Annotated in this window: 57 protein-coding genes and 1 pseudogene (1 of these 58 running past the window's edge); 32 read left to right on the forward strand and 26 right to left on the reverse strand. The window is 68.0% G+C overall.

The window, feature by feature from the left end; translation table 11 throughout:
• Positions 1-169: 169 nt before the first annotated feature.
• Complete coding sequence (locus ABW16_RS18860; RefSeq protein WP_047320734.1) at positions 170-1144, reverse strand: threonine ammonia-lyase; 975 nt, start codon at positions 1142-1144, stop codon at positions 170-172.
• Between the two features lie 342 nt (positions 1145-1486).
• Here ABW16_RS18860 and rplN point away from each other — a divergent pair, with 342 nt between their 5' ends.
• The 12 genes from rplN to ABW16_RS18920 all read left to right on the forward strand — a co-directional run bounded on the left by rplN (position 1487) and on the right by ABW16_RS18920 (position 7936).
• Entirely contained in the window at positions 1487-1855 is a 369-nt protein-coding gene (rplN, locus tag ABW16_RS18865; RefSeq protein WP_024440402.1) for a 50S ribosomal protein L14, read from the forward strand.
• Positions 1856-2173: a 50S ribosomal protein L24 gene (gene rplX, locus ABW16_RS18870; RefSeq protein ID WP_047320735.1), complete on the forward strand. Its 318-nt coding sequence runs from the start codon at positions 1856-1858 to the stop codon at positions 2171-2173. It begins immediately after the preceding gene.
• A gap of 2 nt (positions 2174-2175) precedes the next feature.
• Positions 2176-2739, forward strand: a complete 564-nt coding sequence (gene rplE, locus ABW16_RS18875) for a 50S ribosomal protein L5 (protein WP_046285615.1) — start codon at positions 2176-2178, stop codon at positions 2737-2739.
• A gap of 2 nt (positions 2740-2741) precedes the next feature.
• Complete coding sequence (locus ABW16_RS18880) at positions 2742-2927, forward strand: type Z 30S ribosomal protein S14 (protein WP_024440399.1); 186 nt, start codon at positions 2742-2744, stop codon at positions 2925-2927.
• A 19-nt stretch (positions 2928-2946) separates the two neighbouring features.
• Complete coding sequence (gene rpsH / locus ABW16_RS18885; protein WP_013830245.1) at positions 2947-3345, forward strand: 30S ribosomal protein S8; 399 nt, start codon at positions 2947-2949, stop codon at positions 3343-3345.
• A gap of 13 nt (positions 3346-3358) precedes the next feature.
• Positions 3359-3898: a 50S ribosomal protein L6 gene (gene rplF, locus ABW16_RS18890; protein ID WP_047320736.1), complete on the forward strand. Its 540-nt coding sequence runs from the start codon at positions 3359-3361 to the stop codon at positions 3896-3898.
• A 2-nt stretch (positions 3899-3900) separates the two neighbouring features.
• Positions 3901-4308 carry a 50S ribosomal protein L18 gene (rplR, locus tag ABW16_RS18895; RefSeq protein WP_047320737.1) on the forward strand — a complete coding sequence of 136 codons (408 nt, stop codon included), beginning with the start codon at positions 3901-3903 and terminating at the stop codon, positions 4306-4308.
• 34 nt (positions 4309-4342) lie between these two features.
• Entirely contained in the window at positions 4343-5032 is a 690-nt protein-coding gene (rpsE, locus tag ABW16_RS18900; RefSeq protein WP_082134210.1) for a 30S ribosomal protein S5, read from the forward strand.
• A gap of 2 nt (positions 5033-5034) precedes the next feature.
• Positions 5035-5223, forward strand: a complete 189-nt coding sequence (gene rpmD / locus ABW16_RS18905) for a 50S ribosomal protein L30 (RefSeq protein ID WP_047320739.1) — start codon at positions 5035-5037, stop codon at positions 5221-5223.
• Positions 5223-5666, forward strand: a complete 444-nt coding sequence (gene rplO, locus ABW16_RS18910) for a 50S ribosomal protein L15 (RefSeq protein ID WP_047320740.1) — start codon at positions 5223-5225, stop codon at positions 5664-5666. The genes rpmD and rplO overlap by 1 nt, the downstream gene beginning before the upstream one ends.
• A 104-nt stretch (positions 5667-5770) precedes the next feature.
• Complete coding sequence (gene sppA, locus ABW16_RS18915; RefSeq protein WP_047320799.1) at positions 5771-7543, forward strand: signal peptide peptidase SppA; 1773 nt, start codon at positions 5771-5773, stop codon at positions 7541-7543.
• Positions 7544-7630: 87 nt separating this feature from the next.
• Positions 7631-7936, forward strand: coding sequence for a DUF732 domain-containing protein (locus tag ABW16_RS18920; RefSeq protein WP_047320741.1), 306 nt, complete (start codon positions 7631-7633; stop codon positions 7934-7936).
• 18 nt (positions 7937-7954) lie between these two features.
• On the opposite strand, the gene ABW16_RS18925 is transcribed toward ABW16_RS18920, so the two are convergent.
• The gene (locus tag ABW16_RS18925; RefSeq protein WP_047320742.1) at positions 7955-9187 is read right to left on the reverse strand and encodes a serine hydrolase domain-containing protein; all 1233 of its coding nucleotides are present in this window, start codon (positions 9185-9187) and stop codon (positions 7955-7957) included.
• A gap of 462 nt (positions 9188-9649) precedes the next feature.
• On the opposite strand from ABW16_RS18925, the gene ABW16_RS27880 reads away from it, so the two are divergent.
• Positions 9650-14635: a PE family protein gene (locus ABW16_RS27880; RefSeq protein ID WP_157864263.1), complete on the forward strand. Its 4986-nt coding sequence runs from the start codon at positions 9650-9652 to the stop codon at positions 14633-14635.
• 80 nt (positions 14636-14715) lie between these two features.
• On the opposite strand, the gene ABW16_RS18935 is transcribed toward ABW16_RS27880, so the two are convergent.
• Together ABW16_RS18935 and ABW16_RS18940 are read right to left on the reverse strand one after the other, a co-directional pair.
• A complete protein-coding gene (locus tag ABW16_RS18935; protein ID WP_047320743.1) occupies positions 14716-15639 on the reverse strand; it encodes a class I SAM-dependent methyltransferase in 924 nt (307 codons plus the stop codon).
• Complete coding sequence (locus ABW16_RS18940; RefSeq protein ID WP_047320801.1) at positions 15639-16580, reverse strand: class I SAM-dependent methyltransferase; 942 nt, start codon at positions 16578-16580, stop codon at positions 15639-15641. The genes ABW16_RS18935 and ABW16_RS18940 overlap by 1 nt, the downstream gene beginning before the upstream one ends.
• A 326-nt stretch (positions 16581-16906) precedes the next feature.
• Between ABW16_RS18940 and secY the strand changes: the two genes are divergently transcribed.
• The 7 genes from secY (at position 16907) to ABW16_RS18975 (ending at position 22717) form a co-directional block, all read left to right on the forward strand.
• Positions 16907-18238 carry a preprotein translocase subunit SecY gene (secY, locus tag ABW16_RS18945; RefSeq protein ID WP_047320744.1) on the forward strand — a complete coding sequence of 444 codons (1332 nt, stop codon included), beginning with the start codon at positions 16907-16909 and terminating at the stop codon, positions 18236-18238.
• Positions 18235-18786: an adenylate kinase gene (locus ABW16_RS18950; protein ID WP_047320745.1), complete on the forward strand. Its 552-nt coding sequence runs from the start codon at positions 18235-18237 to the stop codon at positions 18784-18786. The genes secY and ABW16_RS18950 overlap by 4 nt, the downstream gene beginning before the upstream one ends.
• Complete coding sequence (map, locus tag ABW16_RS18955) at positions 18786-19589, forward strand: type I methionyl aminopeptidase (protein WP_047320746.1); 804 nt, start codon at positions 18786-18788, stop codon at positions 19587-19589. Before ABW16_RS18950 ends, map begins: the two co-directional genes overlap by 1 nt.
• A gap of 61 nt (positions 19590-19650) precedes the next feature.
• On the forward strand, positions 19651-20883 hold the full coding sequence (locus ABW16_RS18960) for an FAD-dependent oxidoreductase (RefSeq protein WP_047320747.1): 1233 nt from the start codon (positions 19651-19653) through the stop codon (positions 20881-20883).
• 82 nt (positions 20884-20965) lie between these two features.
• Positions 20966-21556, forward strand: coding sequence for a DUF4389 domain-containing protein (locus ABW16_RS18965; protein ID WP_047320802.1), 591 nt, complete (start codon positions 20966-20968; stop codon positions 21554-21556).
• The gene (locus ABW16_RS18970) at positions 21543-22199 is read left to right on the forward strand and encodes a class I SAM-dependent methyltransferase (RefSeq protein ID WP_047320748.1); all 657 of its coding nucleotides are present in this window, start codon (positions 21543-21545) and stop codon (positions 22197-22199) included. Before ABW16_RS18965 ends, ABW16_RS18970 begins: the two co-directional genes overlap by 14 nt.
• Before the next feature lie 23 nt (positions 22200-22222).
• The gene (locus ABW16_RS18975; protein ID WP_131721524.1) at positions 22223-22717 is read left to right on the forward strand and encodes a hypothetical protein; all 495 of its coding nucleotides are present in this window, start codon (positions 22223-22225) and stop codon (positions 22715-22717) included.
• Between the two features lie 9 nt (positions 22718-22726).
• Here the strand turns inward: ABW16_RS18975 and ABW16_RS18980 are convergent, their stop codons facing one another.
• From ABW16_RS18980 to ABW16_RS18990, 3 genes are all read right to left on the reverse strand, one after another.
• Positions 22727-25213: an FtsX-like permease family protein gene (locus ABW16_RS18980; protein WP_047320750.1), complete on the reverse strand. Its 2487-nt coding sequence runs from the start codon at positions 25211-25213 to the stop codon at positions 22727-22729.
• Positions 25210-25914, reverse strand: coding sequence for an ABC transporter ATP-binding protein (locus ABW16_RS18985; protein ID WP_047320803.1), 705 nt, complete (start codon positions 25912-25914; stop codon positions 25210-25212). Before ABW16_RS18985 ends, ABW16_RS18980 begins: the two co-directional genes overlap by 4 nt.
• Positions 25915-26064: 150 nt before the next feature.
• A complete protein-coding gene (locus tag ABW16_RS18990; protein WP_047320751.1) occupies positions 26065-26673 on the reverse strand; it encodes a TetR family transcriptional regulator in 609 nt (202 codons plus the stop codon).
• 152 nt (positions 26674-26825) lie between these two features.
• On the opposite strand from ABW16_RS18990, the pseudogene ABW16_RS18995 reads away from it, so the two are divergent.
• A pseudogene (locus ABW16_RS18995) lies at positions 26826-27005 on the forward strand (sigma factor-like helix-turn-helix DNA-binding protein); the annotation flags it as partial.
• Here ABW16_RS18995 and ABW16_RS19000 read toward each other — a convergent pair.
• Entirely contained in the window at positions 26996-27496 is a 501-nt protein-coding gene (locus tag ABW16_RS19000) for an isoprenylcysteine carboxyl methyltransferase family protein (RefSeq protein ID WP_047320753.1), read from the reverse strand. The pseudogene ABW16_RS18995 and the gene ABW16_RS19000 sit on opposite strands and share 10 nt — an antisense overlap.
• Before the next feature lie 4 nt (positions 27497-27500).
• On the reverse strand, positions 27501-28547 hold the full coding sequence (locus ABW16_RS19005) for a type III polyketide synthase (RefSeq protein WP_047320804.1): 1047 nt from the start codon (positions 28545-28547) through the stop codon (positions 27501-27503).
• A 107-nt stretch (positions 28548-28654) separates the two neighbouring features.
• Between ABW16_RS19005 and ABW16_RS19010 the strand changes: the two genes are divergently transcribed.
• A complete protein-coding gene (locus tag ABW16_RS19010) occupies positions 28655-29164 on the forward strand; it encodes a MarR family winged helix-turn-helix transcriptional regulator (protein ID WP_047320754.1) in 510 nt (169 codons plus the stop codon).
• Between the two features lie 49 nt (positions 29165-29213).
• A complete protein-coding gene (locus ABW16_RS19015) occupies positions 29214-30065 on the forward strand; it encodes an alpha/beta fold hydrolase (protein WP_047320755.1) in 852 nt (283 codons plus the stop codon).
• Here the strand turns inward: ABW16_RS19015 and ABW16_RS19020 are convergent.
• A complete protein-coding gene (locus ABW16_RS19020) occupies positions 30062-31315 on the reverse strand; it encodes a GAF domain-containing sensor histidine kinase (RefSeq protein ID WP_047320756.1) in 1254 nt (417 codons plus the stop codon). The genes ABW16_RS19015 and ABW16_RS19020 overlap by 4 nt on opposite strands.
• A complete protein-coding gene (locus ABW16_RS19025; protein WP_047320757.1) occupies positions 31312-31962 on the reverse strand; it encodes a response regulator in 651 nt (216 codons plus the stop codon). The genes ABW16_RS19020 and ABW16_RS19025 overlap by 4 nt, the downstream gene beginning before the upstream one ends.
• A 116-nt stretch (positions 31963-32078) precedes the next feature.
• Here ABW16_RS19025 and ABW16_RS19030 point away from each other — a divergent pair, with 116 nt between their 5' ends.
• Entirely contained in the window at positions 32079-32612 is a 534-nt protein-coding gene (locus tag ABW16_RS19030) for an HAD family hydrolase (RefSeq protein WP_047320758.1), read from the forward strand.
• 73 nt (positions 32613-32685) lie between these two features.
• Positions 32686-33342: a L,D-transpeptidase family protein gene (locus ABW16_RS19035; protein ID WP_047320805.1), complete on the forward strand. Its 657-nt coding sequence runs from the start codon at positions 32686-32688 to the stop codon at positions 33340-33342.
• 5 nt (positions 33343-33347) lie between these two features.
• Here ABW16_RS19035 and mmsB read toward each other — a convergent pair whose 3' ends face one another.
• The 3 genes from mmsB to ABW16_RS19050 are packed head-to-tail and all read right to left on the reverse strand — an operon-like array spanning position 33348 to position 36939.
• Positions 33348-34223: a 3-hydroxyisobutyrate dehydrogenase gene (mmsB, locus tag ABW16_RS19040; protein ID WP_047320759.1), complete on the reverse strand. Its 876-nt coding sequence runs from the start codon at positions 34221-34223 to the stop codon at positions 33348-33350.
• Positions 34224-34244: 21 nt separating this feature from the next.
• Complete coding sequence (locus tag ABW16_RS19045) at positions 34245-35408, reverse strand: isobutyryl-CoA dehydrogenase (RefSeq protein WP_047320760.1); 1164 nt, start codon at positions 35406-35408, stop codon at positions 34245-34247.
• 10 nt (positions 35409-35418) lie between these two features.
• Positions 35419-36939, reverse strand: coding sequence for a CoA-acylating methylmalonate-semialdehyde dehydrogenase (locus tag ABW16_RS19050; protein ID WP_047320761.1), 1521 nt, complete (start codon positions 36937-36939; stop codon positions 35419-35421).
• A gap of 273 nt (positions 36940-37212) precedes the next feature.
• Here ABW16_RS19050 and ABW16_RS19055 point away from each other — a divergent pair, with 273 nt between their 5' ends.
• Positions 37213-37938: a DUF3298 domain-containing protein gene (locus tag ABW16_RS19055; RefSeq protein WP_233424811.1), complete on the forward strand. Its 726-nt coding sequence runs from the start codon at positions 37213-37215 to the stop codon at positions 37936-37938.
• Here ABW16_RS19055 and ABW16_RS19060 read toward each other — a convergent pair.
• From ABW16_RS19060 to ABW16_RS19115, 12 genes are read right to left on the reverse strand one after another with little or no spacing between them, the layout of a single operon-like run.
• Positions 37928-39373 carry a carotenoid oxygenase family protein gene (locus ABW16_RS19060; protein ID WP_233424812.1) on the reverse strand — a complete coding sequence of 482 codons (1446 nt, stop codon included), beginning with the start codon at positions 39371-39373 and terminating at the stop codon, positions 37928-37930. The genes ABW16_RS19055 and ABW16_RS19060 overlap by 11 nt on opposite strands.
• An 8-nt stretch (positions 39374-39381) precedes the next feature.
• Positions 39382-40056, reverse strand: a complete 675-nt coding sequence (locus tag ABW16_RS19065; RefSeq protein ID WP_047320762.1) for a hypothetical protein — start codon at positions 40054-40056, stop codon at positions 39382-39384.
• Positions 40053-40655: a hypothetical protein gene (locus ABW16_RS19070; RefSeq protein ID WP_047320763.1), complete on the reverse strand. Its 603-nt coding sequence runs from the start codon at positions 40653-40655 to the stop codon at positions 40053-40055. The genes ABW16_RS19065 and ABW16_RS19070 overlap by 4 nt, the downstream gene beginning before the upstream one ends.
• Positions 40656-40669: 14 nt before the next feature.
• Positions 40670-41953, reverse strand: a complete 1284-nt coding sequence (locus ABW16_RS19075) for an MlaD family protein (RefSeq protein ID WP_047320764.1) — start codon at positions 41951-41953, stop codon at positions 40670-40672.
• Positions 41950-43071, reverse strand: a complete 1122-nt coding sequence (locus ABW16_RS19080; protein ID WP_131721525.1) for an MlaD family protein — start codon at positions 43069-43071, stop codon at positions 41950-41952. The genes ABW16_RS19075 and ABW16_RS19080 overlap by 4 nt, the downstream gene beginning before the upstream one ends.
• Positions 43068-44174 carry an MCE family protein gene (locus ABW16_RS19085; protein ID WP_047320766.1) on the reverse strand — a complete coding sequence of 369 codons (1107 nt, stop codon included), beginning with the start codon at positions 44172-44174 and terminating at the stop codon, positions 43068-43070. The genes ABW16_RS19080 and ABW16_RS19085 overlap by 4 nt, the downstream gene beginning before the upstream one ends.
• On the reverse strand, positions 44171-45214 hold the full coding sequence (locus tag ABW16_RS19090; protein ID WP_157864264.1) for an MCE family protein: 1044 nt from the start codon (positions 45212-45214) through the stop codon (positions 44171-44173). The genes ABW16_RS19085 and ABW16_RS19090 overlap by 4 nt, the downstream gene beginning before the upstream one ends.
• Before the next feature lie 5 nt (positions 45215-45219).
• The gene (locus tag ABW16_RS19095) at positions 45220-46260 is read right to left on the reverse strand and encodes an MCE family protein (protein ID WP_047320767.1); all 1041 of its coding nucleotides are present in this window, start codon (positions 46258-46260) and stop codon (positions 45220-45222) included.
• Complete coding sequence (locus tag ABW16_RS19100) at positions 46257-47510, reverse strand: MlaD family protein (RefSeq protein ID WP_047320768.1); 1254 nt, start codon at positions 47508-47510, stop codon at positions 46257-46259. Before ABW16_RS19100 ends, ABW16_RS19095 begins: the two co-directional genes overlap by 4 nt.
• The gene (locus ABW16_RS19105; protein ID WP_047320769.1) at positions 47511-48368 is read right to left on the reverse strand and encodes an ABC transporter permease; all 858 of its coding nucleotides are present in this window, start codon (positions 48366-48368) and stop codon (positions 47511-47513) included. It abuts the gene before it with no gap.
• Between the two features lie 2 nt (positions 48369-48370).
• On the reverse strand, positions 48371-49234 hold the full coding sequence (locus tag ABW16_RS19110; protein WP_047320770.1) for an MlaE family ABC transporter permease: 864 nt from the start codon (positions 49232-49234) through the stop codon (positions 48371-48373).
• 11 nt (positions 49235-49245) lie between these two features.
• A complete protein-coding gene (locus tag ABW16_RS19115; RefSeq protein ID WP_131721526.1) occupies positions 49246-50517 on the reverse strand; it encodes a cytochrome P450 in 1272 nt (423 codons plus the stop codon).
• 122 nt (positions 50518-50639) lie between these two features.
• Between ABW16_RS19115 and ABW16_RS19120 the strand changes: the two genes are divergently transcribed.
• The 6 genes from ABW16_RS19120 to ABW16_RS19145 all read left to right on the forward strand — a co-directional run.
• A complete protein-coding gene (locus tag ABW16_RS19120; RefSeq protein ID WP_047320772.1) occupies positions 50640-51416 on the forward strand; it encodes an SDR family NAD(P)-dependent oxidoreductase in 777 nt (258 codons plus the stop codon).
• Positions 51413-52807: an aromatic ring-hydroxylating oxygenase subunit alpha gene (locus tag ABW16_RS19125; protein WP_047320773.1), complete on the forward strand. Its 1395-nt coding sequence runs from the start codon at positions 51413-51415 to the stop codon at positions 52805-52807. The genes ABW16_RS19120 and ABW16_RS19125 overlap by 4 nt, the downstream gene beginning before the upstream one ends.
• 86 nt (positions 52808-52893) lie before the next feature.
• Positions 52894-53520 (forward strand): TetR/AcrR family transcriptional regulator, encoded by a 627-nt coding sequence (locus ABW16_RS19130; RefSeq protein ID WP_047320774.1) that lies wholly within the window; start codon positions 52894-52896, stop codon positions 53518-53520.
• 102 nt (positions 53521-53622) lie between these two features.
• A complete protein-coding gene (locus tag ABW16_RS19135; protein WP_052957003.1) occupies positions 53623-54615 on the forward strand; it encodes a thiamine pyrophosphate-dependent dehydrogenase E1 component subunit alpha in 993 nt (330 codons plus the stop codon).
• Positions 54612-55622, forward strand: coding sequence for an alpha-ketoacid dehydrogenase subunit beta (locus ABW16_RS19140; RefSeq protein ID WP_109519675.1), 1011 nt, complete (start codon positions 54612-54614; stop codon positions 55620-55622). The genes ABW16_RS19135 and ABW16_RS19140 overlap by 4 nt, the downstream gene beginning before the upstream one ends.
• A 4-nt stretch (positions 55623-55626) precedes the next feature.
• Positions 55627-56462, forward strand: partial view of an AMP-binding protein gene (locus tag ABW16_RS19145; protein WP_047320775.1) — the 5' portion only. 673 nt of this gene lie beyond the right edge of the window; the window shows 836 of its 1509 coding nt (coding positions 1-836); it begins with the start codon at positions 55627-55629; the stop codon falls past the right edge of the window.

A 56462-nucleotide genomic window follows, 5' to 3' on the forward strand; every position in this document is an offset into this window, starting at 1 on the left:
GGCCCCGCCCATCCTCACTGAACTCGGTTGAACGCAGTTGGGAACCAAACCCGTTTGACGAACTACGTAGAGACGAGGACAGGGCAGGCCCCCCAACCCCCTTGACAAAAACCACTTACGAAGGTGTCTGTACGTCTTGTCCCGGTGTGTCGCGTACAAGTACGCACCCTCATGGTCGGGGAACGGACCCTATCCAACGCTGAAAGGCGTCAACGTCGACGTTGCTGCCGCACACGACGGTGACCACGTGTCGGCCGGCGAAGCGGTCTCGGTCCTCGAGGATCGCCGCGATGCCCAGTGCGGCGGACGGTTCCACCACGAGGCCAGCATGGGTGAAGAGCATCCGCATACCGGCGACGATCGACGACTCCTGGACTAAGACGGCGTCGTCGACGACCAGCAAGAGATCATCCAGGACGGCCGGGATGGGACGCCGGGCGGCGACGCCGTCGGCGATGGTGTCGGTCGAGTCGGTGGTGACGACTTGCCGTTGACGCCACGACTGTGTCATCGCCGGGGCGCCGGCGGGCTGAACGCAGATCACCTCGACGCCAGGGGCGAGAGCTTTCAGTATGTGGCCGACCCCGGTGGCCAGCGCTCCACCCCCGAGAGCGATCAAGACGGCATCGAATGATCCCGGGGAGTCCAACAGTTCAAGGCCGATGATTGCCGCAGCCTCGCAGGTCTCAACGTCCTGGCTGTCTTCGACCAGACGGATCCCTTCGCGTCGGGCGATGGCCGCCGCTTGTTCCCGCGCGGTGTCGAAGTCGCCGTCGGACAGCTGCAACGTGGCGCCCAGCGCGCGGATCCGGTCGAGTTTGGCCACCGGCGCCGTGCGGGATGCCACGACGGTGATGTCGAGTCCGCGGCGGCAACCCGACCAGGCCAGGGCATGGCCGAGATTGCCGGCACTGGCGCACACCGCGGCCTCAGATCCGTTGCCGAGCAGCCGGCTCGTGACCACCTCGGTGGCACGCGCCTTGAAGCTGCGCACCGGGTTTGCTGTCTCGAGTTTGATGCTCACCGTGCAGCCGAGGCCCCTACTCAGCGCCCCACAGGGATACAGCGGAGTGTCGAGAAACATCGGATCGATCAACCGGCGCGCCGCCCGGATCCGTCCGGTGTCGAGCCGCGTCCCCGTCATCCCCGGAGCGTAACGGCGGCGGGCATCTCAGACACCGCCGCGAAGGTGCATCGTTGTACGCCGCACCCGGAGTGTCGCGGGCCAAACACGCACGCTGGGCGGATCGGCGACCAGGACGCTGGGCGGATGGGCGATGAGCACGCTGGGCGGATATGCGGCACGAATTTGGTGCTGGGCGATACGTCACCTAAGCTCTAGGGGTTGCCGTGAGCAGACCTCGGCCAGCGCAAGTTGGCCCTGCGTGCTCATCGGCTCCGTAAGAACTGCAAGACCACGCACGTCCGGGGAGATTCCGGCTGGCACCGCCATGCCGCGCGTCGACCCGATTATTGAGGAGATCTGGTGATTCAGCAGGAATCGCGGTTGAAGGTCGCCGACAACACCGGCGCCAAGGAGATCTTGTGCATCCGGGTGCTCGGCGGCTCGTCGCGGCGCTACGCCGGCATCGGTGATGTCATCGTCGCGACCGTCAAGGACGCCATCCCGGGCGGCAACGTCAAGCGGGGTGATGTCGTCAAGGCCGTCGTGGTGCGCACCGTCAAGGAGCGTCGCCGCGCCGACGGCAGCTACATCAAGTTCGACGAGAACGCGGCCGTGATCATCAAGGCCGACAACGACCCGCGCGGAACCCGCATCTTCGGGCCGGTCGGTCGCGAGCTGCGCGAGAAGAAGTTCATGAAGATCGTCTCGCTGGCACCGGAGGTGTTGTAGATGAAGGTCCACAAAGGCGACACCGTCCTGGTCATCGCCGGTAAGGACAAGGGCGCCAAGGGCAAGGTCCTGCAGGCTTTCCCCACCCGCAACCGGGTCCTGGTCCAGGGCGTCAACCGGATCAAGAAGCACGTCGCGAACTCGGCCAACCAGGCCGGTGCGTCCTCGGGCGGGATCGTCACGCAAGAGGCCCCGATCCACGTTTCCAACGTGATGGTCGTCGACTCCGACGGTAAGCCCACTCGGATCGGCTACCGGGTGGACGCCGAGTCCGGCAAGAAGGTTCGCGTCTCCAAGCGCAACGGCAAGGACATCTAGAGATGACGACTGCAGAGAAGATCCAGCCTCGGCTGAAGGTGCGCTACCGCGAGGAGATCCGGGACGCGCTCAACAAAGAGTTCAACTACGCCAACGTGATGCAGATCCCGGGCGTGGTGAAGGTCGTGGTGAACATGGGCGTCGGTGAAGCCGCCCGGGACGCCAAGCTGATCAACAACGCGGTCACCGACCTGGCCGCGATCACCGGCCAGAAGCCGGAGATCCGCAAGGCCCGCCTGTCCATCGCGCAGTTCAAGCTGCGCGAGGGTATGCCGATCGGCGCCCGGGTCACCCTGCGCGGTGACCGGATGTGGGAGTTCCTGGACCGGCTCACCTCGATTGCTCTGCCGCGTATCCGCGACTTCCGCGGATTGTCGGCCAAGCAGTTCGATGGTTCCGGCAACTACACCTTCGGGCTGGCCGAGCAGTCGATGTTCCACGAGATCGACGTGGACTCCATCGACCGCCCGCGGGGGATGAACATCACCGTCGTCACCTCGGCGACCAACGACGACGAAGGACGAGCGCTACTGCGGGCTCTCGGCTTTCCGTTCAAGGAGAACTGACCATGGCTAAGAAGGCGTTGGTTATCAAGGCGGCCCGCAAGCCCAAATTCGCGGTGCGCGCCTACACCCGCTGCAACAAGTGCGGCCGCCCGCGCGCGGTGCTCCGGAAGTTCGGCCTGTGCCGAATCTGCCTGCGCGAAATGGCGCACGCCGGCGAGCTGCCCGGTGTGCAGAAGAGCAGCTGGTGAGGGTGGAGGAGCAGCCTAAATGACTATGACGGATCCGATCGCGGACTTCCTGACCCGTCTGCGTAACGCCAACTCGGCGTACCACGACGAGGTCACCCTGCCGCACTCGAAGATCAAGGCCAACATCGCCGAGATCCTCAAGCGCGAGGGTTACATCACCGACTACCACGTCGAAGACGCCCGGGTGGGCAAGGCGCTGGTGGTCAACCTCAAGTACGGCCCGAACCGGGAGCGCAGCCTCGCCGGTCTGCGCCGGGTGTCCAAGCCGGGCCTGCGGGTCTACGCAAAGTCGACCAACCTGCCACGGGTGCTCGGCGGCCTGGGCGTGGCGATCATCTCCACGTCCTCGGGTCTGCTCACCGACCGTCAGGCGGCCAGGCAGGGCGTGGGCGGCGAAGTCCTCGCGTACGTGTGGTGAGGGAGTAGCAGACATGTCGCGTATTGGTAAGCAGCCGGTCCCGGTTCCCGCCGGGGTCGACGTGACCATCGATGGTCAGAACGTATCGGTCAAGGGACCCAAGGGCACCTTGGAGCTCACCGTGGCGGAGCCGATCAACGTCGCCCGCAACGACGACGGGGCCCTCGTGGTGACCCGGCCGGACGACGACCGGCGCAACCGGTCCCTGCACGGCCTGAGCCGCACCCTGCTGGCCAACCTGGTCACCGGTGTGTCGGAGGGCTACGTCCGCAAGATGGAGATCTTCGGCGTCGGCTACCGCGTCGCGCTCAAGGGCAGCGACCTGGAGTTCGCGCTGGGCTACAGCCACCCGGTGCTGATCAAGGCTCCCGACGGCATCACCTTCGCGGTGGAGACGCCCACCAAGTTCTCGGTCTCGGGCATCGACAAGCAGAAGGTCGGCCAGATCTCGGCGAACATCCGCCGCCTGCGCCGCCCCGACCCCTACAAGGGCAAGGGCGTGCGCTACGAGGGTGAGCAGGTTCGCCGCAAGGTCGGAAAGACAGGTAAGTAGTCATGGCGCAATCACAAGCAGACCCCGCGGTCCGCAAGCCGGTCGGGCAGAACATCTCCGAGGTTCGGCGCGCGCACCGGATTCGCCGGCACGCGCGGCTGCGCAAGAAGGTGGCTGGCACCGCCGAGCGTCCGCGTCTGGTGGTGCACCGCTCCTCGCGGCACATCCACGTCCAGCTCGTCGACGACCTGGCCGGCCACACCGTGGCTGCGGCGTCGTCGATCGAGGCCGACGTGCGGGCCGTGGACGGCGACAAGAAGACCCACAGTGTGCGGGTCGGCCAGCTGATCGCCGAGCGCGCCAAGGCCGCCGGTGTCCAGAACGTGGTGTTCGACCGCGGTGGCTACACCTACGGCGGGCGCATCGCTGCACTGGCCGACGCGGCGCGCGAGGGCGGATTGAACTTCTGATGACTGACGTGAAGATGACTGGAAGGACCGCATGATGGCGGAGCAGCCGACAGGGGCCTCCTCGGCAGGTCCCGACACGGGCAGCCGCAGCGACGGGCGCGACAACCGTGACAACCGGGGCGGACGCGGTGGCCGCGACGGCGGTCGTGGTGGCCGTGACAACCGGGACGGCGACAAGAGCAACTACCTGGAGCGCGTTGTCGCGATCAACCGGGTGTCCAAGGTGGTCAAGGGTGGTCGCCGGTTCAGCTTCACCGCGCTGGTGATCGTCGGCGACGGCCACGGCCTGGTCGGCGTCGGCTACGGCAAGGCCAAGGAAGTGCCTGCCGCGATCGCCAAGGGCGTGGAGGAGGCTCGCAAGGGCTTCTTCCGGGTCCCGCTGATCGGTGGCACCATCACCCACCCGGTTCAGGGTGAAGCCGCCGCCGGCGTGGTGTTCCTGCGCCCGGCCAGCCCCGGTACCGGTGTGATCGCCGGTGGTGCGGTGCGTGCGGTGCTGGAATGCGCCGGCGTGCACGACATCTTGTCCAAGTCGCTGGGCAGCGACAACGCGATCAACGTGGTGCACGCCACCGTCGCCGCGCTGAAGATGCTGCAGCGTCCCGAAGAGGTGGCGGCCCGACGTGGTCTGCCCATCGAAGACGTGGCTCCGGCCTCGATGCTCAAGGCTCGCCGCGAGAGCGAAGCGCTGGCTGCCGCTGCGGCGCGGGAAGGCACGGCGTAACCATGGCAAACCTGAAGATCACCCAGGTCCGCGGCACCATCGGTGCGCGTTGGAAGCAGCGCGAGAGCCTGCGCACCCTGGGCCTGCGCAAGATCCGCCAGTCGGTGGTGCGTGAGGACAACCCGCAGACTCGTGGGCTGATCCGGGTTGTTCACCACCTCGTAGAAGTTGAAGAGGCCGGGGAGAAATAATGACGCCCATCAAGCTGCACGACCTGCGCCCCGCGCCCGGGTCGAACACCAAGAAGACCCGCGTCGGCCGTGGTGAGGGTTCCAAGGGTAAGACCGCGGGCCGCGGCACCAAGGGCACCAAGGCTCGCAAGAACGTACCGGTCCGGTTCGAGGGTGGGCAGATGCCGATCCACATGCGGCTGCCCAAGCTCAAGGGCTTCCGCAACCGGTTCCGCACCGAGTACGAGGTCGTCAATGTCGGCGACATCAACCGGTTGTTCCCCGAGGGTGGCACCATCGGCCTCGACGAGCTGGTCGCCAAGGGCGCGGTCCGGAAGAACACGCTGGTCAAGGTGCTCGGCGACGGCAAGCTGACGGTCAAGGCCGACGTCACCGCCCACAAGTTCAGCGGCAGCGCCCGCGACAAGATCACCGCAGCCGGAGGCACCGCCACCGAGCTGTAGATCTCGTCGCGCCGCGAGAAGTCACAGAATCGCACTCCACCGCTTGGTGGGGTGCGATTCTGCGTCTGGTCGCGGTGTCGCACGGCGCCGGTAGGCTCAAAATCATGTTCTCCTTGCTGACCGGCGTGCCCGGCCTGGACGACCTGCGCGGCGTCGCCCGTCGCATCGACACCGCCCGGCACCACGGCGTGCCCAACGGCGTGATCCTCGAACTCGACCTGCAGGAGCTGCCCCACGAGACCGGGGCTTTCGACCCGCTGGCGCTGATCCGTTCAGGTGGCCGGCCGCCGGTGCTGCGCGATGTGGTGGCCGCCATCCACCGTGCTGCCGAAGACCCGCGAGTAGCGGGATTGATTGCCCGGGTGCAGCTGTCGTCCGCGGCCGCCGGGCCGGTGCAGGAGCTGCGTGCTGCGATCGCCGAGTTCACCGCCGTCAAACCGTCGCTGGCCTGGGCCGAAACCTACCCGGGCACGCTGTCCTACTACTTGGCCTCGGCGTTCGGTGAGGTCTGGATGCAGCCGTCGGGGACGGTCGGGCTGATCGGTTTCGCCACCAACGCGACCTTCCTGCGCAGCGCGCTGGACAAGGCCGGCATTGAGGCGCAGTTCGTCGCCCGGGGCGAATACAAGTCGGCGGCCAACCTGTTCACTCAGGACTCCTACACCGAGGCGCACCGCGAGGCCGACACCGCTCTGGTGCAGAGCCTGCACGCTCAGGTGCGTGCGGCCGTCGCCGAGTCCCGCAACCTCGACGCCGGCGTCATCGACACCCTGGCCGACAAGGCGCCGCTGCTGCGTGACGACGCGGTGCAGTCGGGCCTGATCGACCGGATCGGATTCCGCGACGAAGCCTACGACCGGATCGCCGAACTGGCCGGAGCCGAGGACATCGCCGGCGCCGACGACGACAACGCGCCACCGCGCCTGTACCTGGGGCGCTACGCCCACGCCACGGCCGGCGGGTCTGGTCCCGCCTTGCCCGGGCGTAAGCCCAAGCCGGCGATCGCCGTGGTGACGGTGTCCGGTGCGATCGTCAGCGGCACGGGCGGGCCGCAGCTGTCGCCGTTGGGCAACCGCAACGTCGGTGGCGACACGATCGCCGCGGCGCTGCGTGAGGCCGCGGCCGACGATGAGGTCGCCGCGATCGTGCTGCGGGTGGACAGCCCGGGCGGTTCGGTCACCGGGTCCGAAACCATCTGGCGGGCGGTGCAGCAGGCCCGCGCGGCGGGCAAGCCGGTGGTGGCCTCGATGGGCGCGGTCGCGGCATCCGGCGGCTACTACATCTCCGCGGGTGCGGACACCATTGTGGCCAACCCGGGCACCATCACCGGATCCATCGGGGTGGTGACCGGCAAACTGGTGGCCCGTCAGCTCAAGGACCGCCTCGGGGTCGGTACCGACTCGGTGCGCACCGGTGCCAACGCCGACGCCTGGTCGATCAACGCTCCGTTTACCGCCGAACAGCAGGGGCAGGTCGAGACCGAGGCCGACCTGTTCTACGACGACTTCGTGGCGCGGGTGGCGCAGGGCCGCAACCTGACCACCGAGGCGGTGGACGCGGTGGCTCGCGGGCGGGTATGGACCGGCGCCGACGCGGCCGAACGGGGGCTGGCCGACGAGCTGGGCGGGCTGCGCACGGCGGTGCGACGTGCCAAGGTGCTGGCCGGGCTCGACGCGGACGCGCAGGTCCGCACCGTGTCCTACCCCGGCTCGTCGTGGTGGGAGTTCGTCCGGCCGCGCCCCTCTTCGCAGCCGGCGGCGGCGCTGTCCGATGCGGTCGGCAACCTGGTGGTGCGGTCCCTGACTGGGCTCGTCGACCAGGTCGAACGCTCGGTCAACGGTGCGCAGGTGCTGTGGCTGGGGGAGTCGCGCTGGTAAAGCACGTAACGCAGAATCAACAATTCTCTTCGCGGCAGTAAAAGCTCGGTAACACGTCTTTAACGGGCCCCGGCCATCCTTAGAGCCATGAAACGGTTACTGCTGCTGGCAGGTCTGAGCGCGATGGTCGGCCTGGCCGCTCCCGCCAACGCCGCGCCCGCCGGTATCGATGGCCAGTTCCTGGCCACCCTGAGCGGAGCCGGACTGAGCCACCGGGCCAACGACGAGGCCACCGTGTCGGCCGGCCACGCCGTGTGTCAGCTGATGGACGCGGGGCTGTCGCCGATGGACACCGTCGTCGCGGTGCAGACCACCAACCCCGGCTTCACCATTCACACCGCTGCCCAGTTCGCCGCGATCTCGACGGCGCACTACTGCCCGCAGTACATGTAGTTTGCTCGCCGTGGGGCGCTAGGACTGCAGTCGGGCGCCCAGCACGTCCCGGAACAACGCCTGTCGCAGCGCGAGTTCGCGAGGGTCGCTGTAGAGGTGAAAACCCAGGCGGTTCATCACATATGAGTAGCCGATGCCGGTGTCGGGGTCGGCGAATCCGAAAGAACCTCCGAAACCCGGTGTGCCATAAGCCCTTTCTGAGGAACCGAAGGCGGACGCGAACGCCGGTTTGGACAGCCCCAGCGAGAACACCACCTCAACGCCCAACACTTTGTCGCGTTCGCCGCGAGACGGCGATGCCGGCATGGCAGTGAGCTCATCGCGCACACCGGGACTCAGCGGCAGCGCCGGATCTGCGGTTGCCGCGGCGCCGTAGAGTCGCGCGATCGCCGACGCGGAACCGATTCCGTTGGCCGACGGGATCTCCACGGCCCGCACGTCGTCCCGGTTGTAGTCTCCGTCCCAGGGCTTGATGTCGCGTGGCATGGAGCTCGCTCGTCCCAGCAGTCCGAACGGGTTGAACGATGCGGCCACCAGGGCGGCCGGCATCACATTGAGGTGCAGCAGGGACTCGGCGCGTTTCCACTGGTGCAACAGCGCCACTTGGTCGCGGGTGACCGAATTCGGCAGGCCGATGTGCAGGTCCAGCCCCAGGGGGCCGGCGATTTCGTCGGCGAAGAACCGGCCCAGGGTGCGGCCTGCCGGGTCGGTGCGACGGATCAGCTCGGACTCGTACCAGCCCAACGTGATCGCGTGATACCCGTGCCGGGTGCCGGGCGCCCAGAGCGGCTTCTGGGCGGCGAGCATGGGCGCCAGGCGATCCGGGGCGGCGACGTCGGCCAGGGTCGGTGCGGGCTTCAGCGCGCTCAACCCGGCCTGATGGCCGAGGAGCTGGCGGACGGTGACATCACCCTTGCCGGCCTGCGCGAACTCCGGCCAGTGGGTTGCCACCTTGTCGTCGTAGCCGAACAGGCCCCGCGAGACCGCCAGCGCCACGGCCAGGGCCGCCACGCCCTTGGTGCTCGAGAAGACGTTGACCATGGTGTCCGGCTGCCATGGCTCGCGCGCAACCCCGTCGCGGTAGCCGCCCCACAGGTCGACGACTTTGACGCCGTCGCGGTACACCGCGACTGCGGCGCCGACCTCGCGGCCGCTGGCGAAGTTGGCCCGGAACGCGTCGGCGACCTTGCCGTAGCCCACATCGACGTCTCCACCGATCAGATCTTGGGGAACCGCGACCTTGAGCACCATGGGGTGGTTATACCGCTGCCGGTCACCCGGCTATCCCCGAATGGTGAAAGCCGCGCTCCGAGCCCGCGCGGTCGTCCCGTTCAGGACACCTCGGTGCTCGGGGATCAGGAGTCCCGTCGGCCAGTGCGCGAGTTTGCCCGATGGGCCGCGTAGTCATTTTTATGGGGGTCTCGCTATTTCGCATATGGGGGCCAATATGTAAGCAATATTACCTACTTGTGGTGACGGTCACACGCATCGGTAAACAATGATGTCGCCCATATGACCCAGCTCTCAATTTCGGATAATTCTCAGGTCAATCATGGTTTATTGCCGCAGGAGGCTCCGCAGATACCTAATTTTCAATTCGTCGCAAGCGTCAAATTCGGCTAACTTGCAGCGCGGGCAGGCCAAGTCGCGGTTGGCGTACTCCAGCGGAACCGACGACTAATTGGCGTGAATTCAGGAATTGAGGAATTCGGCATGAGGCAGAGTCGTGAAGGTCGGCAGGGTAACCGTTCAGGTGGTGTCGCTCGGCGGGTGGCCGGCGCGGGTAGCGCAGTCGGCGCCTTCCTGGCTTTCGGAGTGGGTCCGGTGGCAGGTGCTCCCGCTGCCACCGCTGACTTCGACGACCTGTTCTCGCAGCCGATCCTGGAGATGTTCGACTCCTGGTCCGTGGGCTCGGACTTGTGGCTCACCGGGTCATCGGCCGACATGCTCGCCGGCCTCGACGCGGGTGCCGCGTTCGACTCGAGCATTTTCGCCTTTGACCCCACCCAGCCGTTGGGCCCGTGGCTGGCGGAGCTGGACCACCTGCTCTACTCGGGCTTCCAGAACTACGTGTATCTGCCGTTGTACGCCATCAGCCAAGACTTGATGGGCTACGCCGAACCGTTGCTCAACATCGTCAACCAGCCCTTCGTCGACCTGTTCGGTCGGGTGCTGATCGGCAATGGCATCGACGGCTTCGACGGCGTCAATGACTCGCTGCTGGGCAGCTCGGGAATCTTCGGCAACCTCGGCGATGGCGGGTTCCTGTTCGGTGACGGTGGCGCCGGGGTTGCCGGTAACGCCATCAATGCCGACGGCGGGATCGGTGGAGCGGCCGGACTGATCGGCAACGGCGGCGCGGGCGGCGCCGGGCTCGATGGCGTTGCCGGCGGCGACGGCGGTGCCGGCGGGGACGGCGGTGCCGGCGGCTGGCTGCTGGGCAACGGTGGCCTGGGCGGCGCTGGTGGTGCCGGTGGAATCGGTGGTGGCGCTGGTGGTTTCGGTGGTGCTGGCGGTGCGGCCATCTTCATCGGCAACGGTGGCGCCGGCGGCGCCGGTGGTGCCGGAGGTTTCGGCGGCGACGGTGCCGACGGAGCCACGTTCGGCGCGAGCGGTGACAACGGCGGCTTCGGCGGTATCGGCGGCAACGGTGGTACCGGCGGCCGGGCGGGCTTGCTGTTCGGCGCCGCAGGCAACGGCGGCAATGGTGGAATCGGCGGCGACGGTGGTGCCGGTGGTGACGGTCAGAACGGCCTGCACGGCACCAACGCCGGCGGTGCCGGCGTCAGCAGCGGCCTTCCCGGTCAAGACGGTATGGACGCCGGCGACGGTGGTAACGGCGGAAACGGTGGTGCCGGTGGTAACGCCGGTAAGGGCGGCGCCGGTGGATTCCTCGGTATTCACCCGGCTGGGGCTTCCGGCGTGGCCGGGGCCGGCGGCAGCGCCGGTGACGCCGGCAATGCCGGCAACGGCGGCAACGGTGGCAACGGTGGCAACGATGGAACCGGCCTGTCCGCCGGTGACGGTGGTGACGGCGGCGCGGGCGGTGACCGTGGTATCGCCGGCGTCGCGGGCCTCGGCGGCCTGAACAGTGACGGCACGCGTGCCGCCTCCGGCGCGGCCGGCGCGGTGGCGATCAGCGGTGGCAACGGTGGTCACGGCGGCAATGGCGGCAACGGCGGCGTGCTCAGCGACGGCCAGGGCCAAAACGGTGGTGCCGCCGGAAACGGTGGTGCCGCAGGGCGGATCGGCGACGGCGGCAACGGTGGTAACGGCGGGCACGGCGGCGACAGCGCCGCCGGTGCCGACGGCGCCAACCCCGGCGACGCCGGAGTGGACGGCAAGGTCGGCGGTTACGGCGGCCACGGCGGTAACGGCGGTGCCGGCGGTCGAGACGCCGGCAACTCCGGCAACGGCGGCAACGGCGGAAACGGCGCGGACGGCGGCGACGGCGGTGCGGGCGCCCACGGTGCCGACGGAATCTTCCCCGGCCAGGACGGCCAAGACGGTGGCCACGGCGGCAGCGGTGGCGATGGCGGCGCCGGCGGTAACGGTGGCAACGCGGGCGTGGTCTACAACGGTGTGGTCGGACTCAACGGCAACGGCGGCGACGCCGGTAACGGTGGCAACGCCAACACCCCCGGCAACGGCGGCAACGGCGCGGCCGGCGACGCGGAGAACCCCGACGGCGGCAAGGGCGGCAACGGCGGTAACCCCGGCACCGCAGGCAACGCCGGTATTGGCGGTGTGCACGGCACCGGCGGTAACCCGGCCAGCGGCGTCGACGGTCTCGACGGCGTCGCCGGGACCGGAGTGACCGGAATTCACGGCAACGGCGGTAACGGCGGTGCGGGTTATGACGCCTCGACCGACCCCGACGCCGTTCCAGGCGCGGACGGCGGCTCCGGCGGTGCCGGAGGCCACGGCGGCCTGATCGGTAACGGCGGCAACGGCGCGGCCGGCGGTAGCGGCGCGCTGGGAGCGCAGGGCGCTGATGGCGATGTGCCCGGCGCATCGGGCGGTACCGGCGGCGCCGGGGGCGCTGGTGGTGCCGGGGGCGCCGGCGGTAATGGTGGCGCGCTGGCCGGTAACGCCGGTGACGGCGGCAACGGTGGTAACGGAGCCACCGGTGGTGTCGGCGGCACCGGCCAGGACGGTGCAACCGGCGTGGCCGGTGTCGACGACGGCGCGGGCGGTAACGGCGGCGACGGCGGTAACGGCGGTGTGGGCGGTAACGGCGGCGTGGGAGGTAACGCCGGCACCGCGGCCAACGGCAACGGTGGCCGCAACGGCGACGGCGGGAATGCCGGTGACGGAGGAAACGCCGGTAACGCCGGCAACGGCGGAACGGGTGCCGCCGGTGACGCCGACAACCCCGACGGCGGCAAGGGCGGTGACGGCGGCAATCGCGGTGAGGCCGGCCTGGGCGGAACCGGCGCCGGAGCCGGCACCGGTGGCAGCGGCGGTGCCGCCGGGAGCGACGGCACCGCCGGCGCGGACGCCACTGCAGGTGGTGACGGCGGTGACGGTGGTCGAGGCTTCGACGCCACCGCCCCGGGAACCAACGGCGGCAACGGCGGTGCCGGCGGTAACGCCGGAGCCGTCGGCACCGGTGGTGACGGCGGCGCGGGGGGTACCGGCGCCAACGGCCTGGCGGGCGTGACCGACGGCAACGGCAACGGCACCCTCGGCGGCGATGGCGGTAAGGGCGGCAATGGTGGTGCCGGCGGTGCCGGCGGAACCACCTCCGGTGACGCCGGCAACGGCGGGATCGGCGGGGCCGGTGGCGTCGGCGGGATCGGCGGAAGCGGCGCCAACGGCACCGCCGGTGTCGACGCCACGGTGCCCGGCGGCAACGGTACGGCCGGCGGCGACGCCGGTGACGGTGGTGTCGGCGGTACGGGCGGTGGCGGCGGCAACGGTGGTGCCGGCGGCACTGCCACCAACGGCAACGACGGGCAGGCCGGCGCGGGCGGTGTTGGTGGCGCGGGCGGAAACGCCGGTAACGCCGGCAACGGCGGGGTCGGTGGCGCCGGCCTGGGCGGCGGTGCCGGTGCGGCGGCCGGCAACGGTGGCGACGGCGGCGACGGCGGCGTGCGCGGCACGGCCGGGGCCGGCGGCCAGGGCGGAACCAGCGGCGACGGGACCACCCAGGCGGCGAGCGGCGCCACGGGCGCCAATGCGACCGGTGGTGACGGCGGCGCAGGCGGTAGGGGTGGCGCGGCGACCAACGCGAACCAGACCGGCGGCAACGGTGGAAAGGGCGGCAACGCCGGCCCCGACGGCCGCGGCGGCGACGGCGGTGTGGGCGGCAAGGGCTTCAACGGCGCCAACGGCACCAACTCCACAAACCCGAACGTGGACGGCACCAACGGCGGCAACGGCACCGCCGGCGGCGACGGCGGTGCGGGCGGTCTCGGCGGAACCAACTCCGGTGTCGGCGGCAACGGTGGAGCCGGCGGTGCGGGCGGCAACGGCGGCAACGGCGGCCACGGCAGCAACGGCACCACCGGAGGCAACGGCACCAGTGCGAACCCGGACGGCTCCGCCGGCGGCGACGCCAGCAGTGGCGGTAACGGCGGTAACGGCGCCGCCGGCGGCAACGGCGGCGCGGCCGGTACCGGGGCCAGTGGCAGCGGCACCGCCGGCGCCGGAGGCAAGGGCGGTAACGCCGGTAACGCCGGCAATGCCGGCAACGGTGGTAACGGCGGCGACGGGATCCAGACCAACACCACTGGATCGGGTGCACACGGCGGCCACGGGGGCAACGGCGGCAACGGCGGGGACCGCGGTACCGCAGGCACCGTCGGTGCCGGTGGTATCGGCGGTGACGGAACCCAAGCCGCGAACGGCTCCGCCGGATCGAGCGGTACCGGCGGCAACGGCGGTAACGGCGGCAAGGGTGCCGACGCCACCAGCACCGGCCAGTACGGCGGCAATGGCGGTAAGGGCGGCAACGCGGGTGCCGACGGCAACGGCGGCAACGGCGGTGACGCCGGTAAGGGCGCCAACGCGCCCACCGGACCCGGCGCGACCGGGGGGACCGGATCGACCGGTACCGACGGAACCCAGTCCGGCGACGCCAACGGCGGCACGGGCGGTACCGGTGGTAACGGCACCGGGATCGGCGGTAAGGGCGGCAACGGCGGTACGGGCGGTACCGGCGCCGACGGCGGCACTGTTCCTGGCCAGTCGGCGGGTGCCGGCGGCACCGGCGGCACCGGCGGCAACGGCTCCAACGGCGCGGACGGCGGCTACGGCGGCAAGGGTGGCGACGGCGGCCTCGGCGGCAGCAACTCCGGTAACGGCGGTAACGGCGGCAAGGGTGGCGCCGGTGGCAATGGCAGCAGGGGCGGCGACGGCGGGGCTGGTGGTGCCGGCGCCAGCGGCGGTAACGGCAGCGACGCCAACCCCAACGGCGGCGCCGGCGGCAACGGCGGTAGCGGTGGTAACGGCGGCAGCGGCGGGAACGCGGCCGGCGGCAACTACGGCGGCAAGGGCGGCGCGGCCAACAACCCCAACGGCACCTCAGGCCAAGACGGTGCCAACGGCACCGACGGCACTCCGGGTGGTCCCGGAGCCGCCGGGCCGGGTGGGCCGGCCGGCGGTGGCGGCGCCGCTGCCGGCGGCGGCACGGCGGGCCCGCCCGGACAGCCCGGTGAGGGCGGCAAGGGCGGCGGGGTCATTCCCCCGAGCTGATAGCGGGGCGCCCCGCAACACGCCTATGGCCGCCGGTCCTTCGACCGGCGGCCATAGGCGTTGTCGTGGCAAGGTGCCGTTTAGAGCCGAATCGCCTCGATCGCAACCGAATTGCGCAGCCGCGCCACGATCTCACCGTCGGGAAAGGCGCGGCCGTAGTCGGCGAACACCGTCTCTCGGCCGCGCTCGCGCACCTGCCACCCGCGCTCGCGCAGGTATGCCCCGACCGGGTTTCGCTCGCCGGCGTACACCAGGGTGGTGATGTCGAGATCCAGACCTTGGTCGGCGAACCGCTGACCCAGCGACTGGTTGGAGCCGCTCAGCGCGGCCGCGCCGTCGGGGTGGTATTCGGTGGCCAGCCGGCTGCCCGGGGCGCTCAACGCGGTGATGTGGTCGAACAGCCGGTCCTGCGCTTCCGGCGGCAGATAGATGAGCAGGCCCTCCGCGCTCCACGCGGTGGGCTTCGTCTCGTCAAAACCGCTGTCGCGCAACGCAGCCGGCCAGTCGTCGCGCAGATCAACGGCCACGGCGCGGCGATCGGCGATCGGCTGGGCTCCCAGGTCGGCCAGCGTGCGGGACTTGAACTCGATCACGTCCGGCTGGTCGATCTCGTAGACCACGCTGCCCTGCGGCCAACCCAGCCGGTAGGCCCGCGAATCCAGTCCGGCGGCCAGAATGACCGACTGCCGGACGCCGGCGTCCGCGGCTTGCAGAAAGAAATCGTCGAAAAACCGGGTGCGCACCGCCATCACGGCGGTCATCGGGCCGGCGGCGGACTTGGCCTCCGCGGCCACCGCCGGGTCCAGCGTGCCGTCGACCATCTTGGTGAAGAAGTCGATGCCGACCGCGCGCACCAGCGGCGCCGCGAACGGGTCGGAGATGATCGGCTCGGCCTCCGCGGTGGCCAGCGCGCGGGCGGCGGCGACCATGGTGGCGGTGGTGCCCACGCTGGAGGCCAGGTCCCAGCTGTCCCCAAGGGATCGTGCACCGCCGGTGCGTTCCATCACTGTCCTCCTCCCCGGACCGCGCTGATGTAGGCCAGCTTGCCGAAGCCGGGCTCCTCGTCGATATCCAGCGGTGGCAGCCCGTACTCGGCGAACAGTGCGTCGACGCCGCGGCTGTCTACCCGCCAGTCGTGGCCGGCCAGGTAACTACCGGCCTCGTTGCGGTCCCCGAAATAGAGCAATTCGGCCATGTCGATGTCCACCCCGTGGCTGCGCATCCGTTCCGCGGATTCCTGCATGCGACGGCGGGCCTGTTCCTCGGTGTCGGCGTCGAGGCCCGGGATGCTCTCGGTGGCGATCCGGCTGCCCGGTGCACTCAGTGCGGTGACGGTGTCCAGCAGCCTGTCCTGTGCGTCCGGTGGCAGGTAGCCCAGCAGGCCCTCCGCGCTCCAGGCGGTCGGCAGGGCGGGGTCGAAGCCCGCCGCTCGCAGCGCCGCAGGCCAGTCATCGCGCAGGTCGATCGAGACGGTTCGCCGGTCGGCTGTCGGTTCCGAGCCCTGCTCGGCCAGCACCCGGGTCTTGAAGTCGATCACCTCGGGCTGGTCGACCTCGTAGACGACGGTGCCAGACGGCCAGTCGAGGCGGTAGGCGCGTGAGTCCAGCCCGGACGCCAGGATGACCACCTGCCGGATGCCGGCATGGGTCGCCTCGGTGAAGAAGTCGTCGAAGAATCGGGTGCGCGCTGCCATGTTGTCGGCCATCCGGGCGAGGCCCGCGGGTGCCTCGTCACCGAAATCTTCCGGGGCGATCTCACCGCTGGCCAACCTGGTGAACAGATCCACGCCGACGGCGCGTACCAGGGGTTCCGCGAACGGGTCGTTGATCAGGGGACGGTCGGCCCGGCTGGCGACCGCACGAGCCGCGGCCACCCCGGTGGCGGTGATGCCCACACTGGAAGCCAGGTCCCAGGTGTCTCCAGGAAATCGGCCGGTACTTGCCATGGTGCACACTCCTATCTCTCTAGCTTCTATCTAGCTACGCCGGTCGAGCGCCGCGGGAAGTTAGTTAGCGTATTTAACGAGCTATCGATGACTGTACGCCGCTACGCTGATCGCACGCTGGCAGTGCCGCCAACGCCCGCCCGGCCCGCGGTGCGCAGCTGTTACTCTCGTAGACTGCTGACGCGCCTAAGACACGCGTGGCCTCGTCATGATCGGCCGGCACGTGTACGCGAAAACGCAGGACTAACCCAGGACTAACCGGGGCTGGGACACCAACAGCCCATTGGAACGCCGCGACCGGACCTCGGCTGCGCAGGAGGAGAAGAGTGTTCTCGGCTTTCATCTCATCACTGCGGACGGTCGACCTGAGGCGCAAGATCTTGTTCGCGCTGGGCATCATCGTCGTGTACCGCCTGGGAGCCGCGATCCCGTCGCCGGGCGTGGACTACCAGAACGTGCAGCAGTGCATCAAGGAAGTCAGCGGCGGCGATGCCGCGCAGGTCTACTCGCTGATCAACCTGTTCTCCGGTGGCGCGCTGCTGCAGCTGACGGTGTTCGCCATCGGCGTGATGCCCTACATCACCGCCAGCATCATCGTGCAGCTGCTCACGGTGGTGATCCCGCGCTTCGAGGAACTGCGTAAAGAAGGCCAGTCCGGCCAGAACAAGATGACGCAGTACACCCGCTATCTGACGGTCGCGCTGGCCGTTCTGCAGGCCACCAGCATCGTGGCACTGGCCGCCAACGGCGGACTGTTGCAGACCTGCAGCCTGCGTCACGACATCATCTCCGACCACAGCATCTTCACCCTGATGGTGATCGTGCTCGTGATGACCTCCGGCGCGGTGCTGGTGATGTGGCTGGGTGAGCTCATCACCGAACGCGGCATCGGCAACGGCATGTCGCTGCTGATCTTCGTCGGCATCGCCGCCCGCATTCCGATCGAGGGCAAGACCATCCTCGACTCCCGCGGTGCCGTGGTGTTCACCATGGTCTGCTTGGCCGCACTGGCCATCGTCGTCGGTGTGGTCTTCGTGGAGCAGGGCCAGCGCCGTATCCCGGTGCAGTACGCCAAGCGCATGGTGGGCCGGCGCATGTACGGCGGTACCTCGACATACCTGCCGCTGAAGGTCAACCAGGCCGGCGTTATCCCGGTCATCTTCGCCTCGTCGCTGATCTACATTCCGCAGCTGATCACCCAGTTGGTCCACAGCGGCAGCGGTGGCCCCGGCAACAGCTGGTGGGACAAGTTCGTCAGCACCTACCTGTCCGATCCGTCCAACTTCGTCTACATCGCCATCTACTTCGGCCTGATCATCTTCTTCACGTACTTCTACGTGTCGATCACGTTCAACCCCGACGAGCGGGCCGACGAGATGAAGAAGTTCGGTGGCTTCATTCCCGGCATCCGGCCGGGACGCCCGACCGCGGACTACCTGCGCTACGTGCTCAGCCGGATCACCCTGCCTGGCTCGATCTACCTGGGCGTGATCTCGGTGCTGCCCAACCTGTTCCTGCACATGGGCAGCTCCGGCACCGTTCAGAACCTGCCCTTCGGCGGCACCGCGGTGCTGATCATGATCGGCGTCGGTCTGGACACGGTGAAGCAGATCGAGAGCCAGCTCATGCAGCGCAACTACGAAGGGTTCCTCAAGTGAGAGTCGTACTGCTGGGACCGCCGGGAGCAGGCAAGGGCACCCAGGCGGTAAAGCTCTCGGAGAAGCTGGGTGTTCCGCAGATCTCCACCGGTGACCTGTTCCGGCACAACATCGCCGAGGGCACCGAGCTGGGCAAGCAGGCCAAGCAGTACCTCGATGCGGGCGACCTGGTGCCGCCCGAGCTGACCAACGCGCTGGTCGAAGACCGGCTCGACCAACCCGACGCCGCGGGCGGCTTCATCCTGGACGGCTACCCCCGCTCGGTGGAGCAGGCCGAGGCCTTGCACGCCATGCTGGAGCGCCGCCAGACCAAGCTGGATGCGGTGCTGGAGTTCCGGGTCACCGAGAGCGAACTGCTCAAGCGGCTCAAGGAACGTGGTCGCGCCGACGACACCGCTGAGGTCATCCACAACCGGATGATGGTCTACCGCGAAGAGACCACGCCGTTGCTGGACTACTACCAGGACGAGCACGACCTGCATGTGGTGGACGCGCTCGGCACGCTCGACGAGGTGTTCAACCGCGCCCTGAACGCCCTGGGACAGTAGTGGTCGGGTGGGCGAAGCGGCGCAAAGCGGTGCCGCATCGCAGTCCGGGTGAGCTCGACGCGATGGCCGCGGCGGGCGCGGTCGTCGCCGCCGCTCTGGCCGCAGTCCGCGAAGCGGCGGCCGTCGGCGTCTCGACCCTGCAATTGGATGAGATCGCCGAATCGGTGATCCGCGAGGCGGGCGCCACGCCGTCGTTCCTGGGCTACCACGGGTTCCCGGCGTCGATCTGCAGCTCGGTCAACGACCGGGTGGTGCACGGCATCCCGACGGCAAGCGAGGTGCTGGCCGCGGGCGATCTGGTGTCCATCGACTGCGGCGCGATCCTGGACGGCTGGCACGGCGACGCCGCGGTCACCTTCGGGATCGGCACGCTGAGCGCCGCTGACGAAAACCTGTCCGCGGCGACCCGGCAGGCGCTGGAGGCCGGGATCGCGGCGATGGTGGTGGGCAACCGGCTCAGCGACGTGTCGCATGCCATCGAAATGGGCGCCCGGGCCGCGTCGACCGAGTTCAAAAGCTCGTTCGGCATCGTTGCCGGCTACGGCGGCCACGGTATCGGCCGTCAGATGCACATGGACCCGTTTCTGCCCAACGAGGGATCACCGGGCCGCGGGCCGCTGCTGGTGGCGGGGTCGGTGCTGGCCATCGAGCCGATGCTGACCCTGGGGACCGACCAGACGGTGATCCTCGAAGACGAGTGGACGGTGGTCACCGCCGACGGGTCGCGTGCCGCGCACTGGGAGCACAGCGTCGCGGTGACCGAGGACGGGCCCAGAATTCTGACCAGCCCGGCCGCGAGCTGACCAGTAGGGCAGTGAACCAAACGCTCGGCTGATCCGTGTCATCACGGTGAGGGTGCGAGCCTTGAACGCGCCATCAGCCTTGCGAGTCCTTGTCATCGGCGCAGGCGTGGCGGGGATCTCCCTTGCTCGCGGCCTGCTGCGTGACGGCCACGACGTCACGGTTTTTGAGCGACGGCCACATCTTCAGCCGGGCGGCGGCGCGGTGACCATCTGGTCCAACGGCGCCACGGTGCTGGACCAGCTGGGCGTTGACATGGCAGGAGCCGGGCAGACGTTGTCGGCGGTGCAGGTAACGACGTCCACCGGGCACCCGCTGGCCACCCTCGACATGACCGCGATGGCGTACGGGCTGGGCGCGCCGGTCCGGATGGTCCCGCGCCGGCTCCTGCTGGAGCGGCTGCTGGACCAACTCCCGGCCGAGCGCATCCGGTGCAACGCCCGCGCGGTGGGCGTGCGCGATGCCGACGGCGGGGTACGCGTCGACTTCGACGACGGCAGCTCGGCCAGTGGTGACCTGTTGATCGGCGCAGACGGGCTGCATTCCATGGTGCGGGATCTCCTCGGCGTGCCATCGGCCAAGCCGACCGGCTGGTGCAGCTGGCAGGGCCTGGTCAGCCTCCCGGACGTTGTCGCCGACAAGCGGGTGGCGCTGATGATGGTCGGCAAGCACGGGAACCTAGGGCTGTGGCCGGCCGGTGGGTCCGAACTGCAGTGGTGGTTCGACCTGCCGTGGTCACCGGACTTCGTTCGGCCGGCCTGTCCGATCGCCATGATCCGGGAACGGTTCGCCGGCTGGTCCGAACCGGTCGATCGGGTGCTGGGCGCCCTGACCGACGACGACCTGGCCGGCTCGCCCTACCCGCACTTTCGTCACCCGGTGGCCGGGGCAGGTCGGGGTGCGCTCACCCTGATCGGCGACGCGTCGCACACCATGCCGCCCACCTTGGCGCAGGGAACCAACCAGGCGCTGCTCGACACCATGGTGCTGTGCAAGGCGCTGGCGGATCTCCGCGCGGCACCGTCGCACGGTGACCTGGCGCGCGCGCTGCGCTGGTATGAGAACACTCGCCGGCGCAAGGTGGCGGCGGTGTCTCGGGTGACGGCGCTGCAGCTCTCCCACAGTGAGCTGGTGCTGCGACCGGCGGCGTTCATCCCGGACCGATGGCACACCTGGGGGATGACCATGTTCCTGCGCTGGGTCAGCCATCGCGGGATGTCGGCCGAGATCAGCCGCGGCCTCGGGCTGGCGGACATCGGTGAGATCGCCGGCCAGACAACAGATCGCAGCCATTGAGGAGGGCGGGCCGATGTCGCTTCCCGCGCATGACGATGTGGTCCCTCGCCCCGTCGCGCCGGCCCCGGCCGACCCGGTACGGGTGCGCGGTGAATTCGACGGCCCCTCGCGCTGGCTCTGGCTGGTCAAATGGTGCGTGCTGGCCACCCCGCACTACCCGATCCTGATCGCCCTCTATCTGGCCTATCTGCCGCTGACCGCCGTTGCCGGAGTGGCGATTGCGATCACCGGGCGATATCCGCGACCGATCTTCGACTTCAATGTCGGCGTGCTGCGCTGGTCGTGGCGGGTCATGAATTACCGGTTTCCGATGAACAGCACCGACAGGTACCCGCCGTTCACGCTGGCGTCGCGGCCCGACTATCCGGCCGATCTGCAGGTCGACTATCCCGAACGGCTCGAGCGCCGGGCTGTGTTAGTCAAATGGTGGTTGTTGGGGCTGCCGCAGATCCTGATGTGCTGGGCTCTGGAGCCTGCGCTGCAGTTGCTGTGCGTGATCACGGCGGTGACGCTGTTGATCACCGGCACGATCCCGACCGGCATGTCGGACCTGCTGTTGGGCATCGTTCGGTGGCGTTACCGGGTGGCTGTGTACGTCTCCTTGATGCGTGACGAGTATCCGCCGTTCCGGCTGGATCAGGGCGAGCTGTGGGCTACCGATGGCGCGCCGTAATCCGCTGTTCCCGTACGTGTATCGACTCGGAATGCCGTGCTTCGACCGGCTTTTCTATCGCCGGTACCGACGTACCGCCATGAGTTACGCAATGGGCCGGCTGCTGATGATCGGCCTCGGGCCCGGCGCGGACCTGATGTTCCTGCCCGCCGCGGTGACGTCGGTCGCCGCCGTCGAGCCGGAGCCCGCCATGCGCCGGATGGCCGCCGCATTCGCCCGCCGCAACGGCATTACGGTGGACATCGTCGACGGAGTCGGCGAGTCGATTCCCTTCCCGGACAACAGTTTCGATTCGGTACATGTCGGGCTCGTGCTGTGTTCGGTGGACGACGTCGATGCCACCCTCGGCGAGATCCGCCGAGTGCTGGCCCCCGGCGGCCGGCTGGTGGTGCTCGAGCATGTCCGCGGCGACGGCATGATGGGCCGATTCCAGGACCTGATCGCGCAGCCGTGGGCATGGCTGGCGTCCGGCTGTCGGCCGAACCGCCGGACTCTCGACGCCATCGCCGCAGCAGGATTCGACACCACCGGTCTGTCCAGCATTCGACGTACTCCGGTACCGCCGCCGTGCACACCGCAGCTGCAGGGGTTCGCCACCGTGCGGCAGGGTGACCCGGGTGGCCAACAGCGTGGGTCTGAGTAACAACGAGAGATGGGAGTCCCACCATGAGTAATACCGTTGCCAATCGGCGCCGGGCAGTGATGGTCGTCGGCGCGGCCTTGGCCGCCTGGCTCGGCCCGTTGGCGTTCAGCGCCCCGGCTTACGCCGACGGGGGTTCTCGTGGCACGAGTCCCGACCCGTGGTTCATCGGTGATCCCGGCGACCTGAGCGCTGTGCTGTTCGGGACGGCCGATGATCCGGACTTCATCAGTCACACCACCGATTTCGGGTTGTTCACCCTCACCTCGGCGGGGGACCCCTCTGACGACAACTACGTCGCGGTCGTCCTTCAGACGTCGCTGTTCACCGACATTCTGACGTCGGGAACCGATCCGGAGGACAACCTGGGGTTCGGTGCGGCGAGTATCGGGGTGGCCGGGGAGACGGTCAATACGTTTATCGTTCCGGACAATCCGGACCTGGACTTCACGTTCTCCCTGCCGTTCACCGATCCTTTCGCCGAATTCTTCATCGAACTCATCCAGCTCGGCATCGTCTGAGCCACAACTCTATTCGGAGGAAACCGCATCGATGATGTTGAGCCTCGCGGCTCGTCGCGCGGGTGGCACCGAGCCGAGCAGGCTGATCGCCACCGCACCCAAGGCGTAGGCCGGTGCCACGGCGCTCGGCCGGAATGTGACGGTGAAATTCATGATCTCAGCGCTGACCAGGCTGTAGAGCCACTGATCGGTCAGGCCGATCACCAGCCCCGCCAGGCCGCCGATCACGCCGATACCTGCCGCCTCGGCCAGCACCATCTGGACGGTGAAGCGGCGGTCGGCGCCGATTGCCCGCAGCACGCCGATCTCGCGGCGTCGTTCGAGCACTGAGAGCGTCAGCGTGGTGAAAAGGGCGACCGCGGCCACGAACACCACGATGAGCCACACCGCGTTGGCGATCACCATGCTCTGATGCAGCGGCGCCTCCAGGCCCGCCAGCGCGGTGCGACCGTCGTAGACGTAGTTCGGCTCGGGGACCACTCGGCGGATATCGGCCAACAACCGCCCCGGATCGACATCGTCGCCGGCGGTCACCTGCAGCGTCGTCACCGCCGGGCGATCGAACCAGGCTCGCAGTTGGTCGAGTCCGATCCCGACGGTCCCGATGACGGTCGAGAAGTACGGCACCAGCGCCAGCACCGCGGCCTGCCGCGGGCCTCGCGGTGTCTGGAGACGCAGTTCGTCGCCGAGTCGAACACCCAGAGTCGTGCCCAGGTTCTGTGACAGCACCACGCCTCGGCCGGCGAGCACCTCGCGGCGCGTCGGGTCGTCGAGTGCGCGAAACAGCGGGTCGGCCGATCCGGGGGAGAACCCGTCGAGCATCACCCGGGTGCCGCCGATCACCGCAAATCCGTAGGCACCCGCGCAGACCCGGGCCACCCCCGGTACCGCGGCCACTCGCTCTTCCAGACCCTGCGGCAGCGCGTCGGTGGGAAAGCTGTCCGGAGCGTTCGCGCTGACCCACACGTCGACTCCTGCGATGGGTGCGAAGATGGCGCGGGCGGAGGCGATCATGTCGTTGTCGGTACCGGTGATCACCACAGTGGTGACCACCGCGATCAGTACGGTCATCACGGTCGCCCACACCCGCCGCGGCGCACGTTCGATGGTCGCCGCTCCGACCGCGCCGACCGTTCCAAAGGCCCGGGCGGCGGCGACCAGAGCTGCGGTGAGCGCGAAACCGAGGGTGATCTCGGCGCAGAACACCGCGATCATCGCCGCCAGGGAGGTGGCGCCGCGATGGCCGACGATGATCAGCAGCGACACCGCGATCACCGCGACGGCCGCGATCCCGCTCACCGTCCGCAGCCGGCGGGGCACGGTATCGGCGGCGGATGCGCCAACCGGTGCCAATGCCTCGATCGGCGACACCTTGTACACCTGCCGCGCCGCCATGGCCGCTGCAGTCACGCTGCTGAGCACTGTCGCGGCGATGGCGACCGGCAGTGCGTAGCCGGGCAGCCAGTACTCGACCCGGGCTTCGAGTCCCTGCGTGATAGCCGGCGGCAGTCGGCGGATCGCCAAGTGGCCCAGGAGTATTCCCAAGACCGCTCCGACCGCGCCGCCCAGCACGCCGAGGGCCGCGGCTTCACCGATCAGATCCGCGACGATGGTGGCGCGCCGGCCCCCGATCGCGCGCAGTGTCGAGATGGCCGGGCGGCGCTGGGCGATCGCCATAGTCATCGTGGTGTAGACCAGGAACGCGCCGACCACCAGAGCAACCGCCGCGCCCATCAGCGCCATGTAGTTCATCAGCCTCACGCCGTCGCCTGCCCGAGCGGCCCGCATCCGGGGCTCGGCGACGATCGCGCGCCCGTTGACGGCGGAGGTCACTGCGGTACGAACCGCGGCGGGGTCCGCCCCCGGCTTGGTGGTGATCAGTATCGAATCGAGCTGACCCCGCCGTCCGGTGATGTTCTGCGCCAAGGCAAGTGGAGCCAGCACATAGTTTCCGCCGTTGAGGTCGGCGAGATGCTTGCCGGTGAGTACCTGGGCCACCGTCACCCAGGTTGTGCCCAGCCGGAATCCGTCGCCCTTGGTGTGGCCGACGCCAGGCCCGACCTGGACGCCGCTCGGTGTCGCCGACGGCCCCGTCGGCGGATGAGCGAGCGCGTCGGCCAAGGCGCCGGCCAGGGCGACGCTGCTCGCGTCCGCGCCGAACAACAGCATCGTCCCGGCGGCCGTGGGAGTGACCGTCCGGATCAGCGGCGCCGCGGTCGCGACGCCGGGAACCCGGGCTACGTCGGCTGCCAGTGAATCGGGAAATCCGGCGTCGGTGACGCCGGACACCTCCAGTGTGGCGATCCCGGCGATCCCGTCGGAGAGCCGGTTCACCGAACCGGTGATCGACCCGAAGATGCCCAGAACCGCAACCAAATACATCGCCGACACGGCCATGACGGTGATCGAGGCGAGGGTGCGCCGCCGGTGCACGGCCAGTTCGCGCAGACTGAACAGCCGAAGGCGGCTCGCGGTGGCCGCGATCGCCGACATCATCGCGGGACCGTCGTCCGTTCGTTGCGGTCGGAGCCGACCCGACCGTCCTGCAGGCCGATCACCCGGTCGGTGGCCGCCGCGGCATCGCGGTCATGGGTCACCATCACCACCAGCCGGGCTCGGCCGCCCTCGTGTGCCACCTCGGCAAGGAGCCGCAGAATCGAAGCGCCCGTTGCGGAATCAAGGTTGCCGGTAGGTTCGTCGGCAAGAATCAGGGACGGGTCCATCAGCAGGGCCCGCGCGATCGCGACGCGCTGCAACTGGCCCCCGGACAGCTCCGCCGGCCGGTGCTCGACTCGATTGCCGAGCCCGACCCGCCCCAGCAGTCCGATCGCTTCGCTTTTGACCCGGTCCAGTCGGCTGCCGTCGAGGAGCTTCGGAACGGCTACGTTCTCCCAAGCCGACAGGGTCGGCAGCAGGTTGAAGAACTGAAAGACGAAGCCCACCCGGTGCCGGCGAAACGCCGAGGCCTGCTCGTCCCCGAGTCGGCCGATCTCGGCACCGTCGAAGATGATCGAACCGCTGTCGGGGGAGTCCAGTGCACCGAGCAGATGCAGCAGCGTGCTCTTGCCCGCGCCCGACGGCCCGACGACCGACACGAACTGGCCGCCGGTGAGTTGCAGGTTGATCCGGTCGAGAGCTCGTACCCGTTGGCCGCCGATCCGGTACTCGCGGACGACGTCGCGCAGTTCGATGGTCAGCTCATGCGGGCGCGACTGATCGCGGTGAAGACGAAGATCGGTGTGCAAGGGCGTCACTCCCTATCCGCGGGTTCTGATCCTTGACACGCTTGGCGACGCCGCGTGGTTCAGCGTGGGGGACGGGGTGCGGGGAATTGCACCGACGGGCAGCTAGGACGCCGCGGCGTCGAACAGTGCGCGCAAGGTGGTGTGGATCTGGCGGACGGCATCGTCGATGCTGCCCATCGGCTGCAACAGATGGCTCAGCGTCAACCGGACGTCGACCTCGACGATCGAATTCAGCTGCCGGTCGATCGCGTCCGGCAGGTCGTAGGACGACCGGACCGCAGCCGCCATGGCCTCGATCGCACCGGCCAGGATCGGGTTCGGTCCCGCCGTCAACAGCGGCGTCAGGCCCGCTTCCGCATCGTTCTCGCGGGTCAGCGTCGCGGTGACCAGGGGATCGTCGGCGGCGGCACGCAGGGTGAAGGCGGCGCCGGCAGCCAGACCGGCGGCCACGTCGTCGGGGTGGGACTGAATAGCCGCGATGACCCCGGCGATGAATCGGCTGGTCTCCCGCTGAACCAGGGCCGCGCCCAGCGCCTGCTTCGCGCCGATTTCCTTGTACAGCACCTGCCGGCTGATGCCGACTGTGGCGGCGATGCGCGACATGTTCACCGCTTGCCATCCCTGCTCGCAGACCAGCGCGTGGGCCGCGTCGAGGATCCGGTTGTGCAGCATCTGCCGGACCTCGGCCTGAAAATTCGGCACGGCGGGCATGCCTCAAAGGATAGGTGACGAAAGTATAGGAATGTCTTGGGGCGGACATCTATAGTCTAGATGTATCGGTTCCATACACATACTGGCTAGTTGTACTAAGTCGGAGGCGGATCGGGATGGTGCCGTCTGGTGGTGCGGACCAGGTCAAAGGTGCGCTGACCCAGTTGTCGGGCCGGTACCGCGCAATGATCTACCGGTCCTACTACCTGGGCTGGACGACAGCGCAGATCGCCGCCGACCTCGGGATCGATGACGACACCGTCAAAGGCGAACTGCACGACGCGTTGTGCGCATTGCGGGCCGGTCTGCGGCCCGGGGCGGCTCAGGCGTAGCCCAGCGCCGAATTCTCCAACCGGATCCGGACCCGCAGCAGTGCGGCGTTGGCCAGCGTGAAGATGGCGGCGGTCAGCCACGCCGTGTGTATCAGCGGCAAGGCCAGACCCTCGAGGACCACCGCCACATAGTTGGGATGCCGCAGCCATCGATACGGCCCCTGGTGCACCAAGGGAACATCGGCCAGCACGATCACCCGGGTGTTCCAGCGTCGTCCCAACGTCCGCACGCACCACCAGCGCAATGCCTGGCTCAACGCCGCCAGGGCTAGCATCGGCCAGCCCAGCCATCCGATGAACGGGCGGTGCAGCAGCCATACCTCGGCCGCGCAGGCGACCAGAAATCCGGAGTGGAGGATGACCATTGCGGGATAGTGGCCGCGGCCGTACTCCCGGCCGCCTCGGGCGAAAGCCCAGTTGGCATTCGAAGTGGACACGGCCAGCTCCACCAGCCGTTCAAGACCGACGGCCAGGATCAACAGGTAGTACATCCGGCTACCAGCCGAGCAACACGAGCTCGGAACAGAATCCCGGCCCCATTGCGACCATCAGGCCGAACGAACCCGGCGGCGGCGGATCGGCCATGGTGGCCCGCAGCACGTCGAGGACCGAGACCGAAGACAGATTCCCATTCTCGCGCAATGACTTTCGGGTTCGATCCAGCGCGTCGGCAGGCAGGTCCAGCACGTTCTGGACCGCTTCGATGACCTTCGGTCCGCCGGGGTGGCAGATATAGGTCGACACGTCGTCGACGGACATCCCACAGTCGGCGAGAAAGTTGCGAACATCCTCGGCCAGATATTTCTCGACGACGGTGGCGACCTCGACGGACAGCTTGATCCGGAATCCGCCGGTGCCGATATCCCAGCCCATCACGTCCTGGGTGTCGGGGTAGAGCCGGCTGCGGGTCGCCAGTACTTTCGGCAACTTCGGTCGGGCCGGGCGCCGGTTCGCCCCGGTCGCGATCACGGCGGCCGCGCCGTCACCGAAGAGGCTGGCCGCCACGAAGTTGGCCATCGAACGGTCATCGCGCTGGATGGTCAGTGAGCACAGTTCGACCGCGACCAACGCCGCCACATGGTCGGGGTAGGCGCGCAGATAGTCGTACATCCTGGCCACCCCGGCCGCACCCGCGACGCAGCCCAGGCCGAAAAGCGGCACCCGTTTGACGTCGGGCCGCAGCCCGACTCGGGCCGCCAGCCTGGCCTCCAGCGTCGGTACGGCAAGCCCGGTCACGGTCGTCGACACCACGACGTCGACGTCGGCAGGTTTGACCTTGGCGGCGTCCAGGGCTGCCAGCAGCGCCTGCTCACCGAGGTCGAGGGCTACGTCGATGAAGGTGTCGTTCGCCTCCGTGAAACCGCTCAGCTCGGCGTAGCGTGGCAGCGGCAACGCCAGGTGGCGGGAGGCCACTCCGCTGGCGTCGAAGAACCGCCGAAATTCTGGACCGGCGAAGTCGCCCAGCGCTTGGGCCGATTCCTCTTGGCTGTATCGGTTCGGCGGGAATTCAACGGCTGCCGCGGCGAGCGAAGGCGTGGTCATGGTCATGCCGGTGTCACGTTGCCGAGTGCTCAACGGTTCAGTGCGCCGAACTTGGCAATTGCCGCACACCGACGTGACCGCGCCGCCCGGTGCGGTAAGAAAAGGGCGTGGCAGCTTTCAGTCCCTCCGGCGACGCCGACCCGATCGCACTGGCCCGCGCCAACTGGGAGCGGGCCGGCTGGGGTGAGGTCGCCGACGGGATGGTGGCGGTGACATCGGTGATGCGCGCCCATCAGATCCTGCTGGCCCGGGTGGAAGCGACCTTGCGGCCCTACGACTTGAGCTTCTCCCGATTCGAGTTGCTGCGGCTGCTGGCGTTCAGCCGTTCCGGCGCGCTGCCGATCACCAAGGCCTCCGACCGGCTGCAGGTCCACGTCACCAGCGTCACGCACGCGATCCGGCGGCTGGAGGCGGCCGGCCTGGTGGAACGGCTGCCGCACCCCACCGACGGCCGCACCACGTTGGTGTCCATCACCGAGTTGGGCCGCGCCACCGTCGCCGACGCAACGGTCAGCCTCAACCGGGAGGTGTTCGCCGACATCGGGATGTCGGTGGAGGAGTCGCGGACGCTGTCCTCGGCGATCGAGACGTTGCGGCGCAACGCCGGGGACTTCTGAGACCGGGGCCACCACCCGCCGACACAGCCGATACGAGGGAGCAAGCAACGTGAAGTACCGGACCGGCACAGTGGTGTCAGCCGACGGCACCGAGGTGTCGCACCGCATCGTCGGCGAGGGCGGCGCCCCGATCGTCCTGGTGCACGGCGGAATTCAGGCGGCACAGAGCTTCCAGCGGCTCGCCGAGATGCTCGGTTCCCACTACACCGTCTACCTTCCCGACCGGCGCGGTCGGCGACCCGAAGTGCCGGCCGGCGCGGACTACGGGCTGGCGCGCGAAGGCGAAGACCTGCACGCGCTGCTGAGCTCGGTCGGAGCGCGCCGCGTCTTCGGCTTGAGCTCCGGAGCTGTTATCGCGCTCTACACGGCGATTGAACACGGTGGCATCGACAGTCTGGTGCTCTATGAACCGCCGCTGACCATCGACGGCGCCACCCCGGCGGCGTGGCTGCCGAAGTATGAAGAGGCGCTTGTTGCTTCGGGACCTGCCGCCGCGGTGACCGAGGTGTTGAAGGGCACCGGCGACCGGACGCCGCTGCAACTGCTGCCGAGGTGGGCGCTGACCGGCCTGGTGCGAGTCGCACTCGGCATCGACGCCAAGACCCACCCTCGCGGGGACATCGCCCTTCGTGATCTCGTCCCGACTATGCGTCTCGACGGCATCGCAACGCTGGAATCGGTGGAAAAGGTCAATCCCCGTATCGAGGAACTGCGTTGCGAGGTGCTGCTGCTGGGCGGGGCGAGGAGCGCGCACCAACTCCACCTCGGGCTCGACGCGCTGTCCCGGCGGCTGCCGAACGCCAAGCGCATCGAGCTCAAACGGGTCGGACACATCGCCGCCGACAATCGCGGCTCGCCGCGCAGGGTCGCGCGGCTGCTCGAAGACTTCTGGGCGGACTAGGGATCCGCTCGCACGACCGGCGGCACCGGGATGGTGGCGGTGACGGCGGTGCCTGCCCCCGGGCGCGACCGGATGTTGAGCCGGCCGCCGACCAGCTCGGCGCGCTCGGCCATCGACAGCACGCCGTAGCCGCCCATCTCGTCGCCGCCCACCGGGTGCTCGAAGGTGTCGAAACCCACCCCGTCGTCGACGATCTCCAGCCGCGCGGTATCGGGGTCGGCGGTGATCGCGAATCCCAGCCGCACCGTGGTCGCCGCCGCGTGTTTGACCACGTTCTGCAGGCCCTCCTGCGCGATCCGGTACAGCGCCAGCTCGATGTGCTCGGGCAGCCGGGTCTCGGCCAGGTCCAGCTCGATCTTCAGCTGCGGGATGGACCGGGCCAGGCTGGCCAACCCGCCGGCCAGGCCCAGGTCGTCGAGGACCGGGGGCCGCAGCCCGCTGATCGCCACGCGGGTCTCCTGCAGCGTCAGCCCGGCCAGTTCGCGGGCGGCTTCCAGCTGCACCGACGCCTCCTCCGGGTCGCTGCCGACTGCGCGTGCGGCGGCGTCCAGCCGGTAGGACAGCGTCACCAGCCGCTGCGAGATGCCGTCGTGGATGTCGCCGGCCAGCCGGCGACGCTCGATCTCCTGGGCTTCGATCACCTGCTCGACGAAGAGCTCGTGGGCACGTTCGCGGGCTACCAGCTGCCGGTGCAGCCGGGCCTGGTGCATGGCGCCGGCGATGAGCCGGCCGATCACCCGCAGCAGCTCGACATCGCCGGGGGTGAACTCGCGGCGCGTCACGGTGTGCACGTTGAGCACACCCACCAGCCCGCCCGGATCGGTCTCCATCGGCACCGACACCATCGAGGTGAAGTCACGCCCGCGCAGCGACTCGATCGGCAGGTAACGCGGGTCCGCCTCCTTGTCGTGGCTGATCACCACCGGCTCGCGATGGCGGGCCACCCAGCCCGACACCCCCGACCCCAGCGGCAGCCGGATCTTGCCCACCTCGGTGTCGAACGGCGGGGTCGCGCCGGTCAGCGTCAGCGAGCGTTCGGTGTCGTCGAGGACGTGCACGAAGCAGACGTCCGTACCGGTGGCCGCGGTGATCATCCGGGCCGCCGCGGCGGCCAGCGGTTCCACTCCGGGTCCGCTGGACGCGGCCTGGATGAGCTCTCGCAGCAGCGCCAGCTCATGGTTGGCGTCGACGAAATCCCGTACCGCGTTGGGCTTGCGGGTGCGGGACCGTTGTCCGCCCGAGGAGCTCACCGGTAGATGCCTTCACGCAGCGCGGTGGCCACCGCGCCGGTCCGGTCGGACACCCCGAGCTTGCGGTAGATCGAGCGGAGATGAGATTTGACCGTCTCGTCGCCGATCACCAGCTTGGTGGCGATTCCGCGGTTGGACAGCCCGCTGACCATGTAGGCCAGGATCTCACTTTCCCGCTGAGTCAGCCCCTGCCGGGCGCCGGGCCAGAACTCGTCGCGCTGCAGCCGGGCGGCGGTGCCGGCCGCGCGCGCCGCCAGCCCGGGGTCGATCACCGTCTCGCCGCGGTGGGCCAACTCGATCTGGTGCACCAGGTCGTCGCTGCTGATGCTCTTGAGCAGGTAACCGCTCGCACCGACCCGCAGCGCCTCGAACAGGTACTGCTCGTCGTCGTAGACGGAGAGCATCACGACCTTGCGCTCCGGGTCGCGTTCCCGCAGGGCCAGGCAGAGGTCCAGGCCGCTCTCGCCGCGCATCCGCACGTCGCAGAGCACGATGTCGGGGTCGGTCTCGGCGATCACGGCCATGGCCTGCTCGGCGTTGATCGCCTGGCCGACCACTTCGATCCGGTCGGCGAACGCGGTGAGCATGGCCCGCAGACCCTCGATCACCATTTCGTGGTCGTCGACGAGGACCAGGCGCACGGGCATAGCAAGACAATAGGGGCACCGGGAGGGCTCCCGAATGAACCCCGCGGGTGATTACCCCGCCCGGATCCCCCCAATGGGGGAGGACACCCGCGCCCGTTTCCGGCACCGTGTCTGTTATGCAGATCACAACTGAACTCGCGACATGGACCGGTCCTGGCCGCCCGTTCTGGTGGGACCAGGTGCGCCCGGATGCCGAGGTCTACCCCCTACAAGCGGTGATCTTTGATCTCGACGCGCTCGCCGACGCCGACGGTGAACCTCGGTCGGGCCTGGTGGACCTGGTGTTGAGCCTGTTCGCGACCGGTCTGTGGATCGCGGTGGTGGGCGCCGGCCCGCGTGCCTGGGTGCAGGAGCGGGTGCGGGAACTGATCGGCGACGGCATGGCCGAGACCGTGGTCAGCGCCGACGACCTGACCGGTCCCGCCGGTGATGCCGAGCTCTACCGGCTGGCGCTGTGGGAGCTGGGCATCGTGGCCGGGGAGGCGCTGGTGATCGCCGGCTACGAGTCCGGGGCCCGCACCGCGGCCGCGATCGGCCTGCCGGTGATCTACGCGGGTTCCAGCCGTTACGACGGGCTGCTGGCCAACGGATGCCGGGAGTTGCAGGCGCAGCGGGTGGTCGCCCGGTTCAGCTGTCGCGAAGCAGGCTGATCACGGCGCTGGTCACCACGCCACGCCGCAATCGTTGTTTGCGCTGACGCCACCGGTCACCGACCATGATGTGGTGCGTCGACTGGTGGTTCTGCTGTGCGCAGCGCTGTGCGCGATGGGCGTGACCTCGGTGACCGCGCCGCGGACCGCGGCGGTCGTCGAACCGTGGTTCGGAAATGCGGTCGGCAACGCCACCCAGGTCGTTTCGGTTGTCGGAGTGGGGCATTCGACCGCAAAGATCGATGTCTATCAGCGGACGCCCGGGGGCTGGGAGGCGGTCGCGGCCGGGATTCCGGCACATGTCGGCTCGGCGGGCATCACGCGAGGGACCAAGGAAGGTGAGCCGTCCACCCCGATGGGGTTTTACACGCTCGATTCGGCGTTCGGCACCGCTCCGAATCCCGGCGGTGGCCTGCCGTATGTACAGGTCGGATCCGACCACTGGTGGGACAGCGACTCCAACAGCCCGACCTACAACACCATGCAGGTCTGCAAAAGAGCCCAGTGCCGGTTCGACACGGCGGCCAGCGAGAACCTCGACATCCCGCAGTACCGGCACGCGGTGGTCATCGGCGTCAATAAATCCCGCACACCCGGTGACGGCTCCGCCTACTTCTTTCACACCACCGACGGCGGGCCTACCGCGGGCTGTGTGGCGATCGACGACGCCACGCTCGTGAAGATCATCGGCTGGCTGAGGCCCGGCGCGGTGATGGCAATCGCGAAGTAGTCGGTTCAGCTGCCGCGCAGCAGATTGATCACGGCGCTGAAATCCTGCGCGCCGTGTTCGGCGGCGAACTCGCGGTAGATCTGTGCGGCGTGGCTACCGAGCGGGGCAGCCGACCCCGTCGCGGCGACCGCATCCATCGCCAGGCCCAGGTCCTTGTTCATCAGCGCGGCGGCAAAACCCGGCTCGAAGTTCCGGTTCGCGGGCGAGGTGGGCACCGGCCCGGGTACCGGGCAGTTGGTGTGCAGCGCCCAGCAGTTTCCGGTGGCCCCGGTCATCACGTCGAACAACGCCTGGTCGGCCAGGCCCAGCTTTTCGGCCAGCACGAACGCCTCGGCGACCGCCACCTGCTGCACGGCCAGCACCATGTTGTTGCAGATCTTGGCGGCCTGGCCGGCGCCCGCCGCGCCGCAGTGGATGATCTTGGCGGCCATCGGCTCCAACACGGGGGTCGCCCGCGCCACTGCGGCGTCTTCGCCGCCGACCATGAACGCCAGCCGTCCGGCGACCGCGCCGGTCACCCCGCCGGACACCGGCGCGTCGAGCTGGGCGATGCCGTGGGAGCCGGCCAGGGCGTGCACCTCGCGGGCGTCGGCGACCGAGATGGTCGAGCTGTCGATGAACAGGGTGCCCGGGGTGGCCGCCGGCAGGATCTCGGCGTAGCAGCTCTTCACCGCGTCCCCGTGCGGAAGCATGGTCACCACCGCGTCGGCGCCGGCCACCGCCTCGGCGGCGCCGGTGTGGACGCTCACGCCGTGTTGCTCGGCGGCTGCGCACGCCGCCGGCACCGGGTCGAAGCCGCGCACGGTGTGCCCGGCAGCGACGAGGTTCGCCGACATCGGCCCACCCATGTGGCCGAGGCCGAGAAACGCGACGATTGCCATATGTGCTCCTTTGGCGGCGGGTTACTGGCCGGAGCGGACGCGGGCCGCCTCGGCCCGGCCGATCACCAACCGCATGATCTCGTTGGTGCCCTCCAGAATGCGGTGCACCCGAAGATCCCGGACGATTTTCTCCAGACCGTATTCGCGCAGATATCCGTACCCGCCGTGCAGCTGCAGCGCCTTGTCGGCGACATCGAAGCACGCGTCGGTGACGTAGCGCTTGGCCATTGCGCACAGCTCCACCTTGTCGGGCGAGTTGTTGTCGAGCGCGGTCGCCGCACGCCACAGCAGTAGCCGCGAGGTCTCCAGCGCGGTGGCCATGTCGGCGAGGGTGAACCGGATGGTCGGTTCGTCCAGCAGCGCCTTGCCGAATGCCGTCCGGTCGGCCAGGTAGCTGCCGGTCTTGTCGAACGCTGCCTGGCCGCCGCCCATCGAGCAGGCGGCGATATTGATCCGGCCGCCGTTGAGGCCGTTCATCGCGATGTTGAACCCGTTGCCATCGCCTTCGGGACCGCCGAGCATCGCCTCGGCCGGAACTCGCACGCCGTCGAAGATCACCTGCGCGGTCGGCTGGGAGTTCCAGCCCATCTTCTGCTCGGCGGCACCGAAACTCAGCCCCGGCGTGTCCTTTTCGACGATGAACGTGGAGATGCCTCGCGGTCCGTCACTGCCCGTTCGGGCCATCACCACATAGACGTCGGAGACGCCGGCGCCGGAGATGAACTGCTTGACGCCGTCGAGCACGTAATCGCTACCTTGGCGCACCGCGCGGGTGCTCAACGCACTGGCGTCCGAGCCGGCGCCGGGCTCGGTGAGGCAGTAACTGGCCACCGCCTCCATCGACGCCAGTCGTGGCACCCAGCTCTTGCGCTGGTCTTCGGTGCCGTAGCTGTCGATCATCCAGGCGCACATGTTGTGGATCGACAGGTAGGCCGCGATCACCGGGTCGGCGATCGAGAGCTGCTCGAAGATCCGCACCCCGTCCAGCCGGCGCAGCCCGGAGCCGCCGACGTCGTCGCGACAGTAGATCGCCGCCATCCCCAGCTGGGCCGCCTCCCGCATCACATCGACCGGAAAGTGGTGGGTGGCATCCCATTCCAGTGCATACGGGGCCAGGCGCTTGTCGGCGAACGCCGCTGCGGTGTCGACGATCACCCGTTCTTCGTCATCCAAGATCGTGTTCATCGGCGCGGGCCTATTCCATTGTGGGGATGTGGAATTCGGCGCCGTCCTTGATGCCCGACGGCCAGCGCTGAGTGACGGTCTTCACCTTGGTGTAGAAGGTGATGGACGCCGTCCCGTGCTGGTTGAGGTCGCCGAAGCCGGACCGCTTCCAGCCGCCGAAGGTGTGATAGGCCACCGGCACCGGAATCGGCACGTTCACCCCGACCATGCCGACCTGCACCCGGGAGGTGAAGTCGCGGGCGGTGTCGCCGTCGCGGGTGAAGATCGCCACCCCATTGCCGTACTCGTGTTCAGACGGAAGCGCCAGGGCTTCTTCGTAGTCGTGGGCACGGACGATGCACAGCACCGGGCCGAAGATCTCGTCGGTGTAGATCGACATGTCGGTGGTGACGTGGTCGAAAAGCGTTGGCCCGGCGAAGAAGCCGCCGGTCAGGTCGGCGTCACCGAACTGGGTGTCGTCGCTGGCCCGTTCGCGGCCGTCGATCACCAGCTCGGCGCCGGCGGCCGCGCCCTGGGCGATGTAGTCGTTGACCCGCTCGAGGGCGGCCCGGGTGACCAGCGGCCCGTAGTCGGCCTTGGGGTCCAGGCTGTGGCCCACCCGCAGGTTGTTGATCCGCTCCACCAGCCGGGCCCGCAGCCGATCGGCGGTCTGCTCGCCGACCGGCACCGCCACCGAGATCGCCATGCAGCGCTCGCCGGCGCTGCCGTAGCCGGCGCCGATCAAAGCGTCGACGGCCTGGTCCAGGTCGGCGTCGGGCATCACGATCATGTGGTTCTTGGCGCCGCCGAAGCACTGCGCGCGCTTGCCGTTGGCCGTGGCGGTCGAGTAGATGTACTGCGCGATGTCGGAGCTGCCGACGAAGCCGATCGCAGCGACGCCCGGGTGGTGCAGCAGGGCGTCGACGGCCTCCTTGTCGCCGTGCACCACCTGCAGCACTCCCGGCGGCAGACCGGCCTCGACAAACAGCTCGGCAAGACGCACCGGCACCGACGGGTCGCGCTCGGACGGCTTGAGGATGAACGCGTTTCCACAGGCCAGGGCCGGTCCGGCCTGCCAGAGCGGGATCATCGCCGGGAAGTTGAACGGGGTGATCCCGGCGACCACACCCAGCGGCTGGCGCAGCGAGAACACGTCGATGCCCGGGCCGGCGCCTTCGGTGTGCTCACCCTTGAGCAGGTGCGGGATGCCGACGCAGAACTCGATCACCTCGATGCCGCGTTGGATGTCGCCGCGGGCGTCGTCGAGGGTTTTGCCGTGCTCGCGGGAGAGCAGCTCGGCCAGCTCATCGACATGGCTGTTGACCAGGTCGATGAAACGCATCATCACCCGGGCCCGGCGTTGCGGGTTGTAGGCGGCCCAATCGCGCTGGGCCACTGCCGCGGAGGTGACCGCGGCGTCGACGTCGGCTTGGTTGGCCAGCGGCAGGGTGGCCTGCACCTCGCCGGTGTTGGGGTCGAAGACGTCGGTGGTGCGCTGCGAGGTGCCGGCGTTTCGGTGGCCATCGATGAAGTGCGGAATCTGTGTGCTCATGCGGACATCCCGGGAGTGTTCGAGTGGCGAGTGGGGACCGGATCGGCCCGGCCCCGAGAATACTAGGATGTCCTAGTAATTACCAGAGGGGGTCCCCGCGCCGCACTCCAGCGCGCCGCCGCTGTTCGCCCGCCGGATCCGCCGAGTTTTCGACGACGGCTGCGATGGGATTATCGGTACAGTCGTAAAAGTCATTTCCCGCTGTTCTGATGCCGGAATTTCATCCGTCGACTATTCTTGGATTTTAAATCTGACGCTGGCGGAGGAAATAGCATGGGGCGACGGAGAATTATCTGCACGCTGATGCTGGTGGCCGCCTGGGCCATCGCCGTACCGGTCCGAGTGCCTCCGGTGTCGGCCGAGCCCGGCGCCGCCGGCGGCTACGCCGCGATCCCCGACGTGATCGCCGGAACAAGCCCGGATCATTTGGGCACCTGGGAAGTTCGATATCAGCGTGTCGCCGGGGGTGATGAGAACGTTGCGGCCGCGATCAACGACGTGATCGATGCCGAGGCCCGCGGCCAAGTCGCGACGTACGAGCCCAGTGCAAGCAAGACCGTTCCCTGGACGTTCAATTCCACCGGCACCTTGTCATTCCGTCCGATCACTGTCTCAGAGCTTTTCGTCGGCGAATACAACACCGATATGCCGAATATGCCTTTTCATGCGGTGGCCACCCGGGTATTCGACAAACGCAGCGGCATCCTGATCACTTGGGAAAATTTATTCGTCGACAAACCGGCCGGCCTGGCCCGGCTGGCCGAGCAGACCAAGCTGATCCTGCCGACCGAGTACGCGCCGCCCAGGCAGGGCACCTGGCAGTTCGGCAACGAGGTGGCGCCGCTCGACATCAACTTCAAGTACTGGATCCCCACCGCCGACGGCATCGAGCTGCACTTCGGCGACTATCAGTTCGGCCGTGGTCTCGCGGTGATCACCGTGCCGTGGGCGCGGGTGGCCGACCTGATCGCCCCGGAGTTCGCGGCGATCACCCAGTAGGCTGCGCCACCCGCGGAGTGAAACTGCCGTGGAAGGTGAGCGGCAGGTGATGCCGCAGCCGGCCGGTGTAGACCGGCCCGGCGTCGACGTGCTTGGCGTCCAATACGGCCAGGGCGGCACGGTTGTTCACCCCGTCCTGGGTGGCCACCAGCAACCAGCCGTCGTCCTCGTCGGTGCCGCCGGGACGGGCGGCGAAAACGGCCTCGTGCGGTTGGTGGCCGTACGGGAACTGGTGGGTGACCACCGCGCCGGTGGTGTTGTCGACCTTGGCCACCGCATTCGGGTAATTGCTGCCGTCGGCGTCCGCGGACAGATAGGTGTAGCGGTTCGGCCGGCTGGTCCGGAAGATATTGAACGACGGGAACTCGCCGCGAAGCTCCGACAGCGGCTCGTGAATAACCTTGTCGGATTTGGTGATCCGAAGTCGCAGCAACGTCCCCCCGTAAGACCCGACCTCACTGGCCCGGTCCGTGCTCAAACTCGAGAGCTGACCGTTGAGTTCTTCCCAGGTCGAGTCGTAGTGCACCAGTTCCACGATCGTGTCGGTGCCGTCCTCGTAGGTGTTGGCCAAGTGCAGGTGCAGCAGCGGATCGGTGTACAGCACCCGCGGTTTGCCTCCGTCGCGGGGCACCAGGCCGATCATGGTGCCGCGGGAGGCGTCGTATTCGATGGCGTCGATGAAGTTGCGCAGCCCGAATCCGGCGCCCATCAGCTTGGAGGTCGGGAAGATCAGCGGCGGAATCGCGAACACCATGTGCTTACTGGTCAGGCCCATGTCGTGGTTGAACATGGCGAACGGCAGCTTCAGCTGGCCCAGCCGGTGCAACGCGCCTGTGCGGTCGACGCGATAGCAGATCAGTTTCGGGAACGGCACCATCGCCAGCCCGAAGTTGAACATCTCCTTGGTGTCCGGGTCCCACTTGGGGTGCGCGGAGAACGCGCCCAGCCATTTCAGCTCGCCGTCGAAGTTGTGGATACCGATGGTGTCGAGCGTGTCGGGATTGAGCTCGGTGGGCGGGCCGCCCTCCCACAGCGCCAGTAGCTTTCCGGCGTGCATCACCACGCTGGTGTTGGCCACGTTGGCCGGGAACCGCAGTGCGTTGGTCAGTATTCCGCCCGGGCGCATGGTTCCCAGTGCACGGTAGGGCGCACCGTGGGAGGTCAGCGATTTGCGGTAATGCTTGGTCCGCACATACCTGTTGCGGTAGTGCACCGATCCGCCCGCGATGGAGAACAGCGACAGCATCCCGTCGCCGTCGAACAGGTGACCCAGCGCCTGCCCGCCGGCATCGAGCTTGCCGGCGCCGTTGCGGTACAGGGTGCCCTGCAGCTCCTCGGGCAGTTCACCGTCGTAGTCGTCGATGGTGTAGTCGTATTCCTCGTAAAGCGGCGTGTACGCGGCGAAGTCGGCGCCGGCAGTGTTCGAGTTGGTCACAATCGGTCCTATCTGTTGGGGTGACTCGCGGCGGGGTGAACCCGCAGCGTGCAGGACAGTCCGGGCAGATGGGGGTCGAACTCCAAGGGCATGGCTGAATCTTTGTCGAACACTTTCTCGCAGGCGGCCTTGCAGGCCATCAGGCACGAATGCTCCTGCGCCACACCTGCCTCCGTGGCAGTGTGCATGGCGCACTCGGGTATCTCATATACCAGAGTGCCGTCGGGTTCGACGCCGGACCGCTGGATCGGGCCGACCAAGAAAGTCGCGACGGAGACCCCGGCGTCCATGACACTCGGGTACAGCCCGCGCGGGACCAGGGTGACCGTGTTGAAGGCCGGCAGCAGGATCCGCAGCCACCGACGCAAGCGGCTCGCGACGGCGTCGGAGACCAGGTGTTCAACATCGTCTCGTGGCAGTACCTCCACCAACCCGGTGATGGCCCACTCCAATTCTCGGACGAACTGCCCGTAGCGCCGCCGCCACGACTCGCGGGGGGCCAGCCGTGCCCGGGGGCGGATGCGTGTGGCGATCAACGCTTCCCACCCGGCGTCCACTGCCTCGCTGTTGTCGGCGAGTTGGCGCAGCATGGGCAGCAGCACCGACTCCGGGATGTCACCCACCCGGGACAGCATGGAGCGCATGATCCAATCGTCGCGCAGGGCAGTGATCTTGCTACTCATGGCAACTCTACTTTCGCGGCTTTCCATTGACCGCCGATCTGCTGCATTGTCATCACGATGCGGCTGCGGTCTATGCGCGGGTCCGGCACGTCGGTGTTGGTCACGGTCTGATCGACGAACAACAGCACCACGACTTGGTCCTTGGTCGCCGACTTGATCGCGGAGTCGATGACGACGCCGTGCCCGGTCGCCTTTCGCGCGAGCAGCATCTGCCGCAACTGGGCGCTGGACTGACGGTACATGTCGTGGAACTCGCCGGTGGAGCCGTCCAGCACGGCGGCGAAGTTCGCGTCCAGGTTGTTGCTGTCCACCGACGTCAAGGTGGCGGCATAGTCCTGCGCAACGCGTTGGGCCGCCGCGCCGGCAGCCTCGATGTCGCGATGACTCTTGTTCTGCCAACCCAGGTATCCGCAGCACGCGGCGAGCGTGACGACCAGTAGTGTCAATGCGCCGATCACCAGTTGCGGCAGCAGCTTTCGCGACACCGTCGCTGTCCCGTCATGCGGGTGGGCGCCTCCGTCGGCAGGAGTGCTGTCGGCTGCGCCGTCGGGGAGCTCGGCAAGCTCCTTGGCTTCGGTCGGCAACTGCGTGTCGAGCATGCGTTATCTCCTTGTCAGTTCCACGGGATGCCCTGTCGGTGCGGCTCGGATTCCGGCGGCATGGCCGGGCCGCCGTAGGGCAGTGGGATCGTGTGCGGGCCGACCGGAGTGGGATCGGTGCGCCGCAGCGGATCCCAACCGGGGGGAGGATTGGCGGTGTCGTCGCCGGGCGGGCGGGGAGCGTTGCGGGCGCCGCGGATCAGTAACCCGGGGTCGTCGTTGAGGCAGTACGTGTTCAGGTAGGGCTCCGGGTAGTTCGGGATGAACGGAACATCGCGGGGGTGCGAGTAGTCGCACATATACCGCGGGTAGATGTCGGCGATCGCCCATATGCCACCGCCGTGCATCAGGCTGGCGACCCCGTCGAGCAGCGGCGGCCGGTCGTCGCGGAACAACTGCTGCAGCGCCGGTACTCGTACGTAGGACAGTTGCGCGACGGTGGTCAGGTTCCCCAACAGCTGCACCGCGGTCTCGGAATTGTCGGCGATCACCTGATCGACCGTGGCGAGCACTTTCGGCGTCTCGTCCAGCATGCGGCGCATTCCGGCGTCCTTGTCACTGACACCGGCCAGGGTGGCTCCCAAATTGCTTGCAATAGAACGCATTCCATTCGATGAATCGTCGAAGATCTTGAACAGCGGGCGGCTGCTGCGCAGCAGCGTCATGGTTTGCGGCAGCACACCGTCCAACGTGGAGATGAGCAGCTGGCTACCGGTGAGCAGCTGCCGCAACTTCTCGGGCCCCTGCTCGCTGACCGCGAGTTCATCGAGGACAGCCTTGAGCTGAACCGGATCGGTCTGCGCCAGCAGGCCGTCGACATTGCCGAGCAACCGCCAGATCGGGATCGGAGCCGCGGTGTTGGCGCGGTCGATCACCGCTCCGTCGGTGAGTGGCGGGCCGGTGGTATCGGTGGGCTCGAAGTTGAGGTACTGCTCGCCGGCCGGCGACAGGCCTGACACCCGGGCAATCGTGCCGTCGCGCGGGATCTTGGCGCGGGCGTCGATGCGGGCGATCGCCCGCACCCCGTCGCCGGTGAAGTCGACCGAGGCCACCCGGCCGATCGGCACTCCTCGCAGGGTGACGTCCTGGTTGGCCAGCAGCCCGCCGGACTCATCCAAGTGCACCGCCACCGTGATCTGATCGGCGAACGGGTTGTCGCGCAACGCGCCGAAAAGCAGATACGTCACCCCGACGACGACCAACGCGATCTGCGCCAGACCGGAGATCAGCAGCCGGTGCGCCACCCCACTACGGACCGTCCGCAGGATCAGCGCGGCGATCGGTTCGACGACGTTCATTGGTGTGGCCCCCAGATTCGGCCGCGGTCGGTACCCCAGACCCGATCGCCCAGCTGGGTGATCACGTACCGTAACGACCCGACCAGGTTGTCCCAGTCGGCCCACTTGGGGCCGTGGAACTCGGGATCCCCCAGGTGGTTCTTGTCGGGGATGTGGCCGAGCGCCAACTGCTGTAGGTCGACATCGGAATGGGCTGCGTTGGCGCTGAACAGTTTCAGCACCGGCGGCAGAATTCGCACGAAGTTGTCCATGGTGACTTGCGGATCCACCGCGGTGTCGTTGAAGGCGCGGGACAGTTCGTTGAGGTCGTGGATCAGGCTGCGGGTGTCGACGCCGGCGATCGACGGGAACCGCTGCAGTTGGCTGGTTACTGCACCCATCTGGTTCAGCAACGCGACGATGGTGGCGGTGTGGTCGGCGATGACGCTCAGTGCCGGCGCCGACGACGCCAGCACATCGTTGATCGAGTCCCGCTGGCTGTTCAGCGTGTCGGCCAGCGCGGCGGTCTGCTGCATCACCGCGCGGATGTCGTCGGTGCGGGACGACATCGTGGTCACCAAGGCGCGCGATTCCCGGATCATCGCGGCCAGCCCTTCGCCGTCGTGCCCCACGGCGGAGCCCACCCCGTTGAGAACTCGGGTCAGGTTGCCGATCACCCCGCCGTTGACAAGCATCGACGTGGAGGCCAGCACCTCCTCCACGGTCGCGGCGGCCAGGGTCGAGGTGATCGGGATGCGATCGCCGTCGTGGAGAACCGCCGCACCGTCGGCCGGTGCGGGTTGTCGCAACGCGACGAAGATGTCGCCGAGCGGAGTGGCCGACCGCAGCTCGGCGGTGGTTCCGGTGGGCAGCCGGACATCGGCGAGGATCCGCATATCGACCACGGCGGTGTAGTCCTTGGCCGTCATCGACACCACTTCGCCGACATCGGCACCGCCGAGGCGAACCTTGGCTCGGTCCGGCAGGTTGAGGGCGTTGGAGAACACCGCGCTCAGGTGGTAGCTGTCGCCGCCGATTCCGGGCGCGGGCAACGGCAGTTGCTCCACTCCGACCGAACATCCGGCGAGCAGCATTGCCGCCGCCGCAACCGGCAACCCGACGAGCCGACGCCCGGTCACTGCCCCAACCTCGTCATCGCATCGAGCACGGACGTGATTCCGAAATCCGGGCCCAGGTCGCGGATGGTGCCGGTGCGGCACCCCAACTGCCGCAGACCCAGGATGTTGCAGACCTCTTTGGTCATCGAACTGTCGAAGAACACCGAATCGAAGTGCGCACCCACTCGCAGCATGCCGTTGTCGGTGTCCATCGCATTGACCACGTTGTCGATCGCCAGCGGGGCGACGTCGAACACCTCGGAGAGTTCGCGGCGATAGTCGACCAGGGCCTTGGTCAGCGCGTTGCTGCTGCGCAGTGTTGCTGTCAGGTTGTCACCGTTGTCGGTCAGCAAGGCGTTGAGCTGTTCGAGCACCTGGTTGAGCGCGCGTCCGGTAGCGCCCCGCCCGAGACCCTCCTGGGCCACGATGTCGCTGAGCGCCCGGATGTCGGAGCCGAAGGCACGCACCACGTCTTGGTTTCGGGCTGCCGCATCGGTGAGCCTGCTCAGATTCGTGATGATCGTAGTGATGTTGCGCCGCGTTGCCTGCCCGTCATCGTCCCCGGTGCGCAGCGCTGCCGAGAGCTGGCCGAGCGCGGTCTTGAGCTGCTGCCCGCTGGTGGTGGTGATATCCGAAGTCGCGGAGAGGATATCGGCCATCGGCCCGCCACCATGGCCGTCGCCGCCCAGCGCGGTGCCGAGCTTGTCGACCATCTTGAGCACCCGGTCGAATTCGATCGGCGTCTTGGTTCGGTCCAGGCGCAGCGTGGCACCGTCCGGCAGAGCCGGGCCGCCGGCATACGGCGGGGTGAGTTCGACGTGACGATCGGTGAGGATCGACGTTCCCACGGTCACCGCCTGCACATCGACGGGGAGCACAACCTTCGGGTCGACCTGCAGGACCACTTCGACGTAGCTGCTTTTGGGGCTGATCGAGGCCACCCGACCCACCGGCATGCCGAGCACCGCGACGGTGTTGCCGGTGTAGAGACCGATGACGTTGTCGAACTGGGCGGTGATGGTGCGCGGCCCGGTACTCACCACCGGCCGCAGCGTGTACCCCGCACCCAACACCGCGGCTGCGGCGGCCATGATGGCTGCGACGAGGATGGTCCGCTTGGTCATTCGCAGTCCTTGAAATATTGGTAACGCTCCGGCCACCTGTATTGCTCTGCGCGGCCGCTGATCGCGCACATCCAGGAGTCCACCAACAGACCGCCGGGCAGGGCGAAGTCAAGGAATGGCCCGGACCCGGTGGCGTTGGCCACGTTTCGCATCGACAACGGCATCGCCTGGAACAAGTTGCGGAGCAGGTCGTCGTGGTCGCCCACCATCGCGGTGACCTGCCGGATGTCACCCAGCAGCCGGTCGAGCTGGGCGTGGTCGCCGACCGTGATGTCGCGGGCGGTGCTGACCAGCGTTGTCGCGGCCTCCATCAGCCGCTGCACGGCGTCCCGTCGCGCCACGACTTCGCCGAACAGCTGGTGGCCCTGGTTGACCAGGGCGGCAAGGTCGGCCTGCTGGCCGCCCAGGATTTCGGCGATCTCGGCGGTACTGCGCAGCAGCCCGGCGATCTGGTCGCGTCGTTCGGCGATGACTTGCGAGAGGCTCTGCACGCCTGCCAGCGCATCCGGCAGGATCGATGGAACGTCGCGCAGCTGGGTGGACACCAGTTGCATCGACTGGGCAAACCGCTGCGCGTCAACGTCTTCGAACGTGTTGGTGGAATCTTGCAGCAGCTTCTGCAGGTCATAGGGGACGCTGGTGTGCGCCAGGGTGATTCGCCGGCCGTCAAGAGTCCCGTCGCCGGCCGGCTTCAGTTCGACATAGCGGGCGCCCAAGACGGTGCTCAGTTTGATCGCGGCGCGGGTCTGCGAGCCCAGGACCACGTCGTGACGAATCTTCATCGACACCATCACGTGGTCACCGTCCAGCGCGGTGTCCTCGACCGTGCCGACCGGGACGCCGGCGATGCTGACCTCATCGCCCGACCGGATGCTGGCCGCCTGCAGGAAGTCGGCGAAATAGGTTGTCTTTCCGAGGTTCAACGTGGTGAGCAGTGTCGTAGCGGCGATCACCGCCGTCAGGGTCAGCACCGCGAGGGCGCCCAGCCACGCTTGGCTGCGGTCCTCGAGGACCCGTTTGCGGACCTGCGTGGCTGCCACGGCGGTCACCTGCACTGCGCCGAGTATTTGCGCCAACCGCCGGGGGTCGCCGCGTTGACGATGCTGGGCACGATCGGTTTCATGAAGTTGAACAGGGTGAAGTTGAAGTCGCACGCCTGTGCGCTCATCGCGGTGCTGTCGCCGGTGATCCGGGCCAGCCCCTTGAGCACCGCGGGCAGGTTGGCGCCCATGGTGGCCCACTGATCCTGGCGGGCAATCATGGTGGACAGGAGCCCGGGCTGGCGGTCGAGCAGGTCTTCCAGGTCGGGGCGCACCGCGGTGAGAATCCCGGAAAGACGACCGACCACAGTGGAAATGGAACCCGCGGCCGAGATCAATTCGTCGCGGTGCACATTGAGGCCGGCGACCACGGCGCGAACCTGAGTCAAGGTGGTCTGCAGAGCAACGCCCTGGCCGGCGAGGTTCTGGGTGACCGCGTTCAGGCTGGTGATCAGCTGACCCAGCAGGTCGTCGGGGCCGGCAAGGGAGTGCGCCAGGCGGGAGGTCTCAGCGATCAGCACCGCAAGCGAATTCGAGTCGCCTTGCAGAGCCTTGATCAGCGCGTTGGACAAGTTGCCCCGGTTGTCCGGGTCCAGCAGGGTGAACAGCGGTTCAAAACCGTTGAGCAGGTATGTCACATCGAACGACGGCTCGGTGTGTTCCACGCCGATGGTGGCACCGTCGGGCAGCTTCTCCGGGCGGCCGAAGTCGGCGAGGGTCAACCCGATGTAGCGCTGTCCGATGATGTTCTGATACACCACGGACGCCTTGGTGTTGCCGTAGACCGGCTGGTCGCGCTGGATCCGGAACCGCACCCGGGCGCGATCGTGGTCCAGGTCCACCGAGTCCACCCGACCCACCCGGACCCCGGCCATCCGGACGTCGGAGCCGGGCCGCAGCCCGGTGACATCGGTGAACATCGCGGTGTAGCTGTTGGTGGGCCCGATCACGTCGCGGCGCAGTGTGACCAGAATGGTCCAGGTGAGCGAGAAGCACACAACCAGGAACACGATCAGCCAGGCCAGCCGGCGCCGGTGGGCGGTCATGGCGTGCCGCCCGGTTCGAAAGTCGGCTCTGGTGAAAGGTTTCCAGCAGGAGCCAGCAGTACTTGGTCGGCGGCATTGGCGGGCTCGGGCAGGGTGATGCCCGGCGGGGGTACGTAGGCGCGGGGGTCGGGGATCCCGTGCGTATCGACTACCGGGGTGGTCTCGGGTGCCGTGTCGCAACTGGGGCCGCGCAGCTCGCCGTAGACGGGACAGTCGCTGCGGGTGTAGAGGCGCAGCGGGGCCAGCGCGACCACCAGCTTGAAGGTGAAGCTCAGCTTGGTGCCGGTGCGGGTCCACAACTCGTCGAAGAATGTGTTGACCACGTTGTTGATGCCCAGCGCGATCGCCGGGAACTTGCCGGAGCTGTCGGCCAGCACACCGACGACCGGGGTCAGCTGGGTGCCGATGGCCACCAGCTCATCGGTGTGGTTGTCCATCGCGGTGCGCACGGTGCCCACGGTGCCCTGCGCTCCGGTCAGCAGATTATGCAGGGCCGCTTGCCTTTCGGCGACGGTGCGCATCGGCACCACGGCGTTGTGCAGCGAATCCAACAGTTCGGGTGCGGTGCCGCGCAGCGCCTCGATGGCCGATTCCCAGGTTCCCAACGTGGACGGCGCGCTGTCCTCGATGCTGAGGTTGTTCATCTCGGCGACGATTCGGTTGAGCCCCTGCGCTGCCGCGCTCAGCGTCGGTCCCTGGCCGGCAGTGGCGTCGGCCACCAGCCGGATCAGGCCGAGGCTCTGATCGTTGCCGCGACGAGCGACCGCCGTGATGAGTTCACGCAGTTTGGCCAGGGTGTTCTGGAACAACTGGGTCGCCAGGGTCTGGTCTTCGGTGATGACATCGCCGCCCCGCAGCGCGGACGCCGGCCCATTGTCGACAAGCTGCACCGACGACACCGCAAACGCGTTGCTCGGGACGATACGCGCGGTCACGGTCTTCGGGATACCGTGCGCCCGATCGGGTTTGAGATCGATATGTACCACGTTGGGTGCGTCCCCCGCGGCTGGTATGACGTCGCGGACCATGCCGACCAGCACGCCGCGGAACTTCACATCGGACTTGGGGGGCAGGCCGTCACCGACACTGCGCAGTACCGCGGTGACCTGGACACGTGGGTCCAGCTTCCCCTGTGATTTCTCCATCAGCAGCCAGCCGGTCAATGCGCAGACCAGGAGAAAGGCGATTCCGCTCGCCACCAAAGCCGGCGTGGACGGGCCCCGGCCGTCGAAATCGAATCGGTTCGGCATCTACCCGCCCAGCCGTCCGCCGGCGTCAATGCCCCAAAACGCCATGGTGAGTAGCATGTTGACGCTGACCATGATGGTGATGCTGGCGCGCATCGCCCGGCCCGCGGCGATGCCGACACCCCGCGGTCCGCCGGTGGCGTAGAAGCCGTAGTAACACTGCAGGGTGGACATGACGGCGACGAAGATCGCGACCTTGAGTACCGCGAAAACCATGTCGCGCGCGGCGAGCATCAATCCGAAGTAGTGCAGGTAGGTGCCAGACGCCTGCCCGCTGACCAAGAAGATCACCAACTGGCACACCAGGAAGTTCAGGCACAGGCAGACGACGAACAACGGCACGACGGCCAGCGCCGAGGCGAGCACCCGGGTGGTCACCAGGTAGGGGATGGGCCGGATGGCCAGTGACTCCAACGCGTCGATCTCCTCGGAGATGCGCATCGCGCCCAACTGTGCGGTGAAGCGACAGCCGGCCTGGATCGCGAAGCTCAGTGCGGCCATCATCGGCGCTATCTCGCGCACGGCCGCCAGTGCGGTGATCAACCCGGTTGCCGGGCCCAGGCCGAGGAGATTGAGTGCGTTGTAGCCCTCGATTGCCACCACGGCTCCGCCGGCGGCGCCGTTGAGCAGCACCACCGCCGCGGTGCCGCCGCCGACGACGATGGACCCGTTGCCCCATGTCACATCCGACAGCAGCCGGAAGAACTCCCGCGGGTACCGGCGCAGCACCAGCGGAATCCCGGCCAGGGTCCGGAAGAAGAATGCCACCATGTGCCCGATCCGTGCCGCCTGCTGGACCGGCGCGTCCGCGGCGGCGAGCACGGGCCGAACGCCGGCAGGAAGAAAGGCGGTGGCCGTCATGGTCAGAAGCTGGTTTTCGGGAACAGCACCAGATACATCTGGCTCATCAGGACGTTGGTCAAGAGCAGCAGCAGGATCGATTGCACCACTGCGGCGTTCACCGAATTCGCCACACCGGCCGGACCGCCCCGGGTGTCCAGTCCCTTGTAGCTGGAGATGATCGCGACGATGACACCGAACACCACCGCTTTGAGCAACGTCAGGACTAGGTCGTCGACGGTCGCGAAGGACGAGAACGTCGCCGTGTAGCTGCCCGGGGTGCCGCCTTGCAGCATCACGGTGAACGCGTATCCGGCCAGGAATCCGATGAAACAGGTGAATCCGGTGAGGGCGACCGAGATCAGGACGCTGGCCACCAGTCGCGGCACCACCAGCCGCCGGATCACCGACACCCCCATGACCTCCATGGCGTCGGTCTCTTCCCGGATCGCGCGGGACCCCAGATCGGCGCCGGTCGCCGACCCGACTGCGGCCGCCATCAGCACGGCCGCCACCAGTGGTGCGCCCTGCCGGATGACGGCCAGGCCGTTGGCCGCCCCGGCCAGTGACGTCGCACCGAGTTGTCCTGCCAGCAAGCTGAATTGGATGGCCAGCGTGACGCTCAGCGGTATGGCGACGAACATCGTCGGCACAATCGCGGTGCGCGCCATGAAGGTGGCCTGCTCGACGAATTCGGTGAATGGGAAGCGTCCGCGGGCGATATCGATGACCAGGTATTGCGCAGCGCGTACCGCCAGCACGCATTGGCCGCCCACAGTGCGCAGTGCCGTCACCGGATGCCGGGCGAGGTAGCCCTTCGACCACCGTCCGATCGTCCGGCTTGCCGGGTTCGGCGCGTCATCGATTTCCGGAGCCTGCACCGTCATGCGCAGCCCCGTCAGGCCTGATCGAAGATCAGGGAGAGTCGTTTGAAGCCGCGCAGCATGAAACTGGGCTCGTAGGTGAAGTCGTTGTCCTCGGCGGACCTGATCGCGCTGAAACGGCGGGCCAACTCACCGAATGCGATGCTCGCCTCGAGTCGGACCAGCGGGGCCCCCAGGCAGGCATGGATGCCGTGACCCAGCGCCAGGTGCGTCCTGGCGTTGTCCCGTTCGGGATTGAACTCGTCGGCCCGGTCGAACCAGGCCTCGTCGCGGTTGGCCGACCCGAAGGCCAGCACCACCAGTGCACCGGCCGGGATGGTGTAGCCGCCCAGTGTGGTCTCGGCGGTGGCGATCCGGAACATGCTCTGAACCGGCGTGGCGTACCGCAGTGCCTCTTCGGTGAACGCCTCGACGCGCTCGGTGGGGTTCTCCCGCAACCAGTCCCACCATTTGGGTGATTGGGCTGCCATATGCATCGTGCTGGTCAACAGCTTGGTGGTGGTTTCGTTGCCGGCGATCAGCAGTTGCTGAATGATGCTCAGGCAGGCGGCGGTGCTCAGCGGTTCGTCGCCGTCGGAGGCATCGGGGGCGTTGACCAGGCCGGTGATCAGATCGCCGCGGGGGTTGGCCCGCCGATCGTCGAGTTCGGCGGCGAAGTAACGCTGGAACTCCAGCAGGCTGCGCGCTTGTTCGAGGCGACCGACGTCGTCGAGTTCGGCCCCGACAGTGAGAGCGAACTGATCTGACCACCGCTTGAAGTCGCCGATCCGGTCGTCGGGAACATTGAGGATGTGCGCGATGATCCGCAGCGGCAACGGTGCGGCGAACGCCGGGATGAAGTCGACCGGTTCTCCGGCCGGCAGCGCGTCGGCGACCTCGGTGGCGATCCGGCGGATCGCCGGTTCCTGCTGGGCGATCAGCCGCGGTGTGAAGGCCTTGGCCACCATCCGTCGGTAGTAGTGATGCTCCGGCGGGTCGGCGGTGAGCAGGGTCGGCACCGCCGGCCAGCCTTGGGCTTCGATCTCGGCGACCTGGGCGGCCACCGATTCCGGTGCCGGAAGCTGCGGTACGCCGAAGTTCGACGAGAACACCTCGTGATTGGTCAGTGCCTCGGCGACCAACTCGCGCGAGGTGACGAACCACATGCCCCGGCTGGCCACGAAGTGCACCGGTGCTTCGTCGCGCAGCGTCTCGTACCACGGGTAGGGGCACTGCAACGTCTGCGGTGCGAGGGGGTCGAAGTCGTTCACCGGGCAGGTCTTCGGTTCAGAGGTTGTCTCGCTCAACGCCGCCTCCAGGCATTCGCATCACGCTCTTGACTAATTGGTGCACTAATATAATAGTGAGCTGCGTCATACGCAAGCGTCGTGCGGGGGCCAAGCGGGCAGCGCGCGGAAGTGGAGGACGGGTGGCGGACGCAGCTCCGAAGGCAGTGGTAACCGGCGCCGGAAACGGCATCGGACGTGCGATTTCGCGTCATCTGGCGGCCGCTGGAGCCGATGTGGTCCTGGTCGACGTCGACGGCGACGCGGCGCAGCGGGCCGCCGACGGCATCGGCGGGCGGGCGGTAGCGTGCGACGTGTCCGACGAACGCTCGGTCGCCGAGTTGGCCGTCGCGATCGAGTCGGTGGACGTGCTGGTGAACAACGCCGGCATCTGGCGGTCGGCGACGCTGGACGACAGCACTGCGGCCGACGTCGACGACGTGCTCGGAACCAACGTGCGCGGTACCTGGTTGGTCACCCGCGCGCTGGCGCCGAAATTCAGTCCCCGCGGCGGGGCCATCGTGAACCTCACCTCGGTGCTCGCCGACGTCGGGGGAGCGGGGCGCGGAATCTATCCGGCATCCAAGGCCGCGATCGTCGCCCTGACCAAGCAGATGGCGTCGGAGTACGCGCCGCGCCGGATCCGGGTCAACGCTGTCGGCCCGGGTCTGGTCTTGACCGAGGGCACCGCCGGTGAGTTCGGCGACCCCGGGCTGCGCGACGCCGTCGGAGCCGCCATGCCACTGGGGCGGATCGGCGAACCGTCCGATGTCGCCGCCGCGGTCGCGTTCCTGGCATCGGCGGCAGCCGGCTACATCACCGGGCAGGTTCTCTACGTCGACGGCGGCTGGGCCATCAACGGCTCGGCCTTCATCGGCGACGCGGTCGTTTCGTACCTGACGAGCAAGGAGGCGCTATGACCGAAACCAGTGCGGGGCGTCCGGCGCCGGGTGCGGCGCGTTCACCTGGTCCCACCGTGCAGGAGCTGTTGGCGACCGACACCCGGGAGGTGCCCAAGCCGCTGCTCGAGGAGCACTACGAGTTCCTGGGCTCCGACGATATCGACACGCAGCGCTACACCAGCAGCGAGTTCCACTACCGCGAGGTGGAGAAGCTCTGGAAACGGGTATGGCAGATGGCCTGCCGGGAAGAAGACATTCCCGAGCCCGGGGACTACGTCGTCTACGACATCGGCGACATGTCGCTGATCGTGGTCCGCACCCCGGCTGGGGAGATCAAGGCCTATCACAATGCGTGCCTGCACCGGGGGCGGCGGCTGTGCGACGACTCCGGGCGCGCCAACCAATTGCGTTGCCCGTTCCACGGTTTCACCTGGAGTCTGGACGGCGCCCTGACCGACGTGCCCTGCCGCTGGGACTTCCCGCACATCGACGACACGAAATTCGGGCTGCCCGAAGCGCTGACCGCGACCTGGGCCGGATTCGTCTTCGTCAACCCCGACCGCGACGCGGTCCCACTGGCCGACTTCATCGGCGAGGCGGATCGGCACCTGGAGCCGTTCGGGTTGCAGGATCGCTTCAAAGCCGTGCATGTCGTCAAGGTTCTCGACTGCAACTGGAAGGTCGCACTGGAGGCGTTCATCGAGTCCTACCACGTGATCGCGACGCATCCGCAGTTGCTGGAGTACCTCGGCGACTGCAACACCCAGTACGACGTCTACCCGCGCGGCGACGGATTGCCGGGGTTCAACCGGATGATCACAGCCCAGGCCACCAGCAGCCCGCACCTGGGCGAGCCGCTGGAACCCCAGGACGTGCTGGAGGCGATGTTCCGCGACTTCTACCCCGACGGCGTCGGCAGCATCACGGTGCCGGAAGGCCAGGAGGCCCGCCCGGTGGTGGCCGAGGCGATGCGGGCCCAGCTGGCGGCGACCACCGGGGCCGACGTGTCGCAGGTCAGCGACAGCGAGATCCTGGACGCCATCGAGTATTTCGTGTTCCCCAACCTGGCCCCGTGGGCCGGCGTGGGTGCACCGTTGACCTACCGGTTCCGGCCGTACGGCAACGACCCGGACCATTGCGTGTTCGACGTGATGATGCTGATTCCGCTGCCGGCGGGCGTGCCGAAACCGAAGGCGGCGCCGCCGCACGTGTTGGGACCCGACGAAGATTTCAGCGCCGCACCGGAGTTGGGCGGACTGTGCGCGGTGCTCAACCAGGACCTGACCAACCTGGGCTGGGTGCAACGCGGATTGAAGTCGATGACCAAACCGGGTGTGACGCTGGCCAACTATCAGGAGGTCAGAATCCGTGCCTTCCATCAGGATCTCGACCGGTATTTGGACCGGTAGCAAGTCCGTGACGAGATCCGTCCGCAACGGCGTGTTGCGGCTGACGCGAGACGTTCGGCGGCGTCGGAGTTTGCCATGATGGTCGGGTGAGCGACACAAAGGTGAAGTCCGGCCCGGGGCGTCCGGCCGGGGCGGACAGCGGCGACACCCGGCAGCGGGTGATCGATGCAGCGTGCCGTTGTTTCGCCGAGCACGGCTACGGCCCGGCAACCAACAGTCTCATCGCCGAGTTGGCCGGGGTCACGGCCGGTGCGGTGTACTACCACTACGGAACCAAGAGCAAGCTTTTCGACGCCGTCTGTGAGGACGTGTACGGCAAGATCATCGCCCGCTCGACGGCGGTGGCGATGGCCACTCCGCAGTCCGTGCACGGGCTGCTGCGGTCGGTGCTGGCGGAGTCGATGCGGATCAACCACGAGTCGCCCGCCCTGGCTGGTTTCGTGGCCACCGCTCCGATCGACGCCCGTCGTCACCCCGAACTCACCGAGGCGTTCGGCAAGCAGGCCGTCCGGATGACCGAGACCCTCGCCGCGGCGGTGCGAAACGGACAGGACCATGGACTGATTCCCGCCGACCGCGACCCCGTTGCGGTGGCCCACCTGATCGGCGCCATCGTCGACGGCTTCGCGCACGCCGCCGCAGCGACCGACGCCGCGGCGATGGACGCCATGACCGCACTCTTCGATTCGCTGCTGCTGAGCGCCAGCGAGTAGCTGCCACCCCCGCCTCGCCACCGCGCCTCTGACGGTCATTGACAGTGGATCGTGACCGGTGTTACAAATTAATTATTGAACCAACTAATAGAGGGGAGCGCCGTGGCCGCCTCCGAAAACGTCGCGGGTCCGGACAACTCCACGCTGACGCGGATCTTCACCACCGCCACCCGGATCAAACTGTGCGACGAGAAATTCCGCTCGCTGATCCTCACCGGGCAGGTCAGCGCCCAGTACTACTCACCGCGCGGCCAAGAGATCATCCCGGCGTCGATCGGCGCCCTGCTCAAGCCCACCGACTACGTGGTCACCACCTACCGCGGGCTGCATGACCACCTGGCCAAGGGCGTGCCGATGCCGGAGCTGTGGGCCGAGTTCATGGGCAAGGCCACCGGCACCTGCAAGGGCAAAGGCGGACCGATGCACATCACCCATCCGGCGTCGGGGCTGATGGTCACCACCGGCATCGTGGGAGGCGGCCTGCCGATTGCCGCCGGGCTGGCCCTGTCCGCGCAGCTGCAGGGCGGCGACCGGGTCACGGTGGTCAACTTCGGTGACGGCGCCACCAACATCGGGGCCTTCCACGAGGCGTGCAATCTGGCCGGCCTGTGGAAACTGCCGGTGGTCTTCTGCTGCCAGAACAACCGGTACGCCGAACACACCTCGTTCGAGGACGGCACCAGTGTGGAGCGGATCGCCGACCGCGCCGCCAGCTACAACATGCCCGGTGTGCGGGTGGACGGCAACGACCCGATCGCGATGTACGCCGCGGCGAAGCGCGCCATCGAGCGAGCCCGTGCCGGGGAAGGTCCCACCCTCATCGAGGCGATGACCTTCCGGTTCTACGGCCACCAGATGTCCGACGGCAACGAATACATGAAGCCCGGCGAGCTCGACGAGGCGCGCGCCGCCGACCCGGTGCTGGCCTTCCGGGAATGGCTGATCGACAACGACGTGCTCACCGCCGCCGACGTCGAGGCCATCGAGGCCGACGCCAAGTCCGAGATCGCGGCGGCGGTGAAGTTCGCCCTGGACAGTCCCGAACCGCCGCTGTCGGAAGGGCTGACCGACGTGTACGAGGAGGCGCTGGCGTGAGCGAGCAACCGATGTCGGGGTTCCAGGCGGTATGCAGCGCGCTTGACGACGCGCTGGGCCGCGACCCGTCGGTGATCCTGCTCGGTGAGGACATCGCCGACCCCAGCGGCGGGGTGTTCAAGACGCAGGTGGGGTTGTCCACCAAGTACGGCGCTCATCGGGTGCGGGCCACGCCGATCAGCGAGCAGGCCATTGTCGGTGCGGCGATCGGCGCCGCGATCGGCGGGATGCGCCCGGTCGCCGAGATCATGCTGATGGACTTCCTCGCCGTCTGCATGGACCAGCTCTCCAACCACGCCGCCAAACTGCGCTACATGTCCGGCGGGCAGACGACCGTGCCGCTGACCATCCGCTGCGCCGCCGGTGCCGGAATGCAGTTCGGCGCCCAGCATTCGGAGATGCTGGAAGCCTGGCTGACCCACATTCCCGGCCTGAAAGTCGTGGTGCCCAGCAACCCCGCCGACGCCAAAGGACTGTTGACCGCAGCCATCTTCGACCCGGACCCGGTTGTGGTGGTAGAGCAGAGCCTGCTGTATTTCGGGCCACCGCAACCGGTTCCGACCGGCCACCACCTGGTTCCACTCGGCAGTGCCGCCACCGTGCGGCCGGGCAGCGACATCACCCTGATCAGCTACGGCCGGCAGGTGCACGACGCGCTGGCCGCCGCCGAACGGCTGGCGCAGGACTCCATCGACGCCGAGGTGATCGATCTGCGGTCCCTGGTGCCGTTGGACGAGAACACCATCCTGGCGTCGGTCGGGCGCACCCGGCACGCCGTCGTCGTCCATGAGGCGGTGCGCCGCAGCGGCTTCGGCGCCGAGCTGGCCAGCCTCATCACCGAGAACCTCTTCGATGAGCTGGGTTCCCCGGTGCAGCGAGTGGCCGGCGCCAACACCCCGATTCCGTTCGCGAAAGTTCTCGAGGACGCGTTCGTGCCCCACCCCGATCAGATCGTCGCAGCCGCCAAGGCGACGCTGGCCCGGTCGCGGACCGCGCTGAGGGGATAGCCGGTTGGTCTACGGGATTGCGCAGCATGCCGAGCGCGACGACGGAGTGGCCCTCACCGATGGGGTCGCCGCATGGACGTGGCCGCAACTGAATTCGCTGCTCAACCGGGCCGTTCACTGGCTGCTGTCGCTGGGGGTCGAACCCGGACAGCGGATTGCGGTGATGGCCGAGAACAGCGCGCACACCGCGCTGGCGCACCTGGCGACCACCTACGCGGGACTGTCAGTGGTGCCGGTGAGCTACCACCTCGCCGCCGGCGAAGTCGGCTACATCCTGCGGGACGCGTCGGTGCACACCGTGCTGTGCAGTGCGCGCGCCGCGGCGACCGTGCGTGAGGCGGATCTGGACGTCGCCGTAGTGGACTGGGACGAATTCGACCGCGCTGTGGCGTCGTATTCCGGCGCCGAGCCGTCGGACGCGATCACACCGGCGGCTCCGCTCTACTACACCTCCGGCACCACCGGGCGGCCCAAGGGTGTGGAGCTTCCCCCGCAGATGTTCCCGGGTGGTGCATCCATGGTGGACCACGTCGAGCAGATCAGAGCGTCGCGGATCCGTCCGGCCGGAAAGCATCTGGTGGTCGCGCCGATGCACCACACCGGCCCGATCACCGGCGTGCGCGGCCTGATGGTCGGCACCACGCTGGTCATTGCGCCCAAGTTCGACGCGGAGGCGGTGCTGGCCGCCATCGACGCGCACCGGATCGCGTCATCGATGATGGTGCCCACCCATTTCTCACGAATGCTGGCCCTGCCCAAGAGTATTCGGGATCGTTACGACGTCAGCAGCTTGCGCAGCATCATTCATACCGGCGCGGCGTGTCCGGTGCACGTGAAACG

Origin of the sequence: Mycolicibacter heraklionensis, from assembly GCF_001021505.1 — a bacterium.
GTDB classification, from domain to species: Bacteria; Actinomycetota; Actinomycetes; order Mycobacteriales; family Mycobacteriaceae; genus Mycobacterium; species Mycobacterium heraklionense.

What these genes read in the sequence shown, in the direction of transcription:
- ABW16_RS18860 (WP_047320734.1), bottom strand. Translation starts at nt 1,144, where the DNA reads ATGACGGGGACGCGGCTCGACACCGGACGGATCCGGGCGGCGCGCCGG.
- rplX (WP_047320735.1), top strand. Translation starts at nt 1,856, where the DNA reads ATGAAGGTCCACAAAGGCGACACCGTCCTGGTCATCGCCGGTAAGGAC.
- rplE (WP_046285615.1), top strand. Translation starts at nt 2,176, where the DNA reads ATGACGACTGCAGAGAAGATCCAGCCTCGGCTGAAGGTGCGCTACCGC.
- ABW16_RS18880 (WP_024440399.1), top strand. Translation starts at nt 2,742, where the DNA reads ATGGCTAAGAAGGCGTTGGTTATCAAGGCGGCCCGCAAGCCCAAATTC.
- rpsH (WP_013830245.1), top strand. Translation starts at nt 2,947, where the DNA reads ATGACTATGACGGATCCGATCGCGGACTTCCTGACCCGTCTGCGTAAC.
- rplF (WP_047320736.1), top strand. Translation starts at nt 3,359, where the DNA reads ATGTCGCGTATTGGTAAGCAGCCGGTCCCGGTTCCCGCCGGGGTCGAC.
- rplR (WP_047320737.1), top strand. Translation starts at nt 3,901, where the DNA reads ATGGCGCAATCACAAGCAGACCCCGCGGTCCGCAAGCCGGTCGGGCAG.
- rpsE (WP_082134210.1), top strand. Translation starts at nt 4,343, where the DNA reads ATGGCGGAGCAGCCGACAGGGGCCTCCTCGGCAGGTCCCGACACGGGC.
- rpmD (WP_047320739.1), top strand. Translation starts at nt 5,035, where the DNA reads ATGGCAAACCTGAAGATCACCCAGGTCCGCGGCACCATCGGTGCGCGT.
- rplO (WP_047320740.1), top strand. Translation starts at nt 5,223, where the DNA reads ATGACGCCCATCAAGCTGCACGACCTGCGCCCCGCGCCCGGGTCGAAC.
- sppA (WP_047320799.1), top strand. Translation starts at nt 5,771, where the DNA reads ATGTTCTCCTTGCTGACCGGCGTGCCCGGCCTGGACGACCTGCGCGGC.
- ABW16_RS18920 (WP_047320741.1), top strand. Translation starts at nt 7,631, where the DNA reads ATGAAACGGTTACTGCTGCTGGCAGGTCTGAGCGCGATGGTCGGCCTG.
- ABW16_RS18925 (WP_047320742.1), bottom strand. Translation starts at nt 9,187, where the DNA reads ATGGTGCTCAAGGTCGCGGTTCCCCAAGATCTGATCGGTGGAGACGTC.
- ABW16_RS27880 (WP_157864263.1), top strand. Translation starts at nt 9,650, where the DNA reads ATGAGGCAGAGTCGTGAAGGTCGGCAGGGTAACCGTTCAGGTGGTGTC.
- ABW16_RS18935 (WP_047320743.1), bottom strand. Translation starts at nt 15,639, where the DNA reads ATGGAACGCACCGGCGGTGCACGATCCCTTGGGGACAGCTGGGACCTG.
- ABW16_RS18940 (WP_047320801.1), bottom strand. Translation starts at nt 16,580, where the DNA reads ATGGCAAGTACCGGCCGATTTCCTGGAGACACCTGGGACCTGGCTTCC.
- ABW16_RS18970 (WP_047320748.1), top strand. Translation starts at nt 21,543, where the DNA reads ATGGCGCGCCGTAATCCGCTGTTCCCGTACGTGTATCGACTCGGAATG.
- ABW16_RS18975 (WP_131721524.1), top strand. Translation starts at nt 22,223, where the DNA reads ATGAGTAATACCGTTGCCAATCGGCGCCGGGCAGTGATGGTCGTCGGC.
- ABW16_RS18980 (WP_047320750.1), bottom strand. Translation starts at nt 25,213, where the DNA reads ATGATGTCGGCGATCGCGGCCACCGCGAGCCGCCTTCGGCTGTTCAGT.
- ABW16_RS18990 (WP_047320751.1), bottom strand. Translation starts at nt 26,673, where the DNA reads ATGCCCGCCGTGCCGAATTTTCAGGCCGAGGTCCGGCAGATGCTGCAC.
- ABW16_RS19000 (WP_047320753.1), bottom strand. Translation starts at nt 27,496, where the DNA reads ATGTACTACCTGTTGATCCTGGCCGTCGGTCTTGAACGGCTGGTGGAG.
- ABW16_RS19005 (WP_047320804.1), bottom strand. Translation starts at nt 28,547, where the DNA reads ATGACCACGCCTTCGCTCGCCGCGGCAGCCGTTGAATTCCCGCCGAAC.
- ABW16_RS19025 (WP_047320757.1), bottom strand. Translation starts at nt 31,962, where the DNA reads ATGCCCGTGCGCCTGGTCCTCGTCGACGACCACGAAATGGTGATCGAG.
- ABW16_RS19030 (WP_047320758.1), top strand. Translation starts at nt 32,079, where the DNA reads ATGCAGATCACAACTGAACTCGCGACATGGACCGGTCCTGGCCGCCCG.
- mmsB (WP_047320759.1), bottom strand. Translation starts at nt 34,223, where the DNA reads ATGGCAATCGTCGCGTTTCTCGGCCTCGGCCACATGGGTGGGCCGATG.
- ABW16_RS19045 (WP_047320760.1), bottom strand. Translation starts at nt 35,408, where the DNA reads ATGAACACGATCTTGGATGACGAAGAACGGGTGATCGTCGACACCGCA.
- ABW16_RS19050 (WP_047320761.1), bottom strand. Translation starts at nt 36,939, where the DNA reads ATGAGCACACAGATTCCGCACTTCATCGATGGCCACCGAAACGCCGGC.
- ABW16_RS19055 (WP_233424811.1), top strand. Translation starts at nt 37,213, where the DNA reads ATGGGGCGACGGAGAATTATCTGCACGCTGATGCTGGTGGCCGCCTGG.
- ABW16_RS19065 (WP_047320762.1), bottom strand. Translation starts at nt 40,056, where the DNA reads ATGAGTAGCAAGATCACTGCCCTGCGCGACGATTGGATCATGCGCTCC.
- ABW16_RS19070 (WP_047320763.1), bottom strand. Translation starts at nt 40,655, where the DNA reads ATGCTCGACACGCAGTTGCCGACCGAAGCCAAGGAGCTTGCCGAGCTC.
- ABW16_RS19075 (WP_047320764.1), bottom strand. Translation starts at nt 41,953, where the DNA reads ATGAACGTCGTCGAACCGATCGCCGCGCTGATCCTGCGGACGGTCCGT.
- ABW16_RS19085 (WP_047320766.1), bottom strand. Translation starts at nt 44,174, where the DNA reads ATGACCAAGCGGACCATCCTCGTCGCAGCCATCATGGCCGCCGCAGCC.
- ABW16_RS19095 (WP_047320767.1), bottom strand. Translation starts at nt 46,260, where the DNA reads ATGACCGCCCACCGGCGCCGGCTGGCCTGGCTGATCGTGTTCCTGGTT.
- ABW16_RS19100 (WP_047320768.1), bottom strand. Translation starts at nt 47,510, where the DNA reads ATGCCGAACCGATTCGATTTCGACGGCCGGGGCCCGTCCACGCCGGCT.
- ABW16_RS19105 (WP_047320769.1), bottom strand. Translation starts at nt 48,368, where the DNA reads ATGACGGCCACCGCCTTTCTTCCTGCCGGCGTTCGGCCCGTGCTCGCC.
- ABW16_RS19110 (WP_047320770.1), bottom strand. Translation starts at nt 49,234, where the DNA reads ATGACGGTGCAGGCTCCGGAAATCGATGACGCGCCGAACCCGGCAAGC.
- ABW16_RS19125 (WP_047320773.1), top strand. Translation starts at nt 51,413, where the DNA reads ATGACCGAAACCAGTGCGGGGCGTCCGGCGCCGGGTGCGGCGCGTTCA.